Below are 57,671 nucleotides of genomic sequence, written 5' to 3'. Positions count from 1 at the left end.
GTATGACCCGGGCGTCGGCCTTTTCAATTTCATCGAACAGCACCACCCCCGGTTTGCGGAAGGTGCCGCGCAGCCGTTCCTCATCCAGCAGGGTATGTCCTTCCTTGCTCCCCACGTAGCCGGGTGGCGCGCCGGTGAGCGCGGCGGCGTAGTGCTCCTGGGCCAGAGTGTTCATATCGACCCGACACAGCGCGTCGGCGCGACCGTGCAGCGCCTCGGCCAGCAGGCGCGCGGTTTCGGTCTTGCCAACACCGGTGGGGCCGACAAACAGGTACACCGCCAGCGGCCGTTCCGGATCGGAAATATCCGCTTTGATCCGCGTCAGCATCGCCTCCAGGTCCGCCAGCACCGGATCCTGGCCGACGATGCGGGCGCTCAGCCGGGCCATCACCTGATCCGGCTCGAACTGGAAGCGGGAAACGCGGGCCCCCGGCGTCACCGGCGGCGGCCGGGACTCCGCCTGTTCCATCAGGCGATCATTGATGAAGGGCACCGGCGTCTACTCCCCCACCGCCCTTTCCTTGTCCGGTACCGGCAAGTCGCCCACCGGACAGTCCGCCACGCCAACCGTATCGCGGGTCATGGCTTCCACCTGTTGCTGGGCTTTCTGCGCATCCAACACCCAGGTTCGATAAAAATCGAACGGACAATCGGCCACGCCCTTGTCACCGTCACCGGAGTTGTGCACACCGGTGTAACCACGATGCAGCAACTTGAACAAATGATTCTGAGACTGATCGTTGGCGCGGGCATCACGGATCTGGCTAACCGAGAGCTGAGCGTACTGCACGCCCATCTCCTCTTCGCCACATTCCCCCAAGGTGCGGCCGTCGAAGCCGACCAGAGCGGAATGTCCGAAGTAGGAATAGACACCGTCGAAACCGGTGGCGTTGGCCACCGCCACATAGCAGTTGTTGGCCCAGGCCATGGTCTTGGCCATCATGATTTGTTGTTCCTTGGCCGGGTACATATAGCCCTGGCAACGCACGATCAGCTCGGCGCCTTTCATGGCACAATCCCGCCAGATCTCCGGATAGTTACCGTCATCACAGATGATCAGGCTGATCTTCAGCCCTTTCGGCCCTTCGGTAACGTAGGTGCTGTCACCGGGATACCAGCCCTCGATCGGGCACCAGGGAATGCACTTGCGGTATTTCTGCACGATACGGCCCTGGTTATCGATCAGCACCAGGGTGTTGTACGGCGCCTTGTGGGGGTGCTCTTCATGGCGCTCGCCGGTGAGCGAGAATACGCCCCAGGTGTTTGCCTCACGGCAGGCGGCGGCGAAAATATCGGTTTCATCGCCCGGCACGGTGGCGGCGGTGGCCATCATTTCATCGGGGTCATACATGATCCCCATGGTGCTGTATTCGGGGAACACCACCAGGTCCATGCCCGGCAATCCGAGCTTCATGCCCTTGATCATTTCGGCGATGTGCCGCGCGTTATCCAGCACCTCCTCACGGGTGTGCAGACGCGGCATTTTATAGTTCACCACCGCCACACCGACGGTGTCGGCGCTACTGGAAATATCACCATGACGCATTGCTTGTCTCCTCGAATTCAGACCGCCAGATAGGCGGCGATTTTTTCCTGGTTTGCCCCTTCGCGTTCTTCCTGATGCACGAAGCGCCCTTTCTCGATCACCAGAATCCGGTCCGCCACGTTCATGACGAAACTCAGTACCTGCTCGGAAACCAGAATGGAGAGCCCGCGCGTGTCGCGAATTTTGCGTAGCGTTCGCGCCAGCTCCTGGATGATGGAAGGCTGGATCCCCTCGGTGGGTTCATCGAGAATCAGCACCTTGGGATCAGTGGCCAGGGCGCGGGCGATAGCCAGTTGCTGCTGCTGCCCACCGGACAGGTTGCCGCCCTTGCGTGAAGCCATGTCCTTGAGCACTGGAAACAGTTCGTAGAGGTCGGCGGGAATGCCCTTGCGCCCGGACGCGGCCAGGCCGGTCTCGATATTTTCCTTCACCGTCAAAGTGGGAAAGATCATCCGTCCCTGCGGTACGAAGCCGAGTCCGGCCTTGACCCTTTGATGGCTTTTCAGCGGCATCAGATCGACGCCCTGCATGGACAACACGCCCTCTCTGGCCGGCACCATGCCCACCATGGATTTCATCAACGTGGTCTTGCCCATGCCGTTGCGGCCGACCACCGCGACAATCTCGTTCTCGCCCACGTCCAGTTGCAAGTCATGGATCACCTTGCTCTGCCCATAGGCTACGGAGTAGTTCTGCAATTTCAGCATGATCAGTGCCCCAGATAGACCTCGACCACTTTCGGGTCGGCTTTGACATGGGCCAGGGAGCCTTCGGACAACACCTGGCCCTGGTGCATCACGGTGACACGATCAGCGATGTCACCGACGAACTGCATATCGTGCTCGATCACCAATACCGTGTGATCACGGGTGATCACCTTGAGCAACTCGGCGGTCTTCTTGCGCTCCGCCACCGACATGCCCGCCACCGGCTCGTCCAGCATCAGCAGATCCGGCTTCTGGATCAGCAGCATGCCGATCTCCAGCCACTGCTTTTGCCCATGACTGAGCAGGTCGGCACGGCAGTCCAGTTGATCCGCCAGAAAGATGGTTTCCGCCACTTCGTGTACCGCATCGAGGACCTGCTGATCGCGACGGAACGCCAGCGCGCCCATCACCGAACGTCCGCGTGGATAGGACACCTCCAGATTCTCGAACACGGTAAGGTCGTCATATATGGACGGGTTCTGGAATTTTCGGCCCACCCCGGAGCGGACGATCTGGTGCTCCTTCATGCGCGTCAGTTCCTGGCCCTTGAAACGGATGGCGCCGTCGGTGGCGCGGGTCTTACCACAGATCAGATCCAGTACCGTGGTCTTGCCGGCGCCGTTAGGGCCGATGATGACGCGGATTTCGTTGTGCTCCAGGTACAGGGACAGATCATTGACCGCCTTGAAGCCATCGAAGGACACGGTCAGTCCTTCCACGGTGAGGATAAAATCCCGGGACGTGCTCATGGGGTTTCCTCCATCCGGCGGGCCGCGGCCGTGGGCGGCGTGTTGGCGGCTTTGCCCAGACCACCCAGCATTCTTTTCTCCAGCGGCATCAGATAGCGCTGATACAGACCGGCAATGCCGTTGGGGAACGCCAACACCACGGCGATGAACAGCGCGCCCATGGCGTACAGCCAGAGTTCCGGAAAGGATTCGGAAAACCCGGTTTTCGCCGCGTTCACCAACAGCGCGCCATACACCGCGCCGAGCAGTGAATGACGTCCGCCCACGGCGCAGAAGATCACCATTTCAATGGACGGCACGATGCCGACGAAGGAAGGCGACATGAACCCCACCTGCAAGGTGAACAAGGCACCGCCGATACCGGACAGCGCCGCCGCCAGACAGAACACGAACACCTTGAACGAGGCCACGTCGTAGCCGGAAAAGCGAACCCGGTCTTCCTGGTCCCGCATCGCCACCAGAATGCGGCCGAGTTTGCTGCCCAGCACATGGCGGGCCAGCAACACGCAGGCCAACAGCAAACCGGAGGTAACGAAGTACAGCACTGTCTTGGCTTCGTTGCTGCGGATATCCCAACCCATCAGCGTGCGCAGGTCGGTGATGCCATTGGCGCCGCCGGTAAAGCCCTGCTGCCCGATGATCAGGATGGTGAGAATGGCGGCGATCGCCTGGGTAATGATGGCGAAGTAGACGCCGCCGACGCGCCGTTTGAACATGGCCACGCCGATAATGAAGGCGAGAATCACCGGCACCATCACCACCGCGATCAGAGTGAAGGAGAAGCTGTGGAACGGCTGCCAGAACCAGGGCAGTTCAGTGACCTGATTCCAATCCATGAAGTCGGGAATGCCCGGCGTGGACTGGCTGGCGGTGGCCTCGGGACTGGACGCTTCCAGTTTCAGGAACATGGCCATGCAATAGCCGCCCAGTCCGAAGAAGACACCCTGCCCGAGACTGAGAATGCCGCCCTTGCCCCAGCACAGCACCAGCCCCACGGCAACGAAGGCGTAGGTCAGGTACTTGCCCACCAGATTGAGACGGAAGGCATCCAGCAGCACCGGAAACACCAGCAACAGCAGCGCCGCCAGTACCAGGAAATAGAGGTTCTCCCGGGACATCAATGAAGATGCGGATGGAGTTGTTTTCATCACGGCCTCCTAACGGCGAACCTTGAGAGCGAACAAACCCTGAGGACGCAGCATGAGAATGCCCACCACCACCAGCAGCGTCAGTACCTTGGCCATTGAGCCGCTGAGGAAGAATTCCATGGTCGACTGAGCCTGGGAAATGGTGAACGCGGATGCGATGGTGCCGAGCAGGCTCTGGGCGCCGCCGAACACCACCACCAGGAAGGTGTCGACAATGTAGAGCTGTCCGGAAGTGGGACCGGTGGATCCGATCATGGTAAAGGCCGCGCCGGCGACGCCAGCGATACCGCACCCCAGGGCAAAGGTGATCCGGTCCACCTTGCCGGTATCAATACCCACCGCCTCCGCCATGGGCCGGTTCTGCACCACCGCGCGTACCTGACGTCCCCAGCCGGAACGGAACATCAACAGATAGACCAGAGTGGCGATGACCAGCGTCAGCACCATCACGATCACGCCGTTGATGGGGATTTCCACCAGGTCGGTGACGGCGATGGAGCCCATCATCCAATCCGGCAGACTCACGCCCACTTCCCGGGCGCCGAAGATCGAACGGTAGGCCTGCTGCAGAATCAGGCTCAGCCCCCAGGTGGCCAGCAGCGTATCCAACGGCCGGTGGTACAGGTGGCGTATCATCAACCATTCCACCAGCATGCCGAGCAAAGCGCTGGCTATGAACGCCAGGAACATGGCGACAAAGAAATAAATGCCGTACAGACCGGGCAGCACATTTTCGAACAGGCCGGCGGTCAGGTAGGTGGTGTAGGCCCCCAGAATCATGAACTCACCGTGGGCCATGTTGATGACGCCCATTTGGCCGAAAATAATCGCCAACCCCAGGGCCATCAGCACGAAGATGGAAAACAACGACAAGCCGGCAAAGCCTTGCATGGCGAAAATCGACATCAGCTCCGGCATGGAATAATCAGCGAACATGGCGTTCTCCCGGGCAACCTTTCGCGTCGAATCGGGCCGGCACCCTCACGGGTGCCGGCGGTCTGGTTACTTGTAGCCTTCGGGGAACGGATCCGGCTCCATCAGATCCTCGGTCTCGTACACCACTTTGTACTGGCCGTCTTTTTGCGCCTGGCCGATGCGTGCCTTGGACCACAGGTGATGGTTCTCGTGGATGCGGACATAGCCTTCCGGTGCCGTCTTCAGTTCGATGCCCGGGAACACTTCACGGATCTTGTCGACGTCGAAGGAACCGGCTTCCTCCACCGCCGCTTTCCACAGCCAGGGACCGAGATAAGCCGCCTGGGTCACGTCGCCGATCACGATGTCATCGCCCCAGCGTTCCTTGAACGCCTTCACGAAGGCGGCGTTGTTCGGGTTGTCCAGGCTCTGGAAGTACTTCATGGAGGCATAGGCGCCTTCCACGTTCTCGCCGCCGATACCCAGGATTTCATCCTCGGTGACGGAGATGGTCAGCAGCAGCGGCTTTTCCTTGGTCAGATCAATGCCGGCGGCTTTGAGCTGCTTGTAGAAGGCCACGTTGGAACCGCCCACCACGGAAGCAAAGATGACATCCGGCTTGCGCAGCTTGATCTTGTTGATCACCGAGTTGAACTGCGTGTGGCCCAGCGGGTAGTACTCCTCACCCACCACTTTCAGACCTTTCTTCTCGATATGCTTGCGGGCGATCTTGTTGGAGGTGCGCGGCCAGATGTAGTCGGAACCGAGCAGATAGAAGGTCTTGGCGCCCTTCTCCTTCACCACCCAGTCGATGCTGGCGAGGATCTGTTGCGTCGCTTCCTGGCCGGTGTAGATCACATTGGGCGATTGCTCCAGTCCTTCATAGAAGGTCGGGTAGTAGAGCATGCCGTTGTATTGCTCGAACACCGGCAGAACCGCCTTGCGGGAGGCGGAAGTCCAGCACCCGAACACCGTCGCCACTTTGTCGTTGACCAGCAACTTGCGCGCTTTCTCGGCGAAGGTGGGCCAGTCGCTGGCGCCATCTTCCTGGATATACTCGATTTTGCGTCCAAGCACGCCGCCCTGGGCGTTGATCTGCTCGATGGCCAGTTTTTCCGCCTGCACCGAACCGGTTTCACTGATCGCCATGGTGCCGGTGATGGAATGCAGGATCCCCACTTTGACGGTGTCCTCGGTTACCGCCAGGCCAGTGCTGTTGACGTCATCGGCCGCACTTATCCCGGGCAACCCCAAGGTGGCCCAGGCCAGCAGACCGGCCCACCCCAATCGCCGCTTCAAACCCGGCGCCGTTACCTTTGCTCTCGTCATGGTCTTCCCCTCGTCAGCGGTTCGGACCGACCGGCCCCAGGACCGGCGGTCATTGGCAACGAGTATGGGAAGGGGCCGGCGGGTGGCCCATTCGGTGATTGGGTCAGGTCCCTACGTCATTCTCCCCATAGGCGACCCGTCACCCGGAGGGTACCGTCGGGCCTGGGGAATAAAGACAGCCCATGATCAAAAGTTGGGCACGAATCCTGCTTCTTTCTGTTTGAAGAACGTTGATTCAAAGAGGCTTTGACGCTGTGCACGGTGTTTCGGGACCGCGCACCACTTCCATTCGGGTGGGTGAACGACGCTGACATGCAGCAACGAATCTTTCCGGTGCGGCGCAATTACAACCAATGGGTCGCCAACCAGACTCTGGAAGACTACGCCCTGCGGTTCACCGCCAAGTCCGCCCGGCGCTGGTCACCGGGCCGGGTGGCGCTGACCGCCCTGGGCGCGATTTCGTTTCTTGCCCTGGAGGCGATTGGCGCCGCCATCACCCTGAACTACGGCTTTACCAACGCGGCCTGGGCCATCGCCGTGTTCAGCGTCACCATCTTCCTGCTGGCCATCCCGGTCAGTTACTACGCCGCCCGCGACGGCGTCGACATTGATCTGCTCACCCGCGGTGCCGGGTTCGGCTACCTGGGCTCAACCATCGCCTCGCTGATCTACGCGTCCTTCACCTTCATCTTCTTCGCCTTGGAATCGGCGATCATGGCGATGGCCCTGGAGGTCCTGTTCGGCCTGCCGCTGACGTTGGGCTATGTGGCCAGTTCCATCGTGGTGATTCCGCTGGTCACCCACGGCATCACCCAGTTGACCCGGTTCCAGGCCTGGACCCAGCCCTTCTGGGTGATCCTGCAGTTGCTGCCGTTCGTGTTCATTCTCTGGCAGGACCCGCAATCGCTGGACCGCTGGTTCCAGTTCCCCGGTGGCGACGCCCGCCATGGCGGTTTTGACCTGTTGCTGTTCGGTGCCGCCTCCACGGTGTTGTTCTCGCTGGTGGCGCAGATCGGTGAGCAAGTGGATTTTCTGCGTTTCATGCCGGAGAAGACGCCCGCCACCCGGGTCCGCTGGTGGGCGGCCATGCTCGCCGGCGGCCCCGGCTGGATCGTGGTCGGCGCCCTCAAGGCACTGGCCGGTTCTTTCCTGGTGGTATTGGCGATTCATCACGGCCTGCCGCAAAGCCAGGCCCAGGAACCGATGCACATGTACCTGATGGCGTTTGCCCACGTCACCAGCCATCCGGCCGCCCTGCTGGCACTGGCCGGTATTTTCGTGGTGCTGTCGCAGTTGAAGATCAACGTCACCAACGCCTACGCCGGCTCCATCGCCTGGTCCAATTTCTTCTCGCGCCTGACCCACAGCCACCCCGGCCGGGTGGTCTGGCTGGTGTTCAACGTGATGATCGCCTTGCTGCTGATGGAGATCGGTATTTACCGGGCGTTCGAGTCGATTCTGAGCAGTTACGCCATGGTGGCGGTGGCCTGGATCGGCGCCCTGGTGGCGGACCTGGTGATCAACAAACCGCTCGGTCTGAGCCCCAGGCACATCGAGTTCAAACGCGCCTATCTGTATGACCTCAACCCGGTGGGCTGCGGTGCCATGCTGCTGGCCACCCTGGTGGGCCTGGCCTGCAAGGCCGGCGTGCTGGGCGCCGCCAGCGAGGCGCTGGCCTCGTTCATCACCTTGTTCGCCGCCTTCGTATGCGCACCGCTGATCGCCGTCGCCACCCGCGGGCGCTACTACATCGCCCGGCCGCCATCACGGCCGGAGTCGGTGGAGGGCAAACCCTGTTGTATCTGCGAACACGCCTTCGACCAGGAAGACATGGCGTTCTGCCCCGCCTACAACGGGCCGATCTGTTCGCTGTGCTGTTCCCTGGACGCCCGCTGCCATGACAGCTGCAAGCAGGATGCCCGCTTCCAGCAGCAACTGATGGGCTGGCTCGCGGGCATCCTGCCGGATCGTGCCCTCAACCATCTGCGCACTCGCATAGGGCATTTTCTCGGCCTGCTGCTGGTGGTGACGTCACTGCTGGCCGCCTTTCTGACGCTGGTCTACTACCAGGCCGCCGCCGGCGAACCACCGGCACGGGCGGTGCTGGCCGCCACCCTGGCCAAGCTGTTCGTGATTCTGGTGATCATGAGCGGTGTGGTGGCGTGGCTGTTCGTGCTCGCCCACGAAAGCCGCCGGGTGGCGGAAGAAGAAACCCAGAAGCAGACCCGCGCCCTGATGGCGGAGATCAAGGCCCACGAGAAGACCGACCGCGAACTGCAAAAGGCCAAGGAACTGGCGGAAGCCGCCAATCAGGCCAAGAGCCGCTATCTCACCGGCCTCAGCCACGAGCTGCGCTCACCCTTGAACGCCGCCTATGGCTACGCCCAGTTGCTGGAGCACGACCCGGCCATCCCCGACAGCCGCCGCGAGGCCATCGTCGCCATCCGCCGCAGCACCGGTCATCTCTCCGATCTGATCGAAGGGCTGTTGGAGATCTCCAAGATCGAGGCCGGCAGACTGGAGCTGTACCGCAACCGGGTGCGGGTACCGGCGTTGATCGACGAGTTGGTGACCATGTTCCGGCTGCAAGCGGAGGACAAAGGCATCGGCTTCGAGTTCATGCCACAAGGGCGCATTCCGGAATGGGTGGCCACCGATGAGAAGCGATTGCGCCAGATCCTGATCAATCTGTTATCCAACGCCATCAAGTTCACCGACCGGGGCCGGGTCACCCTGCACTTCCGCTATCGCTCGCAGGTGGCGGAGTTCACCGTGCGCGACACCGGCGTCGGCATCGCCGAGGAAGATCAGGCACGCATCTTCCGGCCGTTCGAACGGGTGCGCAAACCGGGCATGCCGGTGGTCCACGGCACCGGTCTGGGCCTGACCATCACCAAACTGCTCGCCGATATCATGGGCGGCGACATCCAGGTCAGCAGCATCCCTGGACAAGGCAGCGAATTCCGACTCTCGGTCATGCTCTCCAGCCTCGAGCACGGCAACAGCCAGGACCGCGAACCAACCCGCCCGGTGCACGGTTACCTGGGCCCACGCCGGACCTTATTGGTGGTGGACGACGATCCCTCCCACCGCGGCTTGATCAGCGATCTGCTGACGCCACTGGGCTTTCAGGTGCTGGAGGCGCCGGACGGCCGCACCGCCCTGGCGATGCAAGCCCAGAGCACACCGGATCTGATCCTGATGGACGTGGCCATGCCCGGGCTGAACGGCTGGCAAACCACCCAGGCTCTGCGCCAGGCCGGCTGCCAGGCACCGATCGTGATGCTGTCCGCCAACGCCCGCGAAGCCGCCCGCGCCAACACCTTCAACGACGGTCCGCATGACGACTATCTGGTGAAACCGTTCAAACTGAGCACGCTGTTGGAAATCCTGGCCCGCCACCTTCGCCTGGACTGGGAACACCGCCCGCCGGCGACACCGGCCGGGGATGCCCCCGCGCCGCCGTTGGACAAGGCACTGCGTGACGAGCTGGTGGCCCTGGCGGAAATCGGTCACTTGCGGGGGCTGCGGGAACGTCTGGAACGCGCCCGCCGGGACCGGCATCTGCCGGCGCCCCTGGCCGAGACCCTGACCGCCTCACTGCGCCGCTTCGATTTCCATCAGGTGATACAAGTGCTGGAGCGCACGCCATGAGCCAACCCGATCGCAAGGACCTGGTTCTGGTGGTGGACGATTCGCCGGACTCCCTGGGCATGATCCACCAGGCCCTGGAACAGGCGGACCTGACCGCCCTGCTCGCCCTGGACGGTCAGCAGGCGCTCAATATCGCCGAAAAGATGGTGCCGGATCTGATCCTGCTGGACGCGATGATGCCGCGGATGGACGGCTTCGAGACCTGCCGGCAACTGAAAAACCGGCCGCCGCTGGCGCCCATTCCGGTGATTTTCATGACCGGGCTCAGCGATGCCGAGGACGTGGTGCGGGGGCTCGAGGCCGGCGGGGTGGACTATGTCACCAAACCGGTGCGCCCCTCGGAGCTGATCGCCCGCATTCGCGTCCATCTGACCAATGCCCGCCAGACTCAGAGCGCCCGCAGCGCCCTGGACCGCTTCGCTCAGGCGGCCTTCTCCACCGGCCGCGACGGCCGCTGGCAGTGGGCCACACCGCAGGCGGAACAATTGCTCAATGACGATGCCGGCAATCGCGACAAACGGCTGGCGCTGCTCGCCCGACACATCGAGGACTGGCTGGCCCGGGCGCCGCAACCGTCGGATCTGCACACCGTCAGTGATGGCGACACCGCCTTTCGCCTGCGTTTTCTCGGCGAGGTCACCGCCGGCGAGTTCCTGTTCCGTATCCATCAACACGACGAGGAAGAGGGCGCGGAACGCTTGCGCGCCCAGTTGCGGCTGACGCCCCGGGAAGCCCAGGTGCTGCTGTGGATCGCCCAGGGCAAGACCAACCGGGAAATCGGCCAGATCCTGACCCTGAGCCCGCGTACCGTGAACAAGCACCTGGAGCAGGTATTCCGCAAACTGGGGGTGGAAAACCGCACCTCGGCGGCGGCCATGGCGCTGGGGTGCCTGGGGGTGTAGGTGCCTCTTGCAGACCTGGATACAGAGGGGGCTACAAGGCCGCTGTGGGAAGCTTGCTTGCAAGCGAATTGTACTGGGCCCCAACCAACAAACATTCGCTTGCAAGCAAGCTTCCCACAGCGGCTCCGTAGCTTTCTCCGCGGGCAGCGAATCCCGCGTCAGCGGTTCAGCACCTCCGGCATGAACGCCGCCAACGTCATGTAGGTGAGAATCAGCAGGGAGAACGCCAGCGCCAGCCCCAGCAGCGGGCTGACATCCAGGGAACGGTGATAGATAAAACTCTGCACCGCCAGTTGCCAGCTCACCAGCATGAAGTAGAGGCCGTCGATGATCGGTATCGGCTGCGCCGCGGCCATGTTGACGATCAGCAGCGGCAGCGCCACCAGAGACAGCAACAGGTCCAGCCCCAGCAGCGCCATCATGGTCTGCACCCAACGTGTCAGCAAACCCTTGAAGGCCAGCGCGGCGGTGGTCACGGCGGTGACCAGCAACAACGAAATCCACTGCACGGCGATCAACTGGCCGGCGGGCAGGCTGGTCTGCAGATTGGCACTGAGCCCCTGCATGATCAGCCAGGCCACCAGCAGGATCACCAGCAATGGCGGCGTATAGGGCATATCCTCCGGCCCCTTGCGAAACAGACTCAGGTGCCAGAACAGGCGAATCAAAGCATTCATATCTCCTCCCGGAGCGCTATTGTTCCAGAGCCGGCAGCCGGACACCATCCTGGGGAGCAACCCGGGGGACAGGCCGGTGCCTTTTCCGCTAGAATGCGCGCGATTTCAACGGTAGGCCGCCACGCCGGCGCGGCCAGCTCAGGGAGTTTGCAATGGGGTCCAGAAACGCCTTTTACGCACAGTCCGGCGGGGTTACCGCCGTGATCAATGCCTCCGCGGCGGGAGTGATCGAAACCGCCCGTGCCCACAAGGACGTGATCGGCAAAGTCTATGCCGGTCGTAACGGCATCATCGGTGCCCTCACCGAGGATCTGATCGACACCAGCAAGGAAAGCAAAAGCGCCATCGCCGCGCTCAAGCACACCCCCGGCGGCGCCTTCGGTTCCTGTCGCTACAAGCTGAAGGATCTGAAAACCTCCCAGCGCGAATACGAGCGTCTGATCGAGGTGTTCAAGGCCCACGACATCGGCTACTTCTTCTATAACGGCGGTGGTGACTCCGCCGATACCTGTCTGAAGATTTCGCAGCTGTCCAAGACCATGGGGTATCCGATCCAGGCGATTCACGTACCGAAAACCGTGGACAACGACCTGCCGATCACCGACGTCAGCCCGGGCTTCGGCTCCGTCGCCAAATACACCGCGGTGAGCTGCCGCGAGGCGGCCCTGGACGTGGCCAGCATGTGCGCCACCTCCACCAAGGTATTCGTGATGGAAGTGATGGGCCGCCACGCCGGCTGGATCGCCGCCGCCGCCGGTCTCGCCAAGGAACAGAACGAGGATGCGCCGCATCTGATCCTGTTCCCGGAAATCGCCTTCGATCAGCAGGCGTTCCTGAAGAAAGTGGACGAGACGGTGAAGAAGGTGGGCTACTGCGTCATCGTCGTCTCGGAAGGGGCCCGCACCGCCGACGGCACCTTCCTGGCCGATGCCGGCACCACCGATGCCTTCGGCCACAAACAACTGGGTGGCGTGGCGCCGGTACTGGCGCAGATGGTGAAGAACGAGCTGGGCTACAAATACCACTGGGCGGTCAGTGATTATCTGCAACGGGCGGCGCGTCATATCGCCTCCGCCACCGATGTGGAGCAGGCCTACGCGGTGGGCCGCGCGGCGGTGGAATTCGCCGTGGCCGGCAAGAACGCCGTGATGCCCACCATCGAGCGCAAGAAAACCAAGAAGTACGGCTGGACCATCGGTGAGGCGCCGCTGAAGAAGGTGGCCAACGTGGAAAAGAAGATGCCGCGTAAATTCATCACCAAGGACGGTTTCGGCATCACCCCCTCCGCCCGCGACTATCTGGCGCCGCTGATCGAAGGCGAGTCCTACCCGCCGTACAAGAACGGCCTGCCGCAATTCGCCAAACTGAAACTGGCCGCGGTGGCAAAAAAGCTGAACGATCAGTTCGAGGTATAAGGCCCCGGAATCCGGCGGTGATCGCGGTCCTTTCCAGCATGCCGGTCCTTTCCAGCATGAAGAGGACCGCGATCCACCGCCTGCCCCTCACAATCAAGCTCCAGGGACCACGGCTGTCCCACATTTCGGGACGCGCCTGCACGCTGATCGCTCCCCCGCCGGGACGAAGCCGCTGTAGGAGCTTGCCTGCAAGCGAATTTTTTGAAGCGCAACGTAATTCGCTTGCAGGGCAAGCTCCTACAGCGGCCTTGTAGCACCCCCCTCAGTTTATGCCCCCGAGACCTGTTAATACGGCGAGGTAGGCGGGATCTCTCGGAACTGCGGGACAGCAGTTCCCCAGGGACAACGATATCATTGGTGACCGGCTCACCACCAAAGCAAACCATTCTCATTATTGCTACAATTACCCCGCTCACCTGGATAACCAACCATAACGGGGATCACCATGCGACCAACCACTTTGCGGCTTTCCTCTCTCTCATTGTCCCTGCTTGCCATCGGCGCCTTCCCCACTGCACAGGCGCAGACCTCGGATGAAGACAGCGGCGGCCCCCATCAGCTGGCGCCAGTGGAAGTGCAATCCAGCGCCGACGCTTCCGCCGAGGGCCTGAGCAAGGCGTACGCGGGCGGCCAGGTGGCGGAAGGCGGCTCCGTCGGTATTCTCGGCAGCCAGTCGGTGATGGAAACGCCCTACAGTTTCACCAGCTACACCGAGCAACTGATCGAGGACCAGCAGGCCGCCAGCGTCGGCGAGATCCTGCTCAATGATCCGGCGGTGCGGGTGGCCCGGGGCTTCGGCAACTACCAGCAGGTGTACCTGGTTCGTGGCCTGCCGGTGTATTCCGATGACATGACCTACAACGGCCTGTACGGTTTGCTGCCGCGCCAGTACCTGGCGTCGGAGTTCATCGAGCGGGTGCAGGTGTTCCGTGGCGCCAATACTTTCCTCAAAGGCGCCGCTCCCGGCGGCAGCGGCCTCGGCGGCGGCGTCAACGTGCTGCCCAAACGCGCGCCCAACGAGCCGATCAATCAGATCACACTGGGGGCGCGCAGCGGCGGCCAGGGCATGGTCGCCGCCGATGTGGCCAACCGCTCCGACGACGGCCGCTTCGGTATCCGCGTGAACGCCGCCCGCCGAGACGGGGACACCGCCGTGGACGGCGAGGAGTCGGAGCTGTCCATGGCCCATATCGGCCTGGATTACCGCGGCGATGCCCTGCGCGTCTCCGCCGATCTGGGTTTCCAGAAACACCGTATCGACGGCGGACAACCGAACATTACTTTTAAAAATCAGCCTGATCAGGGCATCGTCGTGCCCATCACCGACGCACCGAACGCCGACGAATCCATCGGCCAGTCCTGGACTTACTCGGATTCGAACGATCTGTTCGGCACTCTGCGCGCCGAGTACGACTTCTCCGATAACATCACCGCCTGGGCCGCACTCGGCGCCCGCCAGGGTGAAGAGGATTCCATCTTCGCCAATCCCACGGTAGATAGCAGCAACGGTAACTACACCGCCAATCGCTTTGATACCGCGCGCGAGGACACGGTGGTTACCGGTGAGACCGGCGTGCGGTTCACCTTCGACACCGGCGCCATCGGCCATAGCCTCACTGTGTCCGGTTCCACCTACGAGTTGAGGTCGAAGAACGCCTACGCCATGGCACTGACGGCGACCACAGGCAATATATATCGGCCAGAGGACAAGTCCATGCCTATCGCCGACTTTCCCGGCGGCAATCTGGATAGCCCGCAACTGACAGCCAAGACCCGGTTCAATAGCGTGGCTCTCGCCGATCAATTGTCCATGCTGGACGAGCGTTTACTGGTTACTCTCGGCGCCCGCTACCAGAATATCCAGGATAAGAGTTACGCCTATGGCGGCGGTCCGCGCAATGCCAGTTATGACGACCATGCTCTCTCTCCCAGTGTCGGCGTGCTCTATAAACTCACCCCCGCCGTTTCCGTGTATGCCAGCTACATTGAAGGCCTGCAGAGAGGTCAGGTTGCGTCGGCCGAAAACAACAACACCCCGGTAGTCAACGCCGGAGAAGCACTCGAACCCTATGAAACCGAGCAGAGCGAAGTGGGGGTCAAATACGATGGCGGCCGACTCGGAGGCAGCGTTTCTGTCTATCGTAGCCGCAAACCGGTGGCCGGTTACACCGCAGCCAATGTGTATAAAGTCGTCGACCACCAGGAAAACACCGGCGTCGAGTTGATGGCCTACGGCAATCTGACTCGCGACCTCAGCGTACTCGGCGGCCTCAGCTTCCTGGACGCGGATGTGGACGGCAACGACGCCATCGGCTCACCGGAAACCCAGGCCAATCTGAATCTGGAGTATCGGGTTCCGCAACTGCCGGACCTGGCCGTGGATGGCCGGGTGATCTACACCAGTTCCCAATACGCGGATGAAGCCAACACCCAGAAAGTCGACGCCTGGACCCGGCTCGATCTGGGCGCCCGCTACCTGATCGCTCTCAGCGATTCCATGTTCCTGACCCTGCGCGGGCGGGTGGAGAACGTCACCGGCGAGGACTATTGGGCTTCCGCCGGCGGTTTTCCCGGCGCCGGTTATCTGACCGTCGGCGCTCCCCGCACGGTCCTGCTGTCGGCAACCCTCGACTACTAACCCGGCAACCCAGGCGCCCCGTCCCCGGGGTGGGGCGCCCAGGCAGTTTTCCGCTATGAAACAGAAAACCCTGACGCTCTGGTCCGCCGTCCACAAGTGGACCAGCCTGATCTGCACCGCCTTCATGCTGATGCTGTGCCTCACCGGCCTGCCGTTGATTTTTCATGACGAGATCGACGCCCTGACGGACAGCGGCGACTGGCAACCGGCCAATCCGGGCGGGCCCTTGCTGTCCCTGGATCAGTTGCTCGACGCCGCCCTCACCCACCGCCCCGGCGAGGTGCCCTTGTTCATGAGCTTCGATACCGACCGGCCGGTGGTCAACGTCACCACCGGCCCCACCCCGGACGCGGCTGCTGGTGACATGCACTTCGCTTCCTTCGACCGCACCAGCGGCGAGGTGGTGCCCGGGCACGAAGGCGGCGTCATGGATTTCATTCTGCAGCTGCACACCGATTTGTTCCTGGGCCTTCCCGGCATGTTATTCCTGGGCGCCATGGGCGTTCTGCTGGTGCTCGCCATGGTTTCCGGCGTGGTGCTCTACGCCCCGTTCATGCGCAAGCTGGACTTCGGCACGCTGCGAAGCAACCGGTCGAAGCGGCTGAAATGGCTGGACTATCACAACCTGCTCGGCATCGTTACCGTGGCCTGGCTCACCGTGGTGGGCCTCACCGGCGTGGTCAACACCCTTGCCACCCCGATCCTGGAGACCTGGCAGAACCGCTCACTGGCCGATCTCACCGCCGGCTATCAGGGCGCTACCGTGCCCTCTCCCCAGGAGATGGCCTCCCTGGACGACGCCGTGGCCCAGGCTCGGGAAGCCGCCGCGGACATGACCTTGCAGTTCGTGGCTTTCCCCGGCGGCGATTGGTCCACGGACTATCACTACGCGGTGTTTCTGCACGGCAACACACCGCTGACCTCTCACATCGTCACGCCGGCGCTGGTGGACGCTCGCACCGGAGCGTTCGCGGCCATGCGCGAAATGCCCTGGTACAACAAAACCCTGGCGCTGTCCGGGCCACTGCATTTCGGTGATTACGGTGGTCTGCCGCTGAAACTCCTCTGGGCGCTGCTCGACGTGATCACCATGGTGGTGCTGATCAGTGGCCTTTACTTATGGCTCGCTCGCCGCTCCCCGGTCACGGGCGCGGCACACCGCCAGACACAAACGTCCCCCACGGGAGGCGCCTCATGAGCCGGTTGTCACCCAACCGACGCCACAATACGCCGACGCGCATCTTCGCCGTGCCCGTGCTGATTGCCGTCATCAGCCTGATCGGCCTGGTCGCGGCGCTACTGGGAGACGGTGTACTGGATGTGATGTCGTGGGTGGGATTGGCGATGCCGGTGGTGATGATCGGATGGGCGATGGTGAAACGGCGCTGACCGCGTCCCATGGAGGAACTACGAAGCCGCTGTAGGAGCCTGCCCCGCAGGCGAATTGCTTCTTGGGAAAAACATTCGCCAGCAAGGCTGGCTCCTACAGCGCCCTTGTAGCCATCTCGGAATCCATCGAAGAGCGGCCCTTGGCGGAACAAAGGCCGCGATTCCGGCGGGAAGGATTCAATTAATTGAAAACGGTGAAGCTTTCCGCGTTCAGCCACAGGTGAGCGAGCACACTGGCGATATAGCCCAGTGCAATCACCGGGCTCCATTTCAGGTGCCCCATGAACGTATAAAGGCCCCGCGCCTGCCCCATCAGCGCCACCCCGGCGGCGGAACCGATGGACAGCAGGCTGCCGCCGACGCCCGCGGTGAGAGTGATCAGCAACCAGTGGCCGTGGGACATTTCCGGTTCCATGGTCAGCACCGCGAACATCACCGGAATGTTGTCCACCACCGCGGAAATTATGCCCAGGGCGATATTGGCCCAGGTCGCGTTCCAGCCGGTGTAGAGTGCCTCGGACAACATGCCCAGATACCCCATGAAGCCCAGGCCGCCCACGCACATCACCACGCCGTAGAAGAACAGCAAGGTGTCCCACTCGGCCCGCGCCACCCGGTTGAACACATCAAAAGGCACGATGCTGCCCAGTTGAGACAGGCGTTTATCATCACCGCGACGCAGATAATGGCGGCGTTTTTTCTCCAGGGAGCGCGGCAGGGTCCGGCGCAGAAAATAGCCGAAGAACTGCAGATAGCCCAGACCGGTCATCATCCCCAGCACCGGCGGCAGATGCAGCACGGAGTGACAGGCCACGGCGGTGGCCACGGTGAGCAGGAACAGAGCGATGATACGGCGGGCACCGCGCTTGAGCTCGACCTCTTCCTTCACGCCACTGGGTTTGTGGCTCTTGATGAACAGGCTCATCACCACCGCCGGGATCAGATAGTTGATCAACGACGGGATCAGCAGATCGAAGAACTCAGTGAAATGAATCAGGCCCGCCTGCCACACCATCAAAGTGGTGATATCGCCAAACGGACTGAAGGCGCCACCGGCATTGGCGGCCACCACGATGTTGATACAGGCCACGTTGATGAAGGGCTTGTCCCCTTCCGCCACTTTCGTCACCACCGCGCACATCAGCAACGCGGTGGTGAGGTTATCGGCGATCGGCGAGATCAGGAAAGCCAGTACGCCGGTAATCCAGAACAACTGTCGATAGCTGAACCCCTTACGCACCATCCACGCCCGTAGCGCATCGAAAACCCGGCGCTCGTCCATGGCGTTGATGTAGGTCATCGCCACCAACAGGAACAGCATCAGTTCGGTGAACTCGAGCAGGGTGTGGCGGAACGCGTGCTCGGCCTCATCGGGCATACCGGACTGGACGTAAACCCAGCCGATCAACGCCCAGATAATACCAGCGGCCACCAGTACCGGCTTGGACTTGCGCATGTGCAGCTTTTCCTCGGCCATTACCAGGGCATAGGCGAGGACGAAGATGGTGAGGGCAATGAACCCGGCCACCGAGCCGGTCAGATCAAGGCCGCCAGTGGCGGCCAGGGCACCGGGAGCAAACAGCAGAGCCAGGATGGCGAACAGGATCCGGCCTGCTCCGCCGGGAAGGAATCGATATTGGGAGATGTCCAGAGGTCTCAACATGACAAGCCTTTCTGAATCAGAGATACGCGCACGGAAACAAAGCGGGGCGATGCTACCATGGATTGGTGTCTTCCAGTATTGATATGGGACCGTTCCGTAACGGAACCCGCCGGTACGGAGATGAGATCATGAAGCTCTTGTTGGCAACTGTATTGCTGATCCTCGCCGTACCGGCCCACGCCGACCACGAAGAACCTCTTCTGGTGGTACGGCACCGCTGGCACACCGGCCTGGTGATACCGGCCGACAAGCTCGACCCTCACCTGCGGTTTCTGCGCGATCATCTGCCGGATACCGATTATTACGAGTTCGGCTGGGGCGACACCGACTTCTATCAGCACAACGACAGTGTCCCGCGCCTGCTGAAAGCCCTGTTCTGGCCCACCGACAGCGTGCTGCACGTGGTGGCCCTGGAGCGGCATCCAGCGCACCTGCCCCACAAGGATCTGGCGGCTCTGTGCCCGTCGCCGGACCACTGGCACCGCCTGGCCCGGGCACTGGCGGCGGACTTTCAGCGGAACACGGATGGAACGGTACGTACGGAAGGCCCCGGCTTATACGGGGCCAGCCTGTTCTTCCAGGCCGAGGGCACCTTCTGGCTGGGCCGGACCTGCAACCGCTGGAGCTCGGAGCGGCTGCGGCAGGCCGGAGCGCCAATACGTGGCGCACTCACCGCCGGCGGTTTGATGCGTCAGCTCAAGGCGCTGCCGGCCACCTGCGATGTGGACCACTTGAGTGGCCGCCTTCCTGAAAATAATTAACCTTTTGGTTGACAGTCAAAAAGGCCACCCATATATTCAACCACATGGTTAACAATAAACCCGACACACTCGATGCCGTTTTCCAGGCCCTGGCCGATCCCACCCGCCGCGCCATGCTGGCACTGCTCGCCGAAGGCGAGCGCAAGGTGGGAGAGCTGGCGGCGCCTTTCTCGATGAGCCTGGCCGGCGCCTCGAAGCACATCAAGGCGCTGGAACAGGCGGGATTGCTGACCCGGGAAAAGCAGGGGCGCGTCCACGTCTGCCGGCTGAACGCCGACCCCATGGCCGGGGCCATGGACTGGCTGCGCCATTATCAGGCGTTCTGGAATGAACGGCTGGACGCTCTGGAACAGGCTCTGCGCCAGGGCGACTGACCTTCACCCCGACCCGGGCCCTACTCTTAAGGAGAACACCATGGACGATTACGCCAAGCTGACCAAGCCCGATACTCTGACACTGGAGCGGCTGCTGCCGGGTCCGGTGGAGAGGATCTGGGCCTATCTGACCGAGTCCGAGAAACGCGCCCGCTGGCTGGCCGCCGGCCCCATGGGGCTGTTCGTCGGCGGCGTGGTCACCCTGGAGTTTCATCATAGTGAGCTGTCGGAACCCGGCGATACCGCCCCCAAACGCCATGCCGACGCCGAGGGCGCGGTGCTCAAAGGCACCGTTCTCCGCTGCGAAGCCCCACACCTGCTGACGTTCACCTGGGGAGAAGGCGGCTCGGAAGTCACCTTCGAACTGACCCCCGAGGACGACCAGGTGCGCCTGCGGATTACCCATCAGCGCTTGAGCGACACGGAAAAAACCAGCGTGGCGACGGGCTGGCATACTCATCTGGCGATTCTGGCGGCAGCCCTGAAAGAAACCACGCCGCCGTCATTCTGGGCGTTGCACACTGAACTGGAAGCCGATTACCGGGAGCAGTTGTCGGCGAATTGATTCCAGCGCGGACACCACCATGGATTCAGCGGTCAAGTGCCGGCGCCTGCTGGCCTTTGACTCGGGCGCGGATCCGTTTGGACCGGGTGCGCGCCCGGCCGGCCAGTTGCCGGGCCAGCTTCTCGCAATCGCCCAGATACTGTTCCGGTTGCAAAGCGGCGCCAAGCTGCGCCGCCTGAATCACGCCGGCAACACCGGGCGCCTCCGCCAGCACCTGGTCCAATGGCCGGCCATCACGCAGGGACTCGAGCGCTGCCGCGTGCACCAGATCATGGGCCCGCTGGCGCCCCATGCCATGACGCGCCATTTCCATCATCACGTTCTCACTGTTGATCAGGCCGCCGGTCAGCGCCAGGTTCCGTCGCATTTTGTCCGGAACGGTACGCAGTTTGTCCAGCAGTTCCACCAACGACGCCATCATTTCCAGTGCCAGGGGACAGGCCGTTTCCAGGGAGGTGTACAGCATTTTGCTGGAAGCCGCGTCCCCTTCATGGCTGACTTGAACCGCATCCAGCGCCAGGCTGACCTGAGCCCGCAACTGGGCGGCAACGGCGATGACGTTAACGGAAATTTTGGGATTGATCTTCTGCGGCATGGTGCTGCTGCCCACCACCAGATCGCCCAGTTCCTCGTAAACCTCGCCATATTCCTCCGACATCAGGACAAACAGCTCCTGAGCGATCTTGGAACAGGTCGCCGCCAGCAATGCCAGCAGCAACACATACTCCACCATGTGGTCGTTCACCGACCGGCTTGGCACCTCGAAGCAGCCCAGGCCCAACTGTCCGGCGAGGCGCCGGCCGAGTGCGTCCCCTTCGTCGCCAAACGAATGTCTCGCCCCGACCGCGCCCCCGAACACCAGGGTGAACACTCTGGGCTCCGCGGCACGCAGGCGTTCCTCGTGCCGGAGCAGCTCATCAATCCAGGTCGCCACTTTGAAACCGAAGGTGATCGGTAGAGCGTGCCGACGCTGGGTACGGCCCGCCATCACCTGCGCGGCGCCGTTATCGGCCAGCCCCGCCAGGGAATCCAGACCGGCGGCCAATTGCGTCAACAACCGACCGTGCGCTTCGCGTACCAGCAAGACTTCCCCGGCCTGCATGACATTCTGGGTGGTGGCGCCCCAATGCACATAGTCTCCCGCATCGCCGTCACAGGCGGCGGCCAGAAAGCGCACCAGGGAAACGATCGGTGCTTTGGTCCGCGCCATGTCCCGGAGCAGCGCGTCCAGGTCAATGCAACCAAGATCGCCCTTGCGCGCGATTTCCTCGGCGGCGGCTGGCGGGATCATGCCCAGCTCCGCCTGGCTGCGAGCCAGCGCCACTTCGATGTCCAGCCAGGCCTGAATTTTCCGTGGCATGGCGAACAGCGCCTCGGGGCTCTCGCGTTCTTCCTGATTCGCCTGGGTCATACTCTCAGCCCTTCTGTCAGCCCTTCTGTCAGCCCTTCTCTCAGCTCTTCATCGCTGTTTATCCGCTGGCGTCACGCCGCAGCAGGAAATCAGTCAGCGCCGCGTTGTAGCGGCGGCGGTCTTCCATATAGGGCGCATGGCCGAGCCCGTCCAGGGCCAGGTGGCGTACATCGGCGATGCCGTTCAACAGCGGCTCGGCCTTGCTCAGCGGCGCCACCCTGTCCTGATCGCCGGTGATCACCAGCGATGGCGCGCGGATTCTGCTCAACTCCGCCTGCAGACTGGCGCGCTGAATCGCCAGGGCGGCCCGGCCCATGCCTTCCGGCCGGGACTGGGCGGCGATCCGCGCCACTTCCCGGAATACCGCCGGATCGGCGTCGGCCGGCAACATGCCACGGGCGCGGCGTTCGCCATAAACCGGGCCGGGCAATTCCTGAAGTTCCCGCAGCCGTCGCTGGTAGCGCTGGTCGGAGGCGGCCGCGCCACTCAGGCCGTGTCCCGGATGCGTACAGGAGAGCACCAACCGCTGCACCAGGCCGGGTTCCAGCATGGCCACACGCATCGCCACCAACCCGCCCATGGAGTGCCCCACCAGATTCACCGGCCCCGGCACGATCCGCTTGATGAACTCGATAGCAACGCGGGCCAGATCGTCCAGGGTTTCGCCGGCGATGTCGGAATCCCCGTAACCGGGGGCATCCCAGGCCCACATTTCCAGCTCGTCGGCCAGGTCGTGCAACTGGTATCGCCAGCTTTCCGCGTTGCCGTTGAGGCCGTGGAACAGCACCACCGGCGCCCCCCGGCCGGCATGCAGAAAGCTCAGCCCCCCGTGTTCCAGGCCAAGGCGGTTCCGCCTCTCGCCATGATCCACCTTGCTCATAATGCCTCTCGCTATGAAACGGTCAGGTTCAGAACGGCGACACTTCACCGTCACCGGAGCCGCGCAGCAGATCCGTCGATTTTTCCGAGCCGTCCCGACGAGCAGCGTCGCCGTCCTGCCCGGAGGCTTCGTCACGCCGCAAGGGAAACAGCGGCTCTTCCGCTTTGCCCGCCAGCAGATAACGGGCACCCGGCCCGGACATCTTGCGGCCGCTATGACCGATGTCGTACACCGTGCGCAACTCCCAGTTGTAGGGCACCCCCAGCTTTTCCGCCTGACGCTGGTTGGCGGCATGGAAGTTCTTGCCCTTGGCCAGGCGATGGGCGCCCTGGGCCCGGGCGATATCGAGCTGACTGAGCAGCCGGTGCGAGGGATCGTTGTCGGCGGTGCCCAGCATGATGACCAGGTGATGGGCATAAGCCGCTTGCAGGTCCTCCGGCTCGACGCCGGTGTTCTTGAGCCCGTAGCGCAGTGGCAGACTCCAATCCGGAAAGGTATAGGTGCCGGAGTTGGCGGCTACCGCCGTGCGCACCTTGGCCTGCGGATACAGCATGATCATTCTCGCCACGAACTGGGCGCCGCTGCCGTGCCCCCAGATGTCGTATTCGCTGGCGTTCAACCCGAACCGTTCGCACAGCCGGTCGAAGGCCCGGTTGACGGCGGCGAAGGAGGATTGTTCCGGCGGATTCCGGTGCCCCTTGCTGGCATCCACCGAGGATGAGTCCGGCGACACCCAGTTACCGGCCTGATACCCCCAACCGGTGGGAAAGTCCTTTTGCGATACTTCCGGCGCCACCACCAGAACGTTGTATTTGTTGGCGTAAGGCCCCCAGAAATCCCGATAGTTGTCCGCGTCACGACGGCCACCGTGCATCACCAGCACCACCGGCGTATCCGCCGTGAGGCGATCCGGCCGCGCATACCAGAGCCGCATATTCACCGGTTTCTCCGCCGTACCCGCCGGTACCACGATGGAACCGTAGCGCTCGAAGGTTTCCGGTTGCACGCTCTCCTGCTCGGTGTTCTCCGAGTACGTCATTGGTGCCGGCGGCGTCGACTGGCAGGCGGCAAGCAGAGCCATCAATCCGAGGGGCAATATCAGCCTTTTCTTCATGGCGCGGATTCCTCTTTATTTATTATTGGGGGGTCTGGCCAGTTTTCGGGGGTCTGACCAGCGGTGAGCTGGGGGAAAGCGGCAGCGGCGTCTCCGGCCTTCCAGCATTTCACCAGAGTGCCGTCGGCGGCCCACTGCACTTCCGGCGCACGGCTGCGGCATTGCGCATCGGCAAGCGGACAACGTGGATGGAACGGGCATCCGGCCGGCCGGTTCATGGGATTGGGGAAGTCACCGGTCAAACGCGGCTCGGGGACGTCCAGCTCCGGCGCGATACTCAGGGCCGAATCCAGCAGTGCCCGGGTATAGGGGTGTTGGGGGTGGGTCAGCACCTGATCGCGATCACCGCATTCGACGATTTCGCCCAGATACATCACCGCCACCCGGTCGGCCAGGTGAGCGACCACGGAAAGATCGTGGGTCACGAACAGATAGGTCAGATCCAGTTCATCGCGCAGGTCCAGCAGCAAATTCAGAATCTGCGCCTGCACCGAGACATCCAACGCCGAAGTGGGCTCGTCGCAAATGACGATTTCGGGATCCAGAATCAAGGCCCGGGCAATGGCCACGCGCTGACGCTGGCCGCCGGACAGTTGATCCGGAAAACTGTTGAATACCCGCGCCGGCAGCCCCACCAACTCCATCATGCGCCGCACCCGGGTTCGTCGTTCCGCCTTGGCACCCAACTGGTTTACCTGCAACGGCCGGCCGATGATGTCGCCAATGGTCTTGCGCGGATTCAGCGACGAATACGGGTCCTGGAAAATGGGCTGGATCAGGCGCGCCCGTTGCCGTGGCGGCAGCGCGCCAACAGGCCGGCCGGCCAGGGTCACGGTGCCGCTGTCCGGTGTTTCCAGACCCAGGATGGTGCGGGTCAGAGTGCTTTTGCCGCAGCCGGACTCCCCCACCAATGCCAGCACTTCGCCTTTACGGATCTCCAGACTGATGTTGTCCAGCGCCCGCAGCGACTTGCGTTTGCCAAACATGCCCCGGCGTACCGAGAAGGTGCGGCTGACACCCGTCACGTTGAGCACGCTTTCCTTGGCCGGCTTAGTGACCGGCGCCTGCTCCGCGTCGTGTCCGCCCGGCAACGACCGGTTCCGGGTTTCCTCCGGATCGTGACACACATAGGCTCGCGCCGGCCCCAGGGGTCGGGTGGGCGGCGCATCGGTGAAGCACTTTTCCACCGCACGGGGGCAGCGCGCGGCGAAAGCGCAGCCGCGAATCTCACCGGTCATGGCGGGCACCACCCCGGGGATCGATCCGAGCCGGCGCGCCGACGCTTCACGGTAGCCCGGCACGCATTCCAGCAGCCTGCGGGTATAAGGATGACGGGGATCATTGAGCACCTCTCCGGTGGTGCCGGTTTCAACGATGTCACCGGCGTACATCACGGCGATACGATCGGCGGCCCGGGACACCACGCCCAGATCGTGGGTGATCAGGATCATCGACATGCCCAGCTCGGTTTGCAGCCCGCGAAGCAGATGCAGAATCTGCGCCTGAATAGTCACGTCCAGTGCCGTGGTAGGCTCGTCGGCGATCAGCAGTTCCGGTTCGTTCATCAATGCCATGGCGATCATTACGCGCTGGCGCTGGCCGCCGGACAGCTCGTGAGGGTACTGCTTGAGGCGACTGGCCGGATCCGGCAGCCCCACTTTCTCCAGCAACTGAATCGCACGTCGCCGCGCCTGCGCGGCGGACACCTCACCGTGCAGGGTCATCGCCTCGGTCAGTTGGCGCCCGATGGAGTAGACCGGGTTGAGGCTGGTCATCGGCTCCTGAAAGATCATGCCGATCTTGCGGCCGCGTACCTGTCCGGCCAGTTCCTTTTCGCTGACCGTGCTCAGATCGGTGCCGGCGAAGTTGACGCACGCCGCCGAGCGTCGCGCCGCCGGCGGCAGCAGGTTCATCAGCGCCAGCGCCGTCATCGATTTGCCGGAACCGGACTCTCCGACAATGCCGAGGGTTTCGCCCCGACGCAGCTCCAGGTCCACTCCCCGTACCGCCCTGAGCGTGCTGGTCTCAGTGGGAATCGCCACCGACAGATCGCGAATCTCCAACAAGGATTCGGTGCTCATCTCAGCTTCTCCGGTTGGTCACGGTGACATCGCGAACGCCATCACCAAGCAGGTTGATGGCAATCACCAGCACGAACAGAGCAATGCCGGGCAGGATCACCAGCCAGGGTTGGAAGAACATGGCGGTCTTGCCTTCGGCGATCATCAACCCCCAGGACGGGGTCGGTGACGGCACCCCCAGCCCCAGGAACGACAGCGTCGCCTCATTGAGAATCGCCACCGCCACTTCCAGGGTGAAGATCACCAGGATCTGGTTGAGCAGGTTGGGCAGGATTTCCTTAACCGCGATCTGCAACCGGCTACAGCCCATGGCGCTGGCGGCGGCGACGAAATCCAGCTCGCGAATACGTAACGTGGCGGAGCGCGTCACCACCAGATAGAACACCCAGTGAGTGGCGCCTATCACGAAGATCACCACCGTGATCGATTGGCCGATCACGAACACCAGCGCCATGATCAGCAGCAGGCTGGGCACCGCCAATTGACAGGTCACCAGAAAGTTCACCGCCTGATCCAGCCAGCCGCCGAAGTAACCGGCGATCACGCCGAGCGTGACACCGATGATCGCGCCGATAGTGGCGGCGCCGATGCCGATCATCATGGAAATACGCGCGCCATAAATGATGCGGCTAAGGTAGTCCCGGCCAAGGTGGTCGGTGCCCAGTACATGGCTCCATTGCCCGCCCTCGACCCAGGCCGGTGGCAGCAGGCGCAAGGACAGGTTCTGCAGATAGGGATCGTGAGGCGCCAGCCAGGGTGCCAGCACGGCGAACAGCGCCATCACCAGCAGAATGCCAAAGCCCACCAGCAATCCCGGGTGCCGGCGCGCGCGCTTGATCGCCACTTGCCCTGGCGTCAGCCCGAGCTGGGCCTGTTCGCGCTCCGCCTCGGATGTCAGTTCGTTGCCGCCAACGGATTCCGTTATTGTCATGTTCATCCCATCCTGATCCGAGGGTCGAGCCAGGCGTTGATCAGGTCCGCCGCCAGCGTGAGCAACACGAAGGTCAGTACGAACAGCAGGATCAAGGACTGCACGGTCGGTATGTCGGAGTTGAAAATGGACTCCACCGCCAGCCGGCCCAGACCGTTCATGCTGAACACCGATTCGGTGACGATGGAGCCGCCCAGTTTGTGTCCCAGCTGTACCGCGAGCACGCTGACGATGGGCAACAGCGCATTACGCAGCGCCTGGCGCAGGATCAACCGATAGCCGGTAAACCCTTTGGCGCGGGCGGTGCGGATATAGTCCGAGCCCAACACGTCGAGCAAACCGGTACGGGTCAACCGCATTACCGCGGGCACCGAACTGGTTCCCAGTACGAAGGCAGGCAAAACATAGTGTCGCCAGCTCGAATCACCGGACACGGGGAAGATCGGGAAGGTCACCGCGAACAGGATGATCAGCATCAGCCCCAGCCAGAAGTTGGGAATCGCCTGGGCCGACACCGCCGTCGACAGGGCAAACCGGTCGACCCAGCTGTTGGGTCTGAGCGCGGCGCTGATCCCCAGGGGCAAAGCAATCACCACAGTCACCACCAGCGCCAACAAGGCCAGCATGATGGTGACCTTGGCATGCTCCTGGATCAGCTCCACCACCGGCTGCTTCCAGAAGTAGCTCTGGCCGAAGTCGCCTTGCAGCACACTGCCCAGCCAATCCACGTATTGCACCGAGACCGGCCGGTCGAACCCGTACTGCTCGCGGATCGCGTCCACCATTTCCTGGGGCGCGTCCTCACCGGCGATGGTCTGCGCCGGGTCGGTGGCGAAGTAGAACAACGCGAAAGTACCGAACGACACGGTCAGGGCCACCAACAACGCCATCAGGGCTCTGCGCAGGACATAGTTGATCATGATCACTGCCTCCAGGCGGCTTGCCAGAGCCGCGGAACACCGTCCTCGGACACCGGCAGCGACAACGCCGGCGTGAGCAGGTAGTTCTGGCTGTAGGAAAACAGGGGCACCCAGTAAGCCTGCTCGGCGATACGATTCAGTGCCTCGCGATACAATCGGCGCCGCTCATCCGGATCGATGGTGCGTTCCGCCGCCAGGACCGTTTTCGACAGCGATTCGTCGCCTGAATAGTTGCGGTTGGAGTTGGCGGTGAAATGCACGCCGGTGGACGCGGACGCATCCGCCGTGCCGCCACTGCCATAAGAGGCGAAGAACGCCCCCATCCGGTGGTCGTTGCGCATCTTGGAGAAGACGTTCAGCTTCACGTAACGCAGATCCACATCCAGGCCCACCGCTTTCAGATCGCTGACGATCGCCTCGGCGATGATCTTTTCCCGGTAGGCCCACAGCTTGAGGGAAAAGCCCTCCGGGTAACCTGCTTCCGCCAGAAGCCGCCGGGCTTTTTCCGGATCGTAGGGGTAACGCGGTCCGTCCGCCTGGCAGCCAAACTGGCGGGGATGGCAGGCATAGGGAATCGCCCGTGCACTGCCACGCACCAGATAACGGGAGATCGCCTCGCGATTGATGGCGTGATTGATCGCCTGCCGCACTTTCAGGTGGGTCATCGGTGAATCGGGATCGGCATAGCCGGCGGCGTCCAGAGTCAGATAGCCAATGCGGATATCATTGCCCTCCAACCGTTCGACGCCCGGCAGGGCACTGACGTTGTCGGCCACATCCGGCGGCACGTCCATCATCAAATCGATACCGCCACTGAGCAGTTCCGCCTGCTGGGTACCCTCATCCGGAATCACCCGGAACACCATGTTCCTGATCCGGGCGCCGGCCTTCGGACTGTCCGGATAGTAGTCCTCGAAGCGTTCCAGCACGATCCTGCGCCCGACATCGAACTGCTTGACGCGATAGGGGCCGATGCCATTGAGCGGCTGATCGCCGCCACGCGGATCGTCATAGGTGCCGCTCTTGCGCAACGGAATACTGATCGCCATATCGCGCAGAGCCATTGGATAGGGCATCTTCAGATTGAAGCGCACCCGCAGGGGGCCAAGTTTTTCGACACTGTCGAGCCAGCCGCGAATCACCGCGCCACGGCTGGTATCGGAATCCTTGTTCAGCACCCAGCGGAAGGTGTACACCACGTCGTCCGCGCTCAGCCGGCTGCCATCGTGAAAGCGGACGTTATCGCGCAAGGTGATATCCAGACGGGTGTCGGTTGCCCATGTATAGGAAGCGGCGGCCAAAGGCTCGAACTCAAGGGTGTCGGGGTCGACGAAGAACAGACCGTCGTCGGTGAGACGGGACAGAATCAGCCCTTCCCTCTGAATCGAATAGAGGCGGTCCACGGTGGTCAGTGCCTTGGAGAAGGCCACCACCAGGGTATCGTCGCTCGGCCCCGCGCTGGCGGTCAGTGGCAGCAAACTCACCATCATGCCGACCAGGAAGGCGCGCACCCGGACCGGGTAGCGAATCTTCATTTCTCCTCCCGTTATCGTTATTCGAATACCGGATCAGAAGATCAGGAACTGGCGTCAGTCTAGTCGGGGGCAATACATCTTAAAATTGAATATATGGCATATTTAAATGCGTTTTATGCATCTTTCAAAAGCGGCCATGGTTCACCCCGTCATAGTGGCGTGGCGCCCCAGCGACGCCACCACCTGGGCACGCAGGCACTGCACCAGAGCGCTGGTGGCCGGCGTTTCCTCGAACCCCGGCGGGAACAGCAGCACGAATTCCAGACGGTAGGCCGGCCGCAGAGGCCGCAGGGAAAAACGGTTCGGGTCCACCGCCTGCGCCGCCAACCGATCGATAATGGTGACACCCAACCCATCCACCACCATCTGGCAGGCCAGCGCCGTGGAGGTGGTTTCGATCTTGCAGCTCAGCTCCACACCGGCCTTCTGGAAAATATCCTCCATCTGGAAGCGGGGCCGCAGACCCGGCGCCAGGGCAATGATGTCGTGCTTGACCATTTGCGCGGGCGTCACCGAGCGCAAGGCTTCCAGCGGATGCCCCTTGGGCACCATCACCATGGCGTCGGTGTCGAAGAACAGCCGCTGGATCACCGACGGGTGATTACACGGTTTGGTCAACGCCACAGCGATGTCGTAATGGCGACCGGCCACCCACTGTTCGATATCGCGGTGACCACGCACATCGACACTGAATCGCTGCCCGGGATGTTCCCGCGCGAAACGGGCCAGCGCCGGCGACACCAGACTGCCCGCCAGCCGCGCCAGGGCCACTATGCGCAGCGTGCGTTGTCCGCCTTCCTTGATCTCCTGCACGATGCGCGGCAAATCCTCCAGATTGGCGAGGATTTTCTCCGCTTCCTGATAGAACTGTTTGCCCTCCGGCGTCAGCACCAGCCGGCGCTTCTCGCGTTTGAACAGCTTCAGTTTGAGTTCATCTTCCAGGGTGGAAATCAAACGGCTGGTGGCCGGCTGACTCAGGTTCATCACCGACGCGGCGGACACCAGGGAGCCATGAATGACCACCGCGCGAAAGCACTTCAGTTTCTTGATATTCATCGTTTCCCGCCTTGCCTGCCACGCTCTGTTCGCACCCATTCAGCGCCATGGTGGCAACCATAAGATGCATAAAACGCATATATCTATACGATGTTTTCAATTTACATAAGTATCAACGATAACCGATAAAGTAAATCCACATCGCGCCAACAGCCGGCGCCAAGACTGACAACACTCGGGCGGGTCGACTTTTTCAACACTGAAAGCTCGGACCAACGACGATAAAACAACAACATCCGGAGGCACTATGGGATCCCCGAACTCGCTCCTGGCGATCACCGTTTCGAGTCTGATCGCCGCACCGGCGCTTGCCGCTGAATTCGACGTCGGCGGTCAGGTGAACCGGGCGGTAATGTACGTGGAAGATGGCTACGCCGCCGGTTATCTGGGCGTGGGCTCGAGCACCGAGTTCTATCACGTGGATAACCGCAACAGCCCGACACGCTTTCACGTCGGCGGCACTCAGCGGCTGATGGAAGGATGGACGGCGGGCGCCCTGGTGGAAGTCGGCATCTACTCCAACTCCTCCAATGACGTCGATCCGGACAACAAATCCGTGGACGGCGACCTGGAGGAGAGGATCACCGACGCCTTCATCGACAGCCCGTTCGGCAAGATCACCGTCGGCCATGGTGAAGGGGCCGCCTATAACACCGGCCGCCTGGACTATTCCGGTACCGGCGTGATCAGCTTTCGTAATCCGGCGTTGATCGGCGGCAACCTCAGCTATGCCCTGAAGGCTTCCTCCTACAAACGGAAGTTCGACCGTGACGGCAACTTCACCGGCACCGAAAGCTTCGACCTGCAGGAAGGCGACAACAATCGCACCTCGATCAGCGGCAGTATCCGCGATTACAACTTTGAAGGCCGCCACGACCGCATTCGTTATGACAGCCCCCGCCTGGGCCCGGTAACACTATCGGCCAGCGCCGGTCATGACAGCGGCTCCGATGGCCACGAATCGATCCTGCAAGCGGGCTTGAAATCCGGTCTGCGCGTACCCGGTGGCCGCATGCTGATCGGCCTGGGCTACTCCGTGGCCACCCGCAACGCCGACGAACTGGATCAACGCTTCGACCCTGATTCCAGTGTCGATCCGGACATCACCACCTACGGCGGCTCGATCTCCTATTTCCATAACGACACCGGCTTCAATGTCACCCTTGCCGCCATCAATCGCGAAGAAGAGCTCACCACCGAGGAAAAAACCGGCACCTTCACCGCCACCCGTTCGGAACTGGGCCAGTTCCGCTATATCAAGCTCGGCTACCGGCCCAGCCGCCATCACGCTTTCGACATTCACTACGGCGAAACCCGCAACCGCAACAAGGACGATGAAAAAGGCAGCGTCATCGGCATGGGGTATGTGTGGAGTCCCACTGAAATGTTCGATCTTTACGCCGGCGCCAAGATTCACAGCTTCGAGCGCGGCGAGTGGTGCACCAGCTCGGGCCGCACCTGCTACAACCCGGAATACGACGACATCAAAATCGTGACCACCGGCGCCCGAGTGAAGTTCTGAGGTGCTTTTCCAGTCGCTTTTTGGTTCATCACGAATGAACAGTGATGAGTGACTCCATCGGGAACACTGAGCTGCGCTACGACTCTTTCCGGGACCGTCGCTGGCGCTCCGCCTGCAACCAGCGCTGCGCCAATAACCGGCGGGACCCCGGATAGCTTTCTTCCATGACCCGCAGATCGGCGATGCGATCGGTACGGAAATGACGAAAATCCTCGCGCAGCTCGCACCAGGCAGCCAGGATCCTGGCGCCTTCAAAAAACGCCAAAGTCAGAGGCCAGACGGTTCGCTCGGTTTCCCGGCCCTCCACATCCCGGTAGACGATTCGCAGCTTCAGTTCCTCACGCAATGCACGGCGCAATACGAACAGCGGCTCACCGCGCCGGGGGGCGCTGGAGGGGCCCGCCCACAGTCCGGTGTCCTCCAGCACTTCGCGCAACGCCGGCGGCACCGCCGTGGCGATCTTCTCCAGTGCGCTGTTGGCGGCATCGGCCAGTTCCTCGTCGCCCTGCTGTCCAACCCAGCGGGCGCCAAGCAACAGCGCCTCCAGCTCCACCGGACTGAACATCAGCGGCGGCATGAAAAACCCTTTGCGCAGCAGATAACCGACCCCGGCTTCACCATCGATCGGCGCGCCCAGGCCGATCAGACTCTGGATGTCGCGATAGATGGTGCGGGTGGACACCCCGAGCTGCTCGCTGAGAGCACCGGCGGTCACCGGCCAGCGATGCCGGCGCAAAGTGTCGATCAATACGATCAACCGCTCCGCTCTTTGCATGGTCTCAATCCTTGGAACGGGTATGCTCGATAAGATCATCCACCACCGCCTGCTCCTGGCGCAGATCGGTGACGACCGGATCACGGCCGGGCAACAGCAGGTTCAGCACCACCGCCAGCACCCCACACAAGCTGATCCCCTGCAGCGTGAAACCGCCGCCGCTGATGACCATGCCACCGATGCCGAACACCAAGGTGGTGGCCACGACCACCAGGTTGCGCTGGCGCGCCAGGTCCACCCTGGCCTTGATCAGGGTGTTCATGCCGACACTGGCGATGGAGCCGAACATGAGAATCAGGATGCCGCCCATCACCGGCGCCGGGATGCTCTGCAACAACCCGCCGAAGCGGGACAGGAAGGACAACGCAATGGCGAAAACGGCGGCCCACACCATCACCCGGGGATCGAAAACCCGGGTCAGCATCACCGCCCCGGTCACTTCCGAATAGGTGGTATTGGGCGGCCCGCCGACCATGGCGGCGCCCATGCTGGCGACACCGTCGCCGAGCAGGGTGCGATGCAAGCCGGGCTTGCGCACATAATCGCGCCCGGTGACGTTGCTGATGGCGAGCACATCACCGACATGTTCGATGGCCGGCGCCAATGCCACCGGCACCATGAACACGATCGCCTGCCATTCGAAAGTCGGCAGCACGAACTCCGGCGGCGCCAGCCAGGCACGCTCGGTGACCACGGCGAAATCCACCATGCCCAGCATCAGGGCGGAAGAATAGCCGCACAGCACCCCCACCATGATCGGCAACAGCCGGAAAAAGCCCTTTGCCAGGGTGGCCACCAGCAAGGTGGTGACCAGCGACACCATCGACACCATCAGCGCCTGACCATACGGAAACAAGGTCTCCTGGCCGGTGCCGTCCATGCCCATGGCCATGTTCACCGCGGTGGGCGCCAGACTGAGGCCGATCACCATGATGATCGGCCCGGTCACCACCGGCGGCATCAGTACATGAAGAAAGCCCGGTCCGCGCCAGCGCACCAACGCCGCCAGCACCACATAGACCACGGCGGTGACCATCAGCGCCCCCATGGTGGCCGGCAGGCCCCAGGCCTGCACGCCGTGGGATATGGGCGCGATGAAGACAAAGGAGGAGGCCAGGAACACCGGCATCGAGAAGCCGGTGATGCATTGGAACAACAAGGTGCCAACCCCGGCGGTGAACAGCGCCACGCTCGGGTCCAGGCCGGTGAGCAATGGCATCAACACCAGTGCGCCGAAGGCAACGAACAACATTTGCGCACCCACCAGAACGGTGCGCGGCGCAAGGAAACCGGGAGTGGCGGACATGGAGGCTCCGTGACGTGATCGGTTAGCGGGTACCGAAAATACGGTCCCCGGCATCGCCCAGGCCCGGCACGATATAGCCGTCCTGGTTCAATCCCTCGTCCACCGAGGCGGTATAGATATCCACGTCCGGGTGGGCCCGCGCCACCTTTTGAATACCCTCCGGAGCCGCCACCAACACCAGCGCGCGGATCCGTTCACAGCCCGCCGCCTTCAGCATATCGATGGTGGCCATCAGCGAGCCGCCAGTGGCCAGCATCGGATCGATGATCAGGGCGGTGCGCTCATGAATGTCGTGGGCCAGCTTCTCGAAATAGGCCACCGGCTGCAGGGTTTCCTCATTGCGATACAGGCCCACCACGCTGACCTTGGCGCTGGGGATCAGTTCCAGCACGCCGTCGAGCATGCCGATCCCGGCACGCAGAATCGGCACCACGGTGACTTTTTTGCCCTTGATGCGCTGCACTTCCACCGATCCGGACCAGCCTTCCACCATGGCCGGCTCCAATTCCATATCGGCGGTGGCTTCATAGGTCAGCAAGACCGCCAATTCACTGGTGATCTGGCGGAAACTGCGGGTACTCAGTTTGTGCTGCCGCAGCAGTCCCAACTTGTGTTTCACCAGCGGATGGGCAACTTCTTTCACACTCATCGAATGGAGGCTCCGTTTTCAGCGCTTTGGGTACGATCAACATAAGCGGCTATTGTGTCCGCTTAGCCGCCGTGGAACAAACCCCAAGACCAGCAATGGCGGCCTTTTCCGCCTTTCGCCCGGTACTTTGACCGGATATGACGTCGGTACTTTTAGCTATTAGCCAGCGCCACTTCGCGGTTGCTATAATCCGCGCCCATTGCTGATTTGACCTCGAAACCTCGCTGAAAGGACCGATTCATGGATTTTACCAAGGTACCCGCCGGGAAAGAGATTCCCGAAGACATCTACGTGGCGATCGAAATCCCGGCCAATGCCGATCCGATCAAGTACGAGATCGACAAGGACAGCAACGCCGTCTTCGTCGACCGTTTCATGGCCACCCCGATGTTCTACCCGGCCAACTACGGCTACATCCCCAACACCCTGTCCGAGGACGGCGATCCCCTGGACGTGCTGGTGGTGACTCCGTACCCGGTGGTACCCGGCTCCGTGATCCGCTGCCGTCCGGTGGGCATTCTCAACATGACCGACGAAGCCGGTAAGGACGCCAAACTGGTGGCGGTGCCGCACAGCAAGCTGACCAAACTGTACGACAACATCAAAGACATCAATGACCTGCCCGAACTGCTGCTGGCCCAGATCAAGCACTTCTTTGAGCACTATAAGGAGCTGGAAGCGGGCAAGTGGGTGAAAGTGGACGGCTGGGACGGCGCCGAAGCCGCCAAGAAGGAAATCCTCAAGTCCGTGGACGCCTTCAACAAGAAATAAGCACCCGGATTCCGCGGCCGGTTCCCGGTCGCGGCACACCGTCCCTCTGTCCGGCACTCAATACCCCCGTTCCCGGAATTGTTTTGGCGTTTCCCCGCTCCAGCGCCGGAACGCCCGGGAAAAGTTCGCCACGTCGTTGTAGCCCAATGCATAGGCCACATCACTGACCCGCTGATGGCGATCCCTGAGCAGCGCCCGCGCCCGTTCGTAAAGCACTTCGTCCTGGACTTGCCGATAGCTTGCCCCCGCCTGCTGCAGATGCCGTTTCAGTGTCCGCGGCGATACCGCCATGCGTTCCGCCATGGCCGTCAGGTCCGGTAACGGCGCCGGCATATCACGCAACACCACCCTCACCCGCTCGGCCAGGGGCCCTTCCTGTTCCGATCGCCAGCGGTTGATCTCGGCCTCGCATTGTTCCCGCGCCAGTGCCGCGGTCTGCGGATCCGCCAACAGCGGCGCCACCGACAGCAGCGCTTGCGGCAAAACCAGTGCGTCCTCATCCTGATTGAAGCGTACCGGCACCGGCACTTCTCCCCTCAACGCCATGGCATGGGGTGGTGGCGGTTGCCGGAAGTGCAGCTCCGCCCCCTCCGGCACCGCTTCCAGCAGCTGTTCCAGCATGTGGATGAACCCCACCAGCATGGCTTCCACCACGAAGGCATGGATCCGTCCCGGGTCGGCATTGGCCACCAGCGGGAAAATCACCCGCCCCCCCTCCTCGCGCCGGTCCATGTGCCATAACGGCGCCCGCAGCCCCAGGTAGCGCCGCGCGGCATCGAGGCCATCACCGAGAGTGGCACTGGACAGCGCCAGCAACCCCACCGGACCATGCAGGGTAATGCGCATGGCCCGGGCATAGCGGAATCCCAGACCGGCGGAGCCGGCCATATCCAGGGCCTGTTCGGCGCAACGCTGGGCCTGCTCCAGCGGCACCCGGCTCTGCGGCGCCAGCAGCTGTTCACGGCTTTCGCCCACACCGCCCAGCAAAGCGGCAGGGTCCTTGCCCAGCCCTTTCATCACATCACACAACAGCACCACATAAATGCCGGGGATACCGGCATCAAACCAGGCACGGCCCAAAGTCACCACAGGTTGGCCCTCCACGACAAGACCCGTCACCGCTACTGGAGCATATTGACGGACAACCCACATTGGCAGAATCGCCAGGAGAGCCCGATGCGATTGTTTTCCCGTCGACGTACCGCATCACGCCAGCCGATCAAGGTGCGGCGCATGAACTTCGATTTCAAAGGTCTGGAGAAAGCCGGCTATTGGTATGGCGACGATCCGGTGGCCACCCATCTTTTGAACGTCCTCTCCATCACCTTCCCCGACGGCGAGCGCTTTTTCGTGGACGCGGTACGCGCCTTCCGCGACCGCGTCGACGACCCGCAACGGCAGAAGGACATCTCCGGCTTCATTGGCCAGGAGGCCATGCATTCCCTGGAGCACAAGGCCTTCAACGATCTGGTGGCGGGACAGGGTTACGATGTGCTGGTCGAACGCGCCCTGAACGTGACACAGAAGCTGCTGGCCGGCGCCCGCAAGCATTTACCGCCGGAGCGGCAATTGGCCGCCACCGCCGGCCTGGAACACATCACCGCGATCCTCGCCGACACCATTCTCGGCCACAAGGACGTGATCGAAAACATGGATCCCTCCGTGCGCCCCTTGTGGGTCTGGCACGCCATCGAGGAAACCGAGCACAAGGCCGTGGCCTTCGAGCTGTACCAGGATGTGGACGGCGACTACTGGCAGCGCCAGCGCGCCTTCCTGATCAGCACCGCCTATCTGATCACCTTCACCAGCTATTTCACCTGGCAGTTCCTCAAGCACGATGGTGTCCACCGGCAACCACTGACGCTGGCCAAGGGGCTGTGGCGTCTGTTCGGTTACCGTGGCGTGATCAGCTCCACCGTACCGGCCTGGTTCCGCTATCTGAGCCCGCGCTTCCATCCCTGGGACGACGACAACACCGATCTGGTGGCGCAATGGCGGGACACCCTGCCGGAGCCGGCGGTCAGTTCGGTGGCGTAAAGGCAATTGACAGTTGATAGTGGACAGTTGACAGCGAAAAGAAAAATGCGGTGATGCAAAGTTTGTTTGCGTATCAGCAAAGAGCAGAGAATTAATGTTTAGGAGTAGAGAGGCCGCACTCAAGTTTTGGGCGCGGCCTCTTTGCTTTCGGATCAACAGGTCGTGTCTCGCGCCGCTGTCAACTGTCCACTATCAACTGTCAACTGCTTTTTCTATCCCTCTTGCAGCAGCTTCCTCAAATCAATCAGGGAAGCGTTGGCGCGGGACAGGTAGTTGGCCATGACCAGGGAATGGTTGGCGAAGATGCCGAAGCCGGAGCCGTTCAGAACCATCGGGCTCCACAGGGTTTCCTGGGTGGCTTCCAGCTCACGTACCATCTGCCGGAAGCTGACCGTGGCGTTCTTCTTGCGCAGCACATCGGCGAAATCCACTTCCAGCGCGCGCATCAGTTGCACCAGCGCCCAGGACGCCCCTCTCGCTTCATAGAAAACATTATCGATTTTCAGCCACGGGGTTTTCACCATCCGTTCCTTGCTGTCCAACTGCGTCACCGGGGTATCGTCCTCGGTATCCAGAGTGGTGCGCCCGACGCTGCGGCTGAGATCCTGGCTGAGGGCGCCAAGCCGGTTCTGTACTTCATTGAGCCAGGAATTCAGGTTGTCGGCGCGGGCGTAGAATCGGCCATCGCCGCTACGCAGGCTTTCCAGATAACGCTCCAGCGCACGGATACCTCGGCGGTATTCGCTTTCCGTGGCGGGCATGGCCCAGCTTTGGGAGTCGAAGTTGAACTGCGGTTCGGCAATCGCCAGATTACGGTCTTCCTGACTCTGGGATTGGGAGCGGCTCATATCACGGCGCATCACCCGCACCATATCCCGTAACTGCACCAGCACCCCGAACTCCCAGGACGGCATGTTATCCAGCCACAGGCGATGCGGCAGAACATCGTTGCTCAGGTAGCCGCCCGGCTTGTCCAGCAGGGTACTGGCCACATTGATCACTTCCTGGGTCGTGACCTCTCCGGTTTTCGCATCGGCGAGCGCCCGCACTTCCTGGAGATCCGGCTCCCAGCTCCAGTACCAGCCGAGCAGTACATCCACCAGAAGCAGGATCACGATCAACCACAGGGCGCCTTTCCATATCCGGTTATTGGCCGGATCCAGCAACCGGTCGCCCATCTTCTGGGAGAACTTTTCATTACTCATCGGTGATCCCCACTCGCGTCCTGTCAGGCCGGCAGCGGCCTTTTCCATCATGTCGGAGCCCGGGCTCGGGACTCCACGGCATTGTGCGCCAATATAGCAGCCTTTGTCGCCAACGACAGGGCCCGTGCCGCCGGCGGCAGCGGTCTTTGCGTCCATTTCGGCATGGGGGCACAATGCGTTCTTCGCCGCCGCTCTTAAAGCCCCTTTAATCCGCAAGGCGCAGACTGGGAACCGATCCGCGCCGGCGGCCTCTATATCTACCCGGGGTATACAGAAAATGGATAGCGCCAGGGCCGCCGCCGGCAGGTCGGGGCCCCGCTCTTTATGTTTGGGGGAAACCGGGCCAGGGACAAAACCGGTTATCTGGAGAAATCGATGACACAACGCTTGCGTTCACTATTATCCCTTTTTGTGCTGGGGCTGCTCGCCGGTCCCGCGCTTGCGCTGTCTCTGGGCGGCAGCGGCGGATTGGGCAACGACCAGCCGCCCACGGTGGACGAAGCGATCCAGGTAATGGCGGATGCCGATTGGGACAAGCAGACGGTGCTGGTGGGCTTTGAACTGCTCGACGACGTCTATCTGTACCGCCAGCGCTTTGAGTTCATTCTCCGCGACACCAACGGCAACGTTCTCGATGACTTTTCCGCGTTCCAGATGCCCGCGGGCAAACCGAAGGTGGACCCCATATTCGGTGACGTCGAGGTGTTCTACCAGCGGCTGGAAGTGACGTTGCCGTTGCGCAGCGTGCCACTGGCCGATACCGAGTTGGAAGTGCGTTATCAGGGCTGCATCGAGGATTTGCTGTGCTACCCACCGGCCAGCAAGACCTTCGCCTTCGAGGAGCCCCGTCCCGGCAAGCCCGCCACGGCGCTGAACGCTGCCGCGCCGGCCACCGCGCCAACCGCCTCCGCAAGCGACGAGGGCTTTCTGGAGACGTTGTTTTCAGAGGACGCCAACGCCTTTAATCGCTGGATCTCCGGCCAGAGCCTGGGGCTGGTGATCGGGCTGTTCTTCGCCGGCGGTCTGCTGCTGGCGTTCACGCCCTGTGTGTTCCCGATGATTCCGATCCTCTCCGGTATCATCGCCGGTGAGCAACACCCCAGCGCCCGCCGTGGCTTCCTGCTCAGCAGCGCCTACGTGCTCGGCGTGGCGGTGCCCTACACCCTGGCGGGGCTGCTGGTGGCCCTGTTCGGGGCCGGACTGAATCTTCAGTTCCTGCTGCAACAGCCGGCCGCGATCATCACCAGTGTGGTGATCTTCGTACTGCTGGCACTGGCCATGTTCGGCCTTTACGAGTTGCAATTACCGGCGGCCCTGCGCGACCGGCTCAACCAGACCGGTCCGAAGCGCAAGGGGCTGGCCGGCGCCGCCCTGCTCGGCATGATCTCCGCCCTGGTGGTGTCACCCTGCGTCACCCCGATCCTCGCCGGCGCCCTGATCTATGTGGCCGGCAGCGGCGACGCCCTGACCGGTGCCGCCAGCCTGTTCGCACTGTCCATTGGCATGGGTGTGCCGTTGATTCTGTTCGGCACCGGTGGCGGCCATTTGCTGCCCCGGGCCGGCCTGTGGATGGAAGAGATCAAACGCTTCTTCGGCGTGGTCATGCTCGGCGTCGCCATTTGGCTGCTGGACCGCATCGTGCCGGCGCCGGTGACCCTGGCCCTGTACGGCCTGTTGCTGGCCATTTACGGCGTCCAGCTGGGCGCCCTGGAACCGGTGAAAGAAGGCGGCTCCCGTCTGCGACGGGGCCTTGCCCTGGTGCTGACGCTGTACGGGGTGATTTTGCTGATCGGCGCCGCCTCCGGCGCCCGCGACCCATGGCAACCGCTGGCCCACTGGCAGCAACCGGCGGCACCGGCCACCGCCACTTCCGGCACGGCGCAACCCGCCGCGACCACGGAAGACCACGGCCCCTGGCGCACCCTCACCGGTCAGGCGGCGCTGCGTCAGGCCCTGGCGGAGTCCTCCCGGGCCGGCCGGCCGGTGCTGGTGGACTTCTTCGCCGAGTGGTGCGTGGCCTGCAAGGTGCTGGAAGAAACCACGCTGAGCCATCCGGATGTGCTGACCACCATGAAGGGATTCGATCTTTATCGGGTGGATATCACCGACATCAACAGCGAAAACCAGGCGATCATGACCGAATACAACATCTTCGGTCTGCCCAGTCTGGTGTTCTTCAGCCCCGCTGGCGAGGAAGTCCCGGAATCCCGCGTGCTCGGCGAGATGAGACCGGAGCGCTTCATCCGCCATCTGGAACAGACCGTTTTGCCGGTCACATCGGGCTGATCCGGGGCCCCGGATGCTGGCACGCAACACGCAGGCACGCTTGCACGCCATGTTTGCCAGGCTGGTGTGAAACGGAAAGGTTGGATTGCTCGGGAAGGTAGTCATCGCTGGATCCGGCGATCAAACTTCGGGTTTAGCGTGCAAGCGTGTTGCGTGATTGCGTGATTGCGTGATTGCGTACAAGCGAATCGGTACATGTAACGAATAGTGTAAAGTTCTTTTTTCGCCGGGCGATTCCCCCTAGACTGCAAACTTCGGGAAAAGCCCCGGCCTGATGCCGTTTTTCCCTCCTGTTCACCGCAGATAACGACACATTCAGGGGTATCCATCTTGGCCACCATTCTGGTTCTGCACGGACCCAACCTGAATCTGCTCGGCCAGCGCGAGCCGGACAAATACGGTGCCACTAATTTGGCGGAAATCGACCAGGCCCTGCAGATCCGGGCCCGGAAGGCCGGCCATCATCTGCAGCATATGCAAAGCAATGCGGAATACGAGTTGATTGAGCGCATCCATGCCGCCCGCGGGGAAGGCGTCGACTTCATTCTGATCAACCCGGCCGCCTTCACTCACACCAGCGTGGCGCTGAGAGACGCTCTGCTGGCGGTGAGCATCCCGTTTATCGAGGTGCACCTTTCCAATATTCACCGGCGCGAAACCTTTCGCCATCACTCTTATTTCTCGGACATCGCCGAGGGAGTGATCTGTGGTCTCGGCGCCGACGGTTACCAATTGGCGCTGGACGCGACCATCCGCCGTCTGGGCACCGACGACGACATCTGACCTTTTAACATCAACAGCTCCCAACAGGACTGGACATGGATATTCGAAAAATCAAGAAATTGATCGAGCTGCTGGAAGAATCCGGAATCGAAGAACTGGAAATTCACGAGAACGAAGAATCCGTACGCATCACCCGGGGCGGCTGGCGCAACGCCGCGCCGGCCCCCGTCGCCCCGGTGGCGGCCGCTCCGGCAGCCCCGCAAGCCACTCCGGCGGCCGAGCCGGAACCGGCCTCCCCGGCCGGCCATCTGGTGCGTTCTCCCATGGTGGGCACGTTCTACCGGGCCTCCTCTCCCGGCGCCACCCCATTTGCCCAGGTGGGCCAGAAGGTCAACGCCGGCGACGTGCTGTGCATCGTCGAAGCGATGAAAATGATGAATCAGATCGAAGCGGACAAATCCGGCACTATTGATGCCATCCTGGTCGAGGACGGCGAACCGGTGGAATTCGACCAGCCGTTGTTCTCCATCGTTTAACGGAGGTCGAAATGCTGGAAAAAGTCGTCATTGCCAACCGCGGCGAGATCGCCCTGCGCGTGCTGCGCGCGTGCAAGGAAATGGGCATCCGTACCGTGGCGGTGTACTCCAAGGCGGACCGCGATCTGATGCACGTGCGTCTCGCCGATGAAGCGGTGTGTATCGGCCCGGCGCCGTCCACCGATTCCTATTTGAACATCCCCGCCATCATCAGCGCGGCGGAAGTGACCGACGCGGATGCCATTCACCCCGGTTACGGCTTCCTGGCGGAAAACGCCGACTTCGCCGAAAGCGTGGAACGTTCCGGCTTCACCTTCATCGGACCGCGCGCTGATACCATCCGCCTGATGGGCAACAAGGTGTCCGCCATCGAGGCGATGAAAAAAGCCGGCGTCCCCACCGTCCCCGGCTCCAATGGTCCGGTGGGTGATGACCCGGAAGCCACCCAGGCCATGGCCGAGCAGATTGGCTATCCGGTCATCATCAAGGCCGCCGCCGGCGGTGGCGGGCGTGGCATGCGCGTGGTGGAACATGCGGATCAATTGCTCAATGCGGTGACCCTGACCCGTTCCGAAGCGAAAAACGCTTTCGGCGATGCCACCGTGTACATGGAGAAATTCCTGCAGAAGCCACGCCATGTGGAGATTCAGGTGCTCTCCGACGGCGCCGGCCACGCCATACACCTCGGCGACCGGGACTGCTCCTTGCAGCGCCGTCACCAGAAGGTGGTGGAAGAGGCTCCGGCCCCCGACATTCCGGCTCACCTGAAGGAAGAAGTGGCCCAACGCTGCGTCAACGCCTGCAAGGAGATCAATTACCGGGGCGCCGGGACCTTTGAGTTCCTGTACGAGAACGAAGGCTTCTACTTCATCGAGATGAACACCCGCGTGCAGGTGGAACATCCGGTCAGTGAGATGATCACCGGCGTCGATATCGTCAAGGAACAGTTGCGTATCGCCGGCGGCGAAGGCCTGACATTGCAGCAGGAAGACATCACCTTCCTCGGTCACGCCATCGAGGTGCGGATCAATGCCGAGGATCCCAACACCTTCGTCCCGAGCCCCGGCAAGATCAGCTACTTCCATGCACCGGGCGGCAATGGGGTGCGGGTGGACTCTCACGTCTATGGCGGCTATACCGTACCGCCCTACTACGACTCACTGATCGGCAAGATCATCACCTGGGGCGAGAACCGCGACGTGGCGTTTGCCCGCATGCGTAACGCTCTGGACGAGATCGTGGTGGAAGGCATCAAGACCAACGTGGCCCTGCACCGGGACAAGATCTTCCGCGACACCGCGTTCAAGGAAGGCGGCGTGGATATCCACCACCTGGAAAAGAAACTGGGTAATCATTAAGACATCGCGGTCCTTTCTTTGTATGGAAAGGGCCGCGATGCCTCAGCCCAGCAAATGCCGGACCCGCTCCGCCACCTCGCCGATCTCATGGGACGGCAGGTCGGCGGCATCCCGGTAGCCCACCAGTAACGCCTCCACCAGATCATCGCGCAGATGCGGACGATCTTCCTCGCAACGCAGAAAGTGCAGCCAGTTACGGCGCCGGGCCCAACGAGACATGGACCAGGGCCGCACCCTCATATCCAGTACATCGATCAGGCCAATGCGCAGACCGTCGATGACGATGTTGCCCGGATGCACGGAACGGAAAAACACACCCAGCCGGTGCAGCCGGGCGATAAACACGCCCACCCGGTACATCAGTTGGGTGTCCACCTGCCCGCGAGCCAGCATCTGACGCAGCGTCAGGCCCGGCATCGGCTGGTACACCGCCACCGTATGCGGCTCACCGAGAATGCGGTGCAGGCTTTCCACCTCCAGGGTGGGGATGCGCAGTTGCGCCAGTTGCCGGGCATGGCGGGCGAAACGTACCGCCGCCGGGGACAACAATTCGCGATTGAAGAAACGCTTGCGCCGGAAGTATTTCAGGTAGCGACCGTCGCGCAGACGCAGCACCTTGATGCCGTGCCCGTCGCGCTCGACCACTTCTGAATGGCTGATCACGTCCTCCAACTGCTGACGACGGAGGGGATGAATCCGAATCATGGGAAAACGGCTCCTGAACCGCTTTAAAGGCGACCACCGCTAATGGGGGCGCAAATATGGGAAATCAATGATCGCGAACGATTATTTGCGATCACCTACGAGCCTTATTTACGAGCCTTATTTGCGAAAGAAGTGCGGCAGAATCGCCGGAGTGCGCGCCATATAATCCAGATAGCGATGGCCGTATCGCTCCAGCATACGTTGCTCTTCCCTGGGCAACTGCAGCAAGTAAACCATTGTAAAGGTCAAGGCCGCGGCGGGGCCAGCCAGCCAATTCTGTAACAGCAGCAATTGCGCCAGGGACCAGAGCAGCATGGCGGCGCAGGCGGGATGGCGTAGATAGCGATAAACACCGCTTTCCACCGGCCGTCGAGAGCAGCGGGCCAGATCCTCCTTGGCGCGCCAGAACAGCCAGACCGCGGCGCTGCCAAGCAGCAGCCCCAGCCAGGCCATCTCATCCATGAACACGATGTCGGCGAACTCGAACCAGGGCACCATCATATCCAGGAAAGGGATCACCACCATGGTGCAGAACATCATGCCGATCAGAATGATTTGCTCGAGATCCGGCGAGGGGCGCGTCAGCGCACGCGGACGCCGCAAACGCGGCATCGCGAACTGATACAGCAAGGCACTGGCGATTACCATCAGCACCAATATCAACTCGGCGGCATCTTCAGTCATAGGCAAGTCAGTCCGATAGACGAATCCGGATAGTACCCCTTAACGGCCGGTGGAAAAACCGTCACGCTCACGCCCGTCACGGAGAAACTTTATCCCGGCGCCGTTATACTGCCGCTTCTCCATGGAGGTGTCATGACCTGGCAACAACTACATCTGGCTTCCGACTCGCAACAGGCGGACGCCCTGCAAGACGCATTGGAAACCCTGGGCGCGGTGGCGGTGACCCTGACCGACGGCGCCGACCAACCGGTATTCGAACCGCCGCCCGGCGCACGGCCGCTGTGGCGGGCCACCGTGGTCACCGCCCTGTTCTCGGACCAGGACGACCTGGAAAAAGTTCTCCAACGTCTGGATGCGCTGGGCCTGACGCCCCAGGATCACCGTATCGAGCGGCTTGAGGATCAGGTCTGGGAGCGGGCCTGGATGGACGACTTTGCCCCGATGCGCTTCGGTGAACGGCTATGGATTGTGCCCACCTGGTGTGAGCCGCCGGATCCGGAGGCGGTCAACCTGCGTCTGGATCCGGGCCTGGCCTTTGGTACCGGCACCCATGAAACCACCGCGCTATGCCTGGAATGGCTGGAAGCGGCGCCGCTGGCCGGCAAACGCGTGTTGGATGTGGGCTGCGGTTCCGGCGTACTGTCCATCGCCGCGTTGCTGCTTGGCGCCGGGCAGGCCCTGGGCAATGACATCGATGAACAAGCCCTGCTGGCCAGCCGCACCAACGCTGAAGCCAACCGGGTGGCCGACCGGCTCGATCTGTGTCCGGCGGACGCCGTGCCGGCGGGTTTCCAGTGCGACGTTCTGGTCGCCAACATTCTGGCGGCACCGTTGATCGAGTTGGCACCGACACTGGCCAGCTATTGCAAACCGGGGGCGCTGCTGGCGTTATCGGGCATCCTCGCCGAGCAGGCCCAATCCGTGGCGCGGGCCTATCGGCCCTGGTTTGATCTGTCGCCGATCGAGCAGCGCGGAGACTGGGTAAGAGTGGACGGGGTTCGCAAGCTGTCCGCATAACAGTTGCGGCGAGGCACCATGATTCGGTAAAACTCCCTACACAGTCACTACACGAAAAATCCGACCCACGGATCGCCAGCGCATGACCGGCCCTTACAAGACCCGCTGCCCACACTGTGAGGCGCAATTCAAGATCAGCGACGAGCATCTGGCCCAGGCCAAGGGTGCGGTGCGGTGCGGCTCCTGCTTGCGGGTCTTTCAAGCCACTGAGCATTTTCTGGAAGGCCCGCCGCTGGTGCGGGAAGAAACGCGGCCACCAGCGGCGGACTGGTCAGCGGCACTGCCCGAGGAAGCACCGGCTCCGGCCGTTGATGACCATGCTCACGCCCGCGCGGAAGACAGCGGCCAATTGCAACTGAGCGACAGCTTCCTGTCCCTGGAAAAGGAAGACCCGGTCCCTGATCTGGATCTGGAGTTGGGCAACCATCCCCATGAACAAACCGATGAATCCTGGGCCGAGGCCCTGCTGCGGGAGCTGGAATCGGATCCCGAGCCGAAGCCGGAGCCAGTAGCCGCCGACGCCGCACCCGCAACGCCGGAACCCGACCGCGCCGAGGCGGAAGCGGCCATGGACGACGCCTTTGACTTTCTCAACGGCCCGGCCACCGCCCGTTCGGCGGCGCGCCGCGAACGGGATACCCCTCCCCGCCGTGGTCCGCTGGCGCTGCTCGGTTGGGCAACTGCTTCACTGGTGGCCCTGGCGGTGCTGGCCGGCCAGTATCTGATTTTCCATTTCGACACCCTGAGCCGGGACCCGCGCTGGCGTCCTGCTTTTGCCGAAGCCTGTGCGGTGGCCGGTTGCACCCTGCCGCCAAGGGTGGATGCCAACCGCCTGCGCGGCACCAATCTGGTAGTGCGCAGTCATCCACGGTTCGACAATGCCCTGGTGGTGGACGCTCTGCTGTTCAATGAGGCGTCCTGGCCGCAGCCGTTTCCGGAGCTGGAACTGACCTTTATTGACCTGCAAGGCAAACCGGTGGCCCGGCGGCGCTTCCATACCGACGAGTACCTGCGCGGGGAACTGGCCGGCGCCGAGACCATGCCGATCCGCACACCGGTACACGTTTCCCTGGAAATCGTCGACCCGGGGAGCAAGGCGGTCAGCTACCATCTGCGGCTGCTGCCGGCGGCGGAAACACCGGCGGCGCGGCTTTCCGATGCCCACTGACCCGCAGAACCCCGGCACCGGCCTTTTCTCCCGGCGCCGGTGCCTCTATGATTGGCGCCCCCATGCCGGAGTCTCCACCCGGTGAACCTGCTGCGTCCAACCGAGGACAATCATGCGCATCGGCCCCCACGCCCTGCCCAACCCGGTGATCCTGGCCCCCATGGCCGGCGTCACGGACCGTCCGTTCCGGCGGCTGTGCCGGGAACTGGGCGCCGGTCTGGTGGTGTCGGAAATGGTGACCTCGGACACCCGCCTCTGGCAGTCGGCCAAATCGTCGCGCCGTCTTGATCACAGCGGCGAGCCCGGCCCGATCTCGGTGCAGATCGCCGGCGCCGATCCGCGCATGATGGCGGAAGCCGCCCGCGCCAATGTGGACCTGGGCGCCCAGATCATCGACATCAATATGGGCTGTCCGGCGAAAAAGGTCTGCAAACGGGCCGCCGGTTCCGCTTTGCTGTCCGAGCCGGAACTGGTGGCACGGATTCTCCAATCGGTGGTGGCCGCCGTGCCGGTACCGGTCACTCTGAAAATCCGCACCGGCCCCACCCGCGACAACCGCAACGCGGTACTGATCGCCCGCATCGCCGAACAGTCCGGCATTCAGGCGCTGGCCATCCACGGCCGCACCCGCGCCGACCGCTTCAATGGCGAAGCGGAATTCGAAACTATTGGCGAGGTGGCACGCTCCGTGGAGATCCCGGTTATCGCCAACGGTGATATCGATTCCCCACAAAAAGCGCAACGGATACTGCAAAGCACTGGTGCCGGTGGTATCATGATCGGCCGCGCTGCTCAGGGTAACCCCTGGATATTCCAGGATACGGTGCATTACCTGGAGCACGGTCGTTTAGCCCCGGCGCCATCGGTGGAAGAAGTACGCGCTCGCGTGCTCGCTCATTTGAGTGACTTGCATGACTTCTACGGCACGTATTCCGGTGTGCGCATCGCTCGCAAACATCTGGGCTGGTACACCCAGAATCTGCCGGGCGGGGAGCATTTCCGGCGCGGATTCAACAACCTGGAAAAGGCCACCGACCAACGGCGGGCCATCAAGCAGTTTTTCCAACAGATCAGCGCCAGCAGTGACCGGTTGCGCATCGGTTGCTATGGCGGGGTGTCTGCCCGGAACAAAGACGGAGCATTGGCCGCATGACCCTTTCTTCCATGAAGACAGTCACTGCACGGACACTGACAGAAATGAACACCGCTGAATCGCGTAAACCGCATCTGACTCTCGCCCGCAGCGAAACCCACGATACACTGCGTAACTGCGTGCGACGGTCCATCACCGACTATTTCAATCAGCTGGATGGGGAAGCGGTCAGCGACCTGTACCAGATGGTGCTGGCGGAGATGGAAATCCCGCTGCTGGAAAAAGTCCTGGAATACACCCGTGGCAACCAGACCAAGGCCGCTGAGCTACTGGGCCTGAACCGCGGGACGCTGCGTAAGAAACTCAAGCAGTACGGTTTGCTGTAAGGATAACCCAGAATGCCGAGGGCAGTTCAGACTGCCCTTTTTTATTGAGTATCGCTAACACGCAACACGCTGGCACGCAACTGACAACCCCCGCTCCGCTCCACACCAGGCGTGCAAGCGTGTAGCGTGTCGGCGTGCAAGCGTCACCAAAGGTGACTCTCCCATGAGCAAGGTGGTAGAACGCGCGCTGATCAGCGTTTCCGATAAAACCGGTATTGTCGACTTCGCCCGGGCCCTGGCCGACCGGGGCGTGGAACTGCTCTCCACGGGCGGCACTTTCCGTGCCATCCAGGAGGCCGGCATCGCCGTTCGCGAAGTATCCGATTACACCGGCTTCCCGGAAATGATGGACGGACGGGTGAAGACCCTGCACCCCAAAGTGCACGGTGGCATCCTTGGCCGGCGCGGCCAGGATGATCAGGTCATGGCGGATAACGACATCCAGCCCATTGATCTGGTGGTGGTGAACCTCTACCCCTTCGAGCAGACCGTCGCCGACCCGGATTGCAGCCTGGAAGACGCCATCGAGAACATCGATATCGGCGGCCCCACCATGGTGCGCTCCGCGGCCAAGAACAATGCCCATGTGGGCATCGTCACCGACGCCGGCGACTATGGGCGGGTCCTGGAAGACATGAGCGCCAACAATGGCGCCCTGTCCGATGAATTGCGCTTCGATCTGGCGATCAAGGCGTTCGAGCACACCGCCGCCTACGACAGCGCCATCGCCAACTACTTTGGCCGCCGGGTCGGCAACGGCAGCGCGGACTTCCCGCGCACCATCAATCTGAATTTCGTCAAGGCCCAGGAAATGCGCTACGGCGAGAACCCCCATCAGAAGGCGGCGTTCTACACCGAGCGGCAACCTGCCCAGGCGTCCGTGGCCACCTCTCGCCAGTTGCAGGGCAAGGAACTGAGCTACAACAACATCGCCGATACCGATGCCGCGCTGGAATGCGTCAAGTCGTTCACCAAGCCGGCCTGCGTGATCGTCAAGCACGCCAACCCGTGCGGCGTGTCGGTGAGCCTGGACGGCATTGGCAAGGCTTATGAGCTGGCGTTCCAGACCGATCCGGAATCCGCCTTCGGCGGCATCATCGCGTTCAACCGTGAACTGGACGCGGACACCGCCAGGGCGATCGTCGACCGTCAGTTCGTGGAAGTGATCATCGCACCGAAGGTCAGCCAGGAAGCCCTGGCGGTCACCGGCGCCAAGAAAAACGTTCGCGTGCTGGAATGCGGCGAGATCAGCGGAGCTCTTAACAACCCCGCCACGGGCGCTCTCGCCGGACTGGACTACAAGCGGGTCAACGGTGGCCTGCTGGTGCAGGACCGGGACGTCGGCATGATCACCGAGGGCGATCTGAAAGTGGTCACCAAGCGGGCGCCGACGGAAGCCGAGATGCACGACCTGATCTTCGCCTGGAAGGTGGCCAAGTTCGTCAAATCCAACGCCATCGTCTACGCCAAGGACCGGCAAACCGTGGGCGTTGGCGCCGGCCAGATGAGCCGGGTCAACTCCGCCCGCATCGCCGCCATCAAGGCCGAACACGCCGGCCTGGAAGTGAAAGGCTCGGTGATGGCGTCCGACGCCTTCTTCCCGTTCCGCGACGGCATCGACAACGCCGCCGAGAACGGTATCCGCTGTGTGATTCAGCCGGGCGGATCGATCCGCGACGAGGAAGTCATCGCCGCCGCCGACGAGGCGGACATGGCCATGGTCTTCACCGGCATGCGCCACTTCCGCCATTAACCGGCCAGCAACGGAGACACACGGATGAAAGTTCTGATCATCGGTTCCGGCGGCCGCGAACACGCCCTGGCCTGGAAAGTGGCCCAGGCGGAGCACGTGGAAAAAGTGCTGGTGGCGCCAGGCAATGCCGGCACCGCCCGCGAAGCCAAGCTGGAAAACGTGGCGGTGGACGTGCTCGATCTGCCAGCCCTGGCTGACCTGGCCGAGCGCGAGCAGGTGGCTCTGACCATCGTCGGTCCGGAAGCACCGCTGGTGGAAGGCGTGGTGGATTACTTCCAGGAGCGCGGCCTGCGCTGCTTCGGCCCGGGCAAGGCCGCGGCCCAGTTGGAAGGCTCCAAGGCCTTCACCAAGGATTTCCTCGCCCGCCACCAGATCCCCACCGCCGCTTACGGCAACTTCACCGATGTGGACGAAGCCCTGGCTTACGTTCGCGAGCAGGGCGCGCCGATCGTGATCAAGGCCGACGGCCTGGCCGCCGGTAAAGGCGTGATCGTCGCCATGACGCTGCAAGAGGCGGAAGACGCGGTACGCGACATGCTCGCTGGCAACCGTTTCGGTGACGCCGGCCACCGCGTGGTGGTGGAAGAGTTCCTCGACGGCGAGGAAGCCAGCTTCATCGTCATGGCCGACGGCGAGCACATCCTGCCCATGGCCACCAGCCAGGACCACAAACGGGTGGGCGACGGCGACACCGGCCCCAATACCGGCGGCATGGGCGCTTATTCACCGGCGCCGGTGGTCAGCGACGACGTGCACCAGCGCATCATGGATCAGGTGATCCGCCCCACCGTGGCCGGCATGGCCGCGGAAGGCATGCCCTATACCGGCTTCCTGTATGCCGGCTTGATGATCGACGCCGCCGGCCAGCCCAAGGTGATCGAGTACAACTGCCGTTTTGGCGACCCGGAAACCCAGCCGATCATGATGCGTCTGCAATCGGACCTGGCCGGGCTCTGCCAGGCGGCTCTGGATCGCCGTCTGGATCAGGTGGAAGCCCAATGGGATCCGCGCCCGGCGCTCGGCGTGGTGCTGGCCGCCGGCGGCTACCCGGACGACTACGGCAAAGGGGACGCCATCGAGGGACTGGACCAGGCCGATTCCGATCTGGTCAAAGTGTTCCACGCCGGCACCCGCGAGCAGGACGGCCAGGTGGTCACCAACGGTGGGCGGGTACTCTGCGTCACCGCCCTGGGCGACAGCGTGGCCGAGGCGCAACGCAACGCTTACCAGGGCGTGGCCAGGATTTCCTGGAAAGACGCCTACCATCGTACTGATATCGGCTATCGCGCCGTGGCGCGGGAACAGAGCTAGCTTCCCTGCCGATTACCCCGGCGGCCTGACCGGCCGCCGTCAGTCCACGCAGGGAGTTCCATGCCTGAATCGCTGCCGTTGTTTCTGCTGGCCGTTGCCATCGGTACCTATATTCAGGCCGTCACCGGTTTTGCTCTCGGCATCTTCTTGCTGGCCGCCGTGACCCTGCTCCATCTTGGCTCGATCCCCGCCACCGCCACCGCGCTGAACATCATGAATCTGGCCCTGGGCGCGGTGGTGGTGGTGCCCCAGCTCAGAAAGGCGGATGGCCGTATCGTCGCGCAGAGCCTGATCGGCCTGGTGCCGGCCATGGTCATCGGCGTGCTGCTGCTCGGCTATCTCAACAGCAACGCCCAGAACCTGCTCAAGGCCCTGCTCGGCGCCGTCATCATCGCCGCCGGCCTGGTGCTGGTGTGCCGCCCCGATCCGCTGCCACGGCGTTCCTCGCCGGCCGCCTTTGTCGGCACCGGCTTCCTGGGCGGGTTCTTTGGCGGCCTGTTCAGCGTCAGCGGTCCGCCCATCGTCTATCAGCTCTATCGCCAGCCGATCCCGGTCCAGACCATCCGCATCACCCTGCTGACCCTGTTCTCGCTGGCTTCACTGGGGCGCCTGGTGGTGGTCGGACTGCACGGCGATCTGACCCTGGATGTGGTCAAGATCGGCCTGCTGTCGCTGCCGGTGGTGGCGGTGATGGCCTGGGTCGGCAACCGCTTCCCGCCGCCGGTCAGTGAGCGCACCCTGCGTCGCGGCATCTTTGTCTTGCTGATGCTGTCCGGCGGCGGCACCCTGTTGATGGCACTGACCGCCTGACCCGCTGCCTGCCGAAGGACCCTTATCACAAAACCGCGGCCCACCGTGCGGCACGGCGGGAAAATACTTGGAGTAGCCGCTATCATCCGTTGAAACGCGCGACGCTTCGAGGCGCCCCACCGTCTCGCCAAAATCACAATGATCGTCGCCCGGTGTTCCGTCCACGGCCGCCTTTGATGCCGTGCATTTGTTCAAGGGGGAAGTATGTCCATCGCCACGCCGGATCCGTCCCGGCTCGCCGAGTTTATTCCGTTCGACAGCCTCGGCCATACCCACCTGCACGCCATCCAGGGCCAGTTGGCAGTGCTGAACCTGCCGCCCGGCCGGATGGTGTTCAAACGGGGTCAGCACAGTGACAAGGCCTACTTCCTGGTGGATGGTGAGCTGGATCTGATCGATGCCGGTTTCAGCGTGCGGCCCTTCTGCGCCACCGATGACGAAAACTATCTTGCCCTGGACAACTACGCGCCTCACACCGTCAACGCCATCACCCGTACCGACGCCACCCTTTACACCCTGGATCGGGACAAGCTGGATTTGTTGATGGCCTGGACCGGTGCGGTTGATTTGCTACCGCCGCCAGGACAGGACGAGCAACGGGACTGGACCGACGCGCTGCTGGCTTCCGGCCTGTTCGCCCGCATCGCGCCGGCCACACTGCATACGCTGTTCATGAAGTTCCAGCCCCGGGAGGTGGAGATGGGCACCACCGTGGTCCGCGAAGGGGATGCCGGCGACACCTTCTATGTACTCAAGCAGGGCCAGGCCATGGTCACCCGCGGCCAGGGGCGCGGCGCCGAGACCCTGGCCACACTGGGACCGGGCCGTTTTTTCGGCGAAGATGCGCTGATCAGCGACCAGCCGCGCAACGCCACCGTCACCATGACCAGCGATGGCGTATTGATGTGCCTGGGGCAGGATGATTTCCAGGAAATTCTGCAGGCCTCGGTGATCCGCCATTTGAATGAGGATACCCTCAACGAGATGGTTCGCGACGGTGATCACGCCTGTATTTTGCTCGATGTGCGGCTGGCGGCGGAGTTCCGGCACGACCGGACACCCGGAGCCCGCAACATTCCATTGGGCGAACTGAGACAAAAAGCCCCCGCCCTGGAGCGGGATTTCACTTATATACTGTGTTCCGCCGGTCGACGCAGCGAGTTGGGAGCCTATATCCTTTCCGAAGCCGGCCTGGATGCGTATGTGCTGGATCGGGAAACGACGACGGATGATGCCACCAAGGACGTTTTGGCCACGGAATAACACACCAGCGCGGTGGCTGCCGCTGATCTTCGGCCTGCTCTGGTTGGTCGCCGGTCGCGCCTGGGCGGCTCCCCCGCCGCCGTTCGTGATCAACAGTGAGCCGGACGACGCCCGCATCACCATCTATTCCGAATACCTGCCCGACCCGGACAACGTCTATTCCCTGGAGGACGTGGCCAGCGGCGGCCTGGACCACCGTTTCCAGCCGGCATCCCGTTTCGTCGAACGGCTCGGGCTGAGCAACCACGACTGGTGGATTCGCATTTCCATCCACAATGAGCTGTCCGACCAGCAGCGTTTCGCGCTGGTGATGGCCCCTCGCGCCTACCAGGACAGCCAGTTCTACCTTCCCGATGGCCCACCCGGCACCACCCGTTATCGTACGCCACTGCCGGATGAGTCCTTTGTTCACCGCTACCCGATCCAGGTGCTCGACCTGCCGCTGGGCCAGCCCCAAGTGTTCTATTGGCGGGTGAATCCTCATGGTGAACTGGTCTATGCATTGACGCTCACCACCATGCAGAAGGCGCTCGGAGACAACCCGCTGTACGGCGTCTACTGGTTGTTGATCGGTATGTTGCTGGCCATGTCCCTTTACCATCTGGCCCTGGCGTTCATGCGTTCCGCCACCAGCCACGGCTACCATGCCCTGTTCGGATTCTGTGTCATCGGCCTGATCATCATCGGCAGCGGCTTCCTGGGCCATCTGGACGATCTCAGCAGTTGGGATCACCCGCTGCGCCTGACCCTGCTTTCCGGGGCTCTGTTCGCCGCCTGCGGCGCCGGGCGCACCTTCGTCGACAGCCGCCAGCACAGCCCGGCCCTGCATTACATCCTGCTGGTGCTGGGCGCTCTGGCCCTGGTTCAGATCCCTTTGCTGCTGATACTGCCATCACCCGCGGCGATGGGACTGTGTTGCATACTTGTGCTGCTCACCGTCCCCTGTCTGGTCGCGCTCGGCTATCAGGCCTGGCATCGGGAAGTCCCCGCCGGCGCCCTGTTCTTCTTCACCAGCATCCTGGTGGGGGTACCGGTGGCCATTTTGTGCCTGGTCACCCTGGGCCTGCTGCATACCGGCCTGGACGTGCCCCTGACCCTCCTTCTGGTGTTCACCGTGGCGGGCACGTTGCAGACCGCCGGTTTGCGTCTGCAGCATCAGCGCCGCCAGCGTCTCAAGGCGGAGCAGCTGCGCAATCAAGCCGTCGCCGAGACCGTCGAAACCACCCGGCGCGAAACCCTGGCGCGCATGGGGCATGATGCCCGCACCCCGCTCAGCGGCATTCTCGGCATGGCGGAACTGCTTGACGATACCCCGCTAACGCCCAACCAGAAGGAATGCGTCAGCGCCATCCACAACGCCGGCGAAAGCCTGTTGAAGATCATCAACGATGTGCTGGAGTACTCCCAGTTGTCGACATCCGGCGCCGAGATCAGCCATGAGGCCCTGGATGTACACGAGCTGCTGGTGGACGCCGTGGACCTGTTCCGCGAACGGGCCGAGGAAAAGCAGGTGGAACTGATCACCCACGTGCACACCAATGTGCCGGCGCGCATGGAGGGGGATCCCGGACGCCTGCGCCAGGTGCTGACCAACCTGATTGGCGCTTTCATCCGCCAGGCCCAGCACGGCGAACTGATCATCGATGTGTCGCTGGAACCCACCGGCCAGGCCGGTCAGGTGCGCTTTGAATTCTCCGGTACCGCTCTGCGCGCCGGCACCCTGCACGATCTGCGGGAAAACGGTGCCCGCCAGGACAGCAGCACGCTGAACCTGGCCATCGCCGAGCAACTGGTGGAAGCCATGAGTGGCCGCTGTGGCCACCGCGATGGGCACAACCAGGACCCGGCCTACTGGTTCATCGTGCCGTTGTCGGCGCTGGATAATCCGGCCCCCGACAACCCGGCGGACCGGGTCCCCCTGCTGGGTCGCAGCATGCTGGTGGTGGATGATTCCACCACCGTGACCCGGGTGATCCGCCATCTGGCCCTGAGCTGGGGCATGCGCGTCACCGCCAGCAACGATCCACGCGAAGCCCTGGCCTCGTTGCGCACTCAGGCCAATATCAACGAGCCCTACGATGTGGTGCTGCTGGATCACCAGATGCCCGGCATGACCGGAGTGCAGTTGGCGGCACGGATCCACGAGGATCCGGTCATCACCCACTCGCCGGTGTTGATCATGCTCACCGGCATCAGCAGTTCCCCCACCGATGTGGACGCACGTAACGTCAGTATTCACCGGGTGCTGACCAAACCGGTGTCGGCGCCGCGCCTCAAACAGGTACTGAGCGAGGAACTGGGCTTGCAGCGGCCCTCGGCGCCCCGCCAGCGCAACGAGAGCCCGGACCCCGGGCTGCAGGTGCTGGTGGTCGAGGACCACAAGCTGAGCCAGAAAGTCATCCGCGGCATGCTCAACAAACTGGGCATTACTCCGGAGATGGCCGCCAACGGCCTGGAAGCCCTCAACCGCGCCACCCAGAAGCGTTATGACCTGATCCTGATGGATTGCGAAATGCCGGAGCTGGACGGGTTCGAGGCCACCCGGCGGATTCGTGCCCACGAGCGGGAAAACGGTTTGGTGGCGGTGCCCATCGTCGCCCTTACCGCCCATATCCTGCGCGAACACCGGGAACGCAGCCTGGCCTCCGGCATGAACGCCCACATTCCCAAACCGGTGGAACTGAATGTGCTTCGTGACGTGCTGATCCGGTTTACCCGGCGCGGCCAGGTCGAGGAGTCCGGGGAAGAATCCTGACCCACTCAAGGCGGGCCGCCGCGACGATGGCGAGTGTTGCCTGCTACACTATCGGCCCGGCCATACCGGCGTCCGCCACGGACATCGGCAGGGCCGGCTTACCATCCGCCCCGTGAGCATCGTGGAGAAGTCGTGATGACGGGTCGTCACCTGACGCCAGTGGACCAATTGCTCAGCCGCGTGGACAACGCGCTGCGTACCCTCACTCCCGGGTCCACCCGGGCCTCCCGGCAGCCCGCCGCCCAACCCGGCGACGACGAAGCCGCCATCAAGAACCGGAGCGCCCTCCTGGACGCCCGGCAGCAGCGCCATATCGCCGGCCTGATGCGCATCAACCACACCGGCGAGGTCTGCGCCCAGGCGCTGTACCAGGGCCAGGCCAGCACCGCCACCTTGCCCCACGTACGCCATGCCATGGAAGAAGCCGCCCGGGAGGAAGAAGACCATCTGGCCTGGTGCGAGGACCGTATCCGTGAACTGGGCAGCGTGCCCAGCCGTTTGAATCCGCTGTTCTATGCCATGAGCTACACCCTCGGCGCCGGCGCAGGGCTGGCCGGAGACCGCTGGAGCCTGGGCTTTGTCTCGGAAACCGAGCATCAGGTGGTACGCCATCTGGAGCGGCATCTGTCCGAACTGCCCGCCGGTGATCACCGCACCCGCGCCATTCTCGAGCAGATGCGCGAGGACGAACTGAAACACGCCGTCACCGCCGAGGACGCCGGCGGCGCCCCCCTCCCCTCCCCAATCCGCCGCGCCATGACCCTGATGAGCAAGGTGATGACATTCACCACCTACAGGATCTAGTGAATACAGTTGACAGTTGATAGTGGACAGTTGACAGCGAAAACTAAAAGCAGACCAAAAGCAAAGAGGCCGCGCCCAACACCTGGACGCGGCCTCTTTCGTTTCCGTTCACGCAGACCTGGTCCGCGGCGCCGTCAACTGTCCACTATCAACTGTCAACTGCCCTTTTCTTACATGTTCCGGCTGTAGAAAATCTCCAGCATTTCGGTCTGCAGGCGTTCCTTGATCTCCACCAGTTCGGCGTCGTCGAATTCGTCGCTGCCGGCGCCGAACAGGTAGTTTTCGATGTCAAAGTCCTTGAGCAGCATCTTGGTGTGGAAGATGTTCTCCTGGTACACGTTGACGTCGATCATCTGGTAGGCGTTCTGCGTGTCCTCGACCAGGAAGTTCTGGA

51 protein-coding genes (2 of these 51 running past the window's edge) are annotated in these 57,671 nt (G+C 62.6%); 26 read left to right on the top strand and 25 right to left on the bottom strand.

Translation table 11 applies throughout. From position 1 onward, the window contains the following. The 7 genes from B5T_RS05195 to urtA form a co-directional block, all read right to left on the bottom strand. A protein-coding gene (locus tag B5T_RS05195) for an AAA family ATPase (protein ID WP_014993419.1) crosses the window boundary here: on the bottom strand, window positions 1–493 show its 5' portion. 578 nt of this gene lie to the left of the window's left edge; 493 of the gene's 1,071 nt are visible here — the first part of the coding sequence; its start codon is at window positions 491–493; the stop codon falls past the left edge of the window. Between the two features lie 6 nt (window positions 494–499). Then, window positions 500–1,546 (bottom strand): aliphatic amidase, encoded by a 1,047-nt coding sequence (locus tag B5T_RS05190; protein ID WP_014993418.1) that lies wholly within the window; start codon window positions 1,544–1,546, stop codon window positions 500–502. 17 nt (window positions 1,547–1,563) lie between these two features. Beyond that, complete coding sequence (urtE, locus tag B5T_RS05185) at window positions 1,564–2,253, bottom strand: urea ABC transporter ATP-binding subunit UrtE (protein ID WP_014993417.1); 690 nt, start codon at window positions 2,251–2,253, stop codon at window positions 1,564–1,566. Window positions 2,254–2,255: 2 nt separating this feature from the next. After that, window positions 2,256–3,002: an urea ABC transporter ATP-binding protein UrtD gene (urtD, locus tag B5T_RS05180; RefSeq protein WP_014993416.1), complete on the bottom strand. Its 747-nt coding sequence runs from the start codon at window positions 3,000–3,002 to the stop codon at window positions 2,256–2,258. After that, the gene (urtC, locus tag B5T_RS05175; protein WP_014993415.1) at window positions 2,999–4,150 is read right to left on the bottom strand and encodes an urea ABC transporter permease subunit UrtC; all 1,152 of its coding nucleotides are present in this window, start codon (window positions 4,148–4,150) and stop codon (window positions 2,999–3,001) included. The genes urtD and urtC overlap by 4 nt, the downstream gene beginning before the upstream one ends. A 9-nt stretch (window positions 4,151–4,159) precedes the next feature. Further along, the gene (gene urtB, locus B5T_RS05170) at window positions 4,160–5,086 is read right to left on the bottom strand and encodes an urea ABC transporter permease subunit UrtB (RefSeq protein WP_014993414.1); all 927 of its coding nucleotides are present in this window, start codon (window positions 5,084–5,086) and stop codon (window positions 4,160–4,162) included. Between the two features lie 66 nt (window positions 5,087–5,152). Next, window positions 5,153–6,394, bottom strand: coding sequence for an urea ABC transporter substrate-binding protein (urtA, locus tag B5T_RS05165; RefSeq protein WP_041716882.1), 1,242 nt, complete (start codon window positions 6,392–6,394; stop codon window positions 5,153–5,155). 312 nt (window positions 6,395–6,706) lie between these two features. On the opposite strand from urtA, the gene B5T_RS05160 reads away from it, so the two are divergent. Together B5T_RS05160 and B5T_RS05155 are read left to right on the top strand one after the other, a co-directional pair. After that, complete coding sequence (locus tag B5T_RS05160; RefSeq protein WP_014993411.1) at window positions 6,707–10,048, top strand: hybrid sensor histidine kinase/response regulator; 3,342 nt, start codon at window positions 6,707–6,709, stop codon at window positions 10,046–10,048. Then, window positions 10,045–10,950: a response regulator transcription factor gene (locus B5T_RS05155; RefSeq protein ID WP_014993410.1), complete on the top strand. Its 906-nt coding sequence runs from the start codon at window positions 10,045–10,047 to the stop codon at window positions 10,948–10,950. The genes B5T_RS05160 and B5T_RS05155 overlap by 4 nt, the downstream gene beginning before the upstream one ends. Window positions 10,951–11,108: 158 nt before the next feature. Here the strand turns inward: B5T_RS05155 and B5T_RS05150 are convergent, their stop codons facing one another. Continuing rightward, entirely contained in the window at window positions 11,109–11,627 is a 519-nt protein-coding gene (locus B5T_RS05150) for a hypothetical protein (protein ID WP_014993409.1), read from the bottom strand. A gap of 152 nt (window positions 11,628–11,779) precedes the next feature. On the opposite strand from B5T_RS05150, the gene B5T_RS05145 reads away from it, so the two are divergent. From B5T_RS05145 to B5T_RS05130, 4 genes are all read left to right on the top strand, one after another. Continuing rightward, complete coding sequence (locus tag B5T_RS05145; RefSeq protein WP_014993408.1) at window positions 11,780–13,042, top strand: 6-phosphofructokinase; 1,263 nt, start codon at window positions 11,780–11,782, stop codon at window positions 13,040–13,042. Between the two features lie 445 nt (window positions 13,043–13,487). After that, a complete protein-coding gene (locus B5T_RS05140) occupies window positions 13,488–15,680 on the top strand; it encodes a TonB-dependent receptor (protein ID WP_014993407.1) in 2,193 nt (730 codons plus the stop codon). A 55-nt stretch (window positions 15,681–15,735) separates the two neighbouring features. Further along, a complete protein-coding gene (locus tag B5T_RS05135) occupies window positions 15,736–16,878 on the top strand; it encodes a PepSY-associated TM helix domain-containing protein (protein WP_014993406.1) in 1,143 nt (380 codons plus the stop codon). Further along, window positions 16,875–17,069: a hypothetical protein gene (locus B5T_RS05130; protein ID WP_014993405.1), complete on the top strand. Its 195-nt coding sequence runs from the start codon at window positions 16,875–16,877 to the stop codon at window positions 17,067–17,069. The genes B5T_RS05135 and B5T_RS05130 overlap by 4 nt, the downstream gene beginning before the upstream one ends. 181 nt (window positions 17,070–17,250) lie before the next feature. Here the strand turns inward: B5T_RS05130 and nhaD are convergent, their stop codons facing one another. After that, window positions 17,251–18,732: a sodium:proton antiporter NhaD gene (nhaD, locus tag B5T_RS05125; RefSeq protein ID WP_014993404.1), complete on the bottom strand. Its 1,482-nt coding sequence runs from the start codon at window positions 18,730–18,732 to the stop codon at window positions 17,251–17,253. 128 nt (window positions 18,733–18,860) lie between these two features. Here nhaD and B5T_RS05120 point away from each other — a divergent pair, with 128 nt between their 5' ends. Genes B5T_RS05120 through B5T_RS05110 form a run of 3 tightly spaced genes read left to right on the top strand, consistent with a single transcriptional unit; the run spans window position 18,861 to window position 20,432 of the window. Next, complete coding sequence (locus B5T_RS05120; RefSeq protein ID WP_014993403.1) at window positions 18,861–19,493, top strand: DUF2459 domain-containing protein; 633 nt, start codon at window positions 18,861–18,863, stop codon at window positions 19,491–19,493. A 44-nt stretch (window positions 19,494–19,537) separates the two neighbouring features. Next, window positions 19,538–19,867, top strand: coding sequence for an ArsR/SmtB family transcription factor (locus B5T_RS05115; protein WP_014993402.1), 330 nt, complete (start codon window positions 19,538–19,540; stop codon window positions 19,865–19,867). A 40-nt stretch (window positions 19,868–19,907) separates the two neighbouring features. After that, window positions 19,908–20,432 (top strand): SRPBCC family protein, encoded by a 525-nt coding sequence (locus tag B5T_RS05110; RefSeq protein ID WP_014993401.1) that lies wholly within the window; start codon window positions 19,908–19,910, stop codon window positions 20,430–20,432. A gap of 25 nt (window positions 20,433–20,457) precedes the next feature. Here B5T_RS05110 and B5T_RS05105 read toward each other — a convergent pair whose 3' ends face one another. The 8 genes from B5T_RS05105 to B5T_RS05070 form a co-directional block, all read right to left on the bottom strand. Beyond that, window positions 20,458–21,843 (bottom strand): class-II fumarase/aspartase family protein, encoded by a 1,386-nt coding sequence (locus tag B5T_RS05105; RefSeq protein WP_014993400.1) that lies wholly within the window; start codon window positions 21,841–21,843, stop codon window positions 20,458–20,460. Window positions 21,844–21,901: 58 nt separating this feature from the next. Further along, entirely contained in the window at window positions 21,902–22,723 is an 822-nt protein-coding gene (locus tag B5T_RS05100; protein ID WP_014993399.1) for an alpha/beta fold hydrolase, read from the bottom strand. Between the two features lie 28 nt (window positions 22,724–22,751). Beyond that, window positions 22,752–23,837 (bottom strand): hypothetical protein, encoded by a 1,086-nt coding sequence (locus B5T_RS05095; protein WP_014993398.1) that lies wholly within the window; start codon window positions 23,835–23,837, stop codon window positions 22,752–22,754. Further along, window positions 23,834–25,918, bottom strand: coding sequence for an ABC transporter ATP-binding protein (locus tag B5T_RS05090; RefSeq protein ID WP_014993397.1), 2,085 nt, complete (start codon window positions 25,916–25,918; stop codon window positions 23,834–23,836). The genes B5T_RS05095 and B5T_RS05090 overlap by 4 nt, the downstream gene beginning before the upstream one ends. Before the next feature lies 1 nt (window position 25,919). Beyond that, on the bottom strand, window positions 25,920–26,849 hold the full coding sequence (locus tag B5T_RS05085) for an ABC transporter permease (protein ID WP_148279207.1): 930 nt from the start codon (window positions 26,847–26,849) through the stop codon (window positions 25,920–25,922). Between the two features lie 2 nt (window positions 26,850–26,851). Beyond that, on the bottom strand, window positions 26,852–27,769 hold the full coding sequence (locus B5T_RS05080) for an ABC transporter permease (RefSeq protein ID WP_014993395.1): 918 nt from the start codon (window positions 27,767–27,769) through the stop codon (window positions 26,852–26,854). Between the two features lie 2 nt (window positions 27,770–27,771). Then, window positions 27,772–29,304 carry an ABC transporter substrate-binding protein gene (locus tag B5T_RS05075; protein WP_014993394.1) on the bottom strand — a complete coding sequence of 511 codons (1,533 nt, stop codon included), beginning with the start codon at window positions 29,302–29,304 and terminating at the stop codon, window positions 27,772–27,774. Window positions 29,305–29,445: 141 nt separating this feature from the next. Beyond that, entirely contained in the window at window positions 29,446–30,360 is a 915-nt protein-coding gene (locus tag B5T_RS05070) for a LysR family transcriptional regulator (RefSeq protein ID WP_014993393.1), read from the bottom strand. Window positions 30,361–30,607: 247 nt separating this feature from the next. Between B5T_RS05070 and B5T_RS05065 the strand changes: the two genes are divergently transcribed. Continuing rightward, window positions 30,608–31,882 carry a porin gene (locus B5T_RS05065; protein ID WP_014993392.1) on the top strand — a complete coding sequence of 425 codons (1,275 nt, stop codon included), beginning with the start codon at window positions 30,608–30,610 and terminating at the stop codon, window positions 31,880–31,882. 76 nt (window positions 31,883–31,958) lie between these two features. Here the strand turns inward: B5T_RS05065 and B5T_RS05060 are convergent, their stop codons facing one another. The 3 genes from B5T_RS05060 to upp are packed head-to-tail and all read right to left on the bottom strand — an operon-like array spanning window position 31,959 to window position 34,612. Further along, complete coding sequence (locus B5T_RS05060; protein WP_014993391.1) at window positions 31,959–32,657, bottom strand: helix-turn-helix transcriptional regulator; 699 nt, start codon at window positions 32,655–32,657, stop codon at window positions 31,959–31,961. Between the two features lie 4 nt (window positions 32,658–32,661). Further along, window positions 32,662–33,963, bottom strand: a complete 1,302-nt coding sequence (locus B5T_RS05055; RefSeq protein WP_014993390.1) for a uracil-xanthine permease family protein — start codon at window positions 33,961–33,963, stop codon at window positions 32,662–32,664. Between the two features lie 22 nt (window positions 33,964–33,985). After that, a complete protein-coding gene (upp, locus tag B5T_RS05050; RefSeq protein ID WP_014993389.1) occupies window positions 33,986–34,612 on the bottom strand; it encodes a uracil phosphoribosyltransferase in 627 nt (208 codons plus the stop codon). 240 nt (window positions 34,613–34,852) lie between these two features. On the opposite strand from upp, the gene ppa reads away from it, so the two are divergent. After that, on the top strand, window positions 34,853–35,383 hold the full coding sequence (gene ppa, locus B5T_RS05045) for an inorganic diphosphatase (protein WP_014993388.1): 531 nt from the start codon (window positions 34,853–34,855) through the stop codon (window positions 35,381–35,383). A gap of 57 nt (window positions 35,384–35,440) precedes the next feature. On the opposite strand, the gene B5T_RS05040 is transcribed toward ppa, so the two are convergent. Further along, window positions 35,441–36,472 carry an AraC family transcriptional regulator gene (locus tag B5T_RS05040; protein ID WP_014993387.1) on the bottom strand — a complete coding sequence of 344 codons (1,032 nt, stop codon included), beginning with the start codon at window positions 36,470–36,472 and terminating at the stop codon, window positions 35,441–35,443. Between the two features lie 87 nt (window positions 36,473–36,559). Between B5T_RS05040 and B5T_RS05035 the strand changes: the two genes are divergently transcribed. Further along, the gene (locus tag B5T_RS05035) at window positions 36,560–37,420 is read left to right on the top strand and encodes a metal-dependent hydrolase (RefSeq protein WP_014993386.1); all 861 of its coding nucleotides are present in this window, start codon (window positions 36,560–36,562) and stop codon (window positions 37,418–37,420) included. 212 nt (window positions 37,421–37,632) lie between these two features. Here the strand turns inward: B5T_RS05035 and B5T_RS05030 are convergent, their stop codons facing one another. Continuing rightward, a complete protein-coding gene (locus B5T_RS05030) occupies window positions 37,633–38,625 on the bottom strand; it encodes a DUF2333 family protein (RefSeq protein ID WP_014993385.1) in 993 nt (330 codons plus the stop codon). 375 nt (window positions 38,626–39,000) lie between these two features. Here B5T_RS05030 and dsbD point away from each other — a divergent pair, with 375 nt between their 5' ends. The 4 genes from dsbD to accC all read left to right on the top strand — a co-directional run bounded on the left by dsbD (window position 39,001) and on the right by accC (window position 43,528). Continuing rightward, a complete protein-coding gene (gene dsbD, locus B5T_RS05025) occupies window positions 39,001–40,911 on the top strand; it encodes a protein-disulfide reductase DsbD (protein ID WP_041716877.1) in 1,911 nt (636 codons plus the stop codon). Window positions 40,912–41,241: 330 nt separating this feature from the next. Continuing rightward, complete coding sequence (aroQ, locus tag B5T_RS05020) at window positions 41,242–41,694, top strand: type II 3-dehydroquinate dehydratase (protein WP_014993383.1); 453 nt, start codon at window positions 41,242–41,244, stop codon at window positions 41,692–41,694. 35 nt (window positions 41,695–41,729) lie between these two features. Next, entirely contained in the window at window positions 41,730–42,170 is a 441-nt protein-coding gene (accB, locus tag B5T_RS05015) for an acetyl-CoA carboxylase biotin carboxyl carrier protein (RefSeq protein WP_014993382.1), read from the top strand. Between the two features lie 11 nt (window positions 42,171–42,181). Beyond that, window positions 42,182–43,528, top strand: coding sequence for an acetyl-CoA carboxylase biotin carboxylase subunit (accC, locus tag B5T_RS05010; protein ID WP_014993381.1), 1,347 nt, complete (start codon window positions 42,182–42,184; stop codon window positions 43,526–43,528). A 42-nt stretch (window positions 43,529–43,570) separates the two neighbouring features. Here the strand turns inward: accC and B5T_RS05005 are convergent, their stop codons facing one another. Together B5T_RS05005 and B5T_RS05000 are read right to left on the bottom strand one after the other, a co-directional pair. Next, window positions 43,571–44,233, bottom strand: coding sequence for a BUD32 family EKC/KEOPS complex subunit (locus B5T_RS05005; protein WP_014993380.1), 663 nt, complete (start codon window positions 44,231–44,233; stop codon window positions 43,571–43,573). Between the two features lie 117 nt (window positions 44,234–44,350). Continuing rightward, on the bottom strand, window positions 44,351–44,917 hold the full coding sequence (locus tag B5T_RS05000) for a methyltransferase (protein WP_014993379.1): 567 nt from the start codon (window positions 44,915–44,917) through the stop codon (window positions 44,351–44,353). A gap of 132 nt (window positions 44,918–45,049) precedes the next feature. Here B5T_RS05000 and prmA point away from each other — a divergent pair, with 132 nt between their 5' ends. From prmA to coq7, 10 genes are all read left to right on the top strand, one after another. Continuing rightward, entirely contained in the window at window positions 45,050–45,934 is an 885-nt protein-coding gene (gene prmA / locus B5T_RS04995) for a 50S ribosomal protein L11 methyltransferase (protein WP_014993378.1), read from the top strand. Window positions 45,935–46,016: 82 nt separating this feature from the next. Beyond that, entirely contained in the window at window positions 46,017–47,102 is a 1,086-nt protein-coding gene (locus tag B5T_RS04990; protein WP_014993377.1) for a zinc-ribbon and DUF3426 domain-containing protein, read from the top strand. A gap of 112 nt (window positions 47,103–47,214) precedes the next feature. Beyond that, a complete protein-coding gene (gene dusB, locus B5T_RS04985; RefSeq protein ID WP_014993376.1) occupies window positions 47,215–48,255 on the top strand; it encodes a tRNA dihydrouridine synthase DusB in 1,041 nt (346 codons plus the stop codon). Between the two features lie 44 nt (window positions 48,256–48,299). Then, window positions 48,300–48,581, top strand: a complete 282-nt coding sequence (fis, locus tag B5T_RS04980) for a DNA-binding transcriptional regulator Fis (RefSeq protein WP_014993375.1) — start codon at window positions 48,300–48,302, stop codon at window positions 48,579–48,581. A 163-nt stretch (window positions 48,582–48,744) separates the two neighbouring features. Next, a complete protein-coding gene (gene purH, locus B5T_RS04975; protein WP_014993374.1) occupies window positions 48,745–50,334 on the top strand; it encodes a bifunctional phosphoribosylaminoimidazolecarboxamide formyltransferase/IMP cyclohydrolase in 1,590 nt (529 codons plus the stop codon). 24 nt (window positions 50,335–50,358) lie between these two features. After that, the gene (gene purD, locus B5T_RS04970) at window positions 50,359–51,645 is read left to right on the top strand and encodes a phosphoribosylamine--glycine ligase (protein ID WP_014993373.1); all 1,287 of its coding nucleotides are present in this window, start codon (window positions 50,359–50,361) and stop codon (window positions 51,643–51,645) included. A gap of 60 nt (window positions 51,646–51,705) precedes the next feature. Then, a complete protein-coding gene (locus B5T_RS04965; RefSeq protein ID WP_014993372.1) occupies window positions 51,706–52,455 on the top strand; it encodes a sulfite exporter TauE/SafE family protein in 750 nt (249 codons plus the stop codon). A 204-nt stretch (window positions 52,456–52,659) separates the two neighbouring features. After that, window positions 52,660–53,718, top strand: coding sequence for a cyclic nucleotide-binding domain-containing protein (locus B5T_RS04960; protein WP_014993371.1), 1,059 nt, complete (start codon window positions 52,660–52,662; stop codon window positions 53,716–53,718). After that, a complete protein-coding gene (locus B5T_RS04955) occupies window positions 53,684–56,473 on the top strand; it encodes a hybrid sensor histidine kinase/response regulator (RefSeq protein ID WP_014993370.1) in 2,790 nt (929 codons plus the stop codon). The genes B5T_RS04960 and B5T_RS04955 overlap by 35 nt, the downstream gene beginning before the upstream one ends. Window positions 56,474–56,608: 135 nt before the next feature. Then, complete coding sequence (gene coq7 / locus B5T_RS04950) at window positions 56,609–57,277, top strand: 2-polyprenyl-3-methyl-6-methoxy-1,4-benzoquinone monooxygenase (RefSeq protein WP_014993369.1); 669 nt, start codon at window positions 56,609–56,611, stop codon at window positions 57,275–57,277. 170 nt (window positions 57,278–57,447) lie between these two features. On the opposite strand, the gene speD is transcribed toward coq7, so the two are convergent. After that, window positions 57,448–57,671, bottom strand: the final stretch of a protein-coding gene (speD, locus tag B5T_RS04945; protein ID WP_014993368.1) for an adenosylmethionine decarboxylase. The gene runs 580 nt beyond the window's last position; the window shows 224 of its 804 coding nt (coding positions 581–804); the start codon falls outside the window, past its right edge — the gene reads right to left on this strand; it ends in the stop codon at window positions 57,448–57,450.

It is taken from the genome of Alloalcanivorax dieselolei B5, assembly GCF_000300005.1.
Classification (GTDB): Bacteria; Pseudomonadota; Gammaproteobacteria; order Pseudomonadales; family Alcanivoracaceae; genus Alloalcanivorax; species Alloalcanivorax dieselolei.
Note: the sequence above shows the minus strand (reverse complement) of the source record. Positions and strands in the feature narration are given on the sequence as shown.

What these genes read in the sequence shown, in the direction of transcription:
- B5T_RS05190 (WP_014993418.1), bottom strand. Translation starts at nt 1,546, where the DNA reads ATGCGTCATGGTGATATTTCCAGTAGCGCCGACACCGTCGGTGTGGCG.
- urtE (WP_014993417.1), bottom strand. Translation starts at nt 2,253, where the DNA reads ATGCTGAAATTGCAGAACTACTCCGTAGCCTATGGGCAGAGCAAGGTG.
- urtD (WP_014993416.1), bottom strand. Translation starts at nt 3,002, where the DNA reads ATGAGCACGTCCCGGGATTTTATCCTCACCGTGGAAGGACTGACCGTG.
- urtC (WP_014993415.1), bottom strand. Translation starts at nt 4,150, where the DNA reads ATGAAAACAACTCCATCCGCATCTTCATTGATGTCCCGGGAGAACCTC.
- urtB (WP_014993414.1), bottom strand. Translation starts at nt 5,086, where the DNA reads ATGTTCGCTGATTATTCCATGCCGGAGCTGATGTCGATTTTCGCCATG.
- urtA (WP_041716882.1), bottom strand. Translation starts at nt 6,394, where the DNA reads ATGACGAGAGCAAAGGTAACGGCGCCGGGTTTGAAGCGGCGATTGGGG.
- B5T_RS05160 (WP_014993411.1), top strand. Translation starts at nt 6,707, where the DNA reads ATGCAGCAACGAATCTTTCCGGTGCGGCGCAATTACAACCAATGGGTC.
- B5T_RS05155 (WP_014993410.1), top strand. Translation starts at nt 10,045, where the DNA reads ATGAGCCAACCCGATCGCAAGGACCTGGTTCTGGTGGTGGACGATTCG.
- B5T_RS05150 (WP_014993409.1), bottom strand. Translation starts at nt 11,627, where the DNA reads ATGAATGCTTTGATTCGCCTGTTCTGGCACCTGAGTCTGTTTCGCAAG.
- B5T_RS05145 (WP_014993408.1), top strand. Translation starts at nt 11,780, where the DNA reads ATGGGGTCCAGAAACGCCTTTTACGCACAGTCCGGCGGGGTTACCGCC.
- B5T_RS05140 (WP_014993407.1), top strand. Translation starts at nt 13,488, where the DNA reads ATGCGACCAACCACTTTGCGGCTTTCCTCTCTCTCATTGTCCCTGCTT.
- B5T_RS05135 (WP_014993406.1), top strand. Translation starts at nt 15,736, where the DNA reads ATGAAACAGAAAACCCTGACGCTCTGGTCCGCCGTCCACAAGTGGACC.
- B5T_RS05130 (WP_014993405.1), top strand. Translation starts at nt 16,875, where the DNA reads ATGAGCCGGTTGTCACCCAACCGACGCCACAATACGCCGACGCGCATC.
- nhaD (WP_014993404.1), bottom strand. Translation starts at nt 18,732, where the DNA reads ATGTTGAGACCTCTGGACATCTCCCAATATCGATTCCTTCCCGGCGGA.
- B5T_RS05120 (WP_014993403.1), top strand. Translation starts at nt 18,861, where the DNA reads ATGAAGCTCTTGTTGGCAACTGTATTGCTGATCCTCGCCGTACCGGCC.
- B5T_RS05115 (WP_014993402.1), top strand. Translation starts at nt 19,538, where the DNA reads ATGGTTAACAATAAACCCGACACACTCGATGCCGTTTTCCAGGCCCTG.
- B5T_RS05110 (WP_014993401.1), top strand. Translation starts at nt 19,908, where the DNA reads ATGGACGATTACGCCAAGCTGACCAAGCCCGATACTCTGACACTGGAG.
- B5T_RS05105 (WP_014993400.1), bottom strand. Translation starts at nt 21,843, where the DNA reads ATGACCCAGGCGAATCAGGAAGAACGCGAGAGCCCCGAGGCGCTGTTC.
- B5T_RS05100 (WP_014993399.1), bottom strand. Translation starts at nt 22,723, where the DNA reads ATGAGCAAGGTGGATCATGGCGAGAGGCGGAACCGCCTTGGCCTGGAA.
- B5T_RS05095 (WP_014993398.1), bottom strand. Translation starts at nt 23,837, where the DNA reads ATGAAGAAAAGGCTGATATTGCCCCTCGGATTGATGGCTCTGCTTGCC.
- B5T_RS05090 (WP_014993397.1), bottom strand. Translation starts at nt 25,918, where the DNA reads ATGAGCACCGAATCCTTGTTGGAGATTCGCGATCTGTCGGTGGCGATT.
- B5T_RS05085 (WP_148279207.1), bottom strand. Translation starts at nt 26,849, where the DNA reads ATGACAATAACGGAATCCGTTGGCGGCAACGAACTGACATCCGAGGCG.
- B5T_RS05080 (WP_014993395.1), bottom strand. Translation starts at nt 27,769, where the DNA reads ATGATCAACTATGTCCTGCGCAGAGCCCTGATGGCGTTGTTGGTGGCC.
- B5T_RS05075 (WP_014993394.1), bottom strand. Translation starts at nt 29,304, where the DNA reads ATGAAGATTCGCTACCCGGTCCGGGTGCGCGCCTTCCTGGTCGGCATG.
- B5T_RS05070 (WP_014993393.1), bottom strand. Translation starts at nt 30,360, where the DNA reads ATGAATATCAAGAAACTGAAGTGCTTTCGCGCGGTGGTCATTCATGGC.
- B5T_RS05065 (WP_014993392.1), top strand. Translation starts at nt 30,608, where the DNA reads ATGGGATCCCCGAACTCGCTCCTGGCGATCACCGTTTCGAGTCTGATC.
- B5T_RS05060 (WP_014993391.1), bottom strand. Translation starts at nt 32,657, where the DNA reads ATGCAAAGAGCGGAGCGGTTGATCGTATTGATCGACACTTTGCGCCGG.
- B5T_RS05055 (WP_014993390.1), bottom strand. Translation starts at nt 33,963, where the DNA reads ATGTCCGCCACTCCCGGTTTCCTTGCGCCGCGCACCGTTCTGGTGGGT.
- upp (WP_014993389.1), bottom strand. Translation starts at nt 34,612, where the DNA reads ATGAGTGTGAAAGAAGTTGCCCATCCGCTGGTGAAACACAAGTTGGGA.
- ppa (WP_014993388.1), top strand. Translation starts at nt 34,853, where the DNA reads ATGGATTTTACCAAGGTACCCGCCGGGAAAGAGATTCCCGAAGACATC.
- B5T_RS05035 (WP_014993386.1), top strand. Translation starts at nt 36,560, where the DNA reads ATGCGATTGTTTTCCCGTCGACGTACCGCATCACGCCAGCCGATCAAG.
- B5T_RS05030 (WP_014993385.1), bottom strand. Translation starts at nt 38,625, where the DNA reads ATGAGTAATGAAAAGTTCTCCCAGAAGATGGGCGACCGGTTGCTGGAT.
- dsbD (WP_041716877.1), top strand. Translation starts at nt 39,001, where the DNA reads ATGACACAACGCTTGCGTTCACTATTATCCCTTTTTGTGCTGGGGCTG.
- accB (WP_014993382.1), top strand. Translation starts at nt 41,730, where the DNA reads ATGGATATTCGAAAAATCAAGAAATTGATCGAGCTGCTGGAAGAATCC.
- accC (WP_014993381.1), top strand. Translation starts at nt 42,182, where the DNA reads ATGCTGGAAAAAGTCGTCATTGCCAACCGCGGCGAGATCGCCCTGCGC.
- B5T_RS05005 (WP_014993380.1), bottom strand. Translation starts at nt 44,233, where the DNA reads ATGATTCGGATTCATCCCCTCCGTCGTCAGCAGTTGGAGGACGTGATC.
- B5T_RS05000 (WP_014993379.1), bottom strand. Translation starts at nt 44,917, where the DNA reads ATGACTGAAGATGCCGCCGAGTTGATATTGGTGCTGATGGTAATCGCC.
- prmA (WP_014993378.1), top strand. Translation starts at nt 45,050, where the DNA reads ATGACCTGGCAACAACTACATCTGGCTTCCGACTCGCAACAGGCGGAC.
- B5T_RS04990 (WP_014993377.1), top strand. Translation starts at nt 46,017, where the DNA reads ATGACCGGCCCTTACAAGACCCGCTGCCCACACTGTGAGGCGCAATTC.
- dusB (WP_014993376.1), top strand. Translation starts at nt 47,215, where the DNA reads ATGCGCATCGGCCCCCACGCCCTGCCCAACCCGGTGATCCTGGCCCCC.
- fis (WP_014993375.1), top strand. Translation starts at nt 48,300, where the DNA reads ATGAACACCGCTGAATCGCGTAAACCGCATCTGACTCTCGCCCGCAGC.
- purH (WP_014993374.1), top strand. Translation starts at nt 48,745, where the DNA reads ATGAGCAAGGTGGTAGAACGCGCGCTGATCAGCGTTTCCGATAAAACC.
- purD (WP_014993373.1), top strand. Translation starts at nt 50,359, where the DNA reads ATGAAAGTTCTGATCATCGGTTCCGGCGGCCGCGAACACGCCCTGGCC.
- B5T_RS04965 (WP_014993372.1), top strand. Translation starts at nt 51,706, where the DNA reads ATGCCTGAATCGCTGCCGTTGTTTCTGCTGGCCGTTGCCATCGGTACC.
- B5T_RS04960 (WP_014993371.1), top strand. Translation starts at nt 52,660, where the DNA reads ATGTCCATCGCCACGCCGGATCCGTCCCGGCTCGCCGAGTTTATTCCG.
- B5T_RS04955 (WP_014993370.1), top strand. Translation starts at nt 53,684, where the DNA reads ATGATGCCACCAAGGACGTTTTGGCCACGGAATAACACACCAGCGCGG.
- coq7 (WP_014993369.1), top strand. Translation starts at nt 56,609, where the DNA reads ATGACGGGTCGTCACCTGACGCCAGTGGACCAATTGCTCAGCCGCGTG.